At 64.5% G+C, this 56402-nt stretch carries 54 protein-coding genes and 1 pseudogene (1 of these 55 running past the window's edge); 16 read left to right on the forward strand and 39 right to left on the reverse strand.

The genetic code is table 11. From position 1 onward, the window contains the following. From B5F74_RS10085 to B5F74_RS10140, 14 genes are all read right to left on the reverse strand, one after another. Window positions 1–993 (reverse strand): polysaccharide pyruvyl transferase family protein (locus B5F74_RS10085; protein ID WP_143753853.1); only part of this gene is annotated, 993 nt, incomplete at its 3' end. Beyond that, complete coding sequence (locus B5F74_RS10090) at window positions 990–2456, reverse strand: lipopolysaccharide biosynthesis protein (RefSeq protein WP_087202143.1); 1467 nt, start codon at window positions 2454–2456, stop codon at window positions 990–992. The genes B5F74_RS10090 and B5F74_RS10085, both read right to left, overlap by 4 nt. Continuing rightward, complete coding sequence (locus B5F74_RS12255; RefSeq protein WP_143753854.1) at window positions 2446–3585, reverse strand: hypothetical protein; 1140 nt, start codon at window positions 3583–3585, stop codon at window positions 2446–2448. Before B5F74_RS12255 ends, B5F74_RS10090 begins: the two co-directional genes overlap by 11 nt. A gap of 4 nt (window positions 3586–3589) precedes the next feature. Beyond that, window positions 3590–4996, reverse strand: coding sequence for an O-antigen ligase family protein (locus B5F74_RS10095; RefSeq protein WP_087202145.1), 1407 nt, complete (start codon window positions 4994–4996; stop codon window positions 3590–3592). Continuing rightward, on the reverse strand, window positions 4921–6153 hold the full coding sequence (locus tag B5F74_RS10100; protein ID WP_087202148.1) for a Coenzyme F420 hydrogenase/dehydrogenase, beta subunit C-terminal domain: 1233 nt from the start codon (window positions 6151–6153) through the stop codon (window positions 4921–4923). Before B5F74_RS10100 ends, B5F74_RS10095 begins: the two co-directional genes overlap by 76 nt. Beyond that, entirely contained in the window at window positions 6150–7286 is a 1137-nt protein-coding gene (locus B5F74_RS10105) for a polysaccharide pyruvyl transferase family protein (RefSeq protein WP_087202150.1), read from the reverse strand. Before B5F74_RS10105 ends, B5F74_RS10100 begins: the two co-directional genes overlap by 4 nt. Before the next feature lie 4 nt (window positions 7287–7290). Next, window positions 7291–7779, reverse strand: coding sequence for a glycosyltransferase (locus tag B5F74_RS10110; protein ID WP_087202152.1), 489 nt, complete (start codon window positions 7777–7779; stop codon window positions 7291–7293). Between the two features lie 13 nt (window positions 7780–7792). After that, window positions 7793–8260: a PssD/Cps14F family polysaccharide biosynthesis glycosyltransferase gene (gene pssD / locus B5F74_RS10115; protein ID WP_087202154.1), complete on the reverse strand. Its 468-nt coding sequence runs from the start codon at window positions 8258–8260 to the stop codon at window positions 7793–7795. Beyond that, entirely contained in the window at window positions 8261–9028 is a 768-nt protein-coding gene (locus tag B5F74_RS10120) for a sugar transferase (protein WP_087202156.1), read from the reverse strand. A 42-nt stretch (window positions 9029–9070) separates the two neighbouring features. Then, the gene (gene loaP, locus B5F74_RS12435) at window positions 9071–9610 is read right to left on the reverse strand and encodes an antiterminator LoaP (protein WP_158095754.1); all 540 of its coding nucleotides are present in this window, start codon (window positions 9608–9610) and stop codon (window positions 9071–9073) included. Between the two features lie 185 nt (window positions 9611–9795). Continuing rightward, window positions 9796–10401, reverse strand: coding sequence for a hypothetical protein (locus B5F74_RS12440; protein ID WP_158095755.1), 606 nt, complete (start codon window positions 10399–10401; stop codon window positions 9796–9798). 436 nt (window positions 10402–10837) lie between these two features. Next, window positions 10838–12865 (reverse strand): fructose-specific PTS transporter subunit EIIC, encoded by a 2028-nt coding sequence (locus B5F74_RS10130; RefSeq protein ID WP_087202160.1) that lies wholly within the window; start codon window positions 12863–12865, stop codon window positions 10838–10840. 105 nt (window positions 12866–12970) lie between these two features. Next, window positions 12971–13882 carry a 1-phosphofructokinase gene (gene pfkB / locus B5F74_RS10135; protein ID WP_087202162.1) on the reverse strand — a complete coding sequence of 304 codons (912 nt, stop codon included), beginning with the start codon at window positions 13880–13882 and terminating at the stop codon, window positions 12971–12973. A 43-nt stretch (window positions 13883–13925) separates the two neighbouring features. Then, complete coding sequence (locus B5F74_RS10140; protein ID WP_087202164.1) at window positions 13926–14687, reverse strand: DeoR/GlpR family DNA-binding transcription regulator; 762 nt, start codon at window positions 14685–14687, stop codon at window positions 13926–13928. Between the two features lie 387 nt (window positions 14688–15074). On the opposite strand from B5F74_RS10140, the gene B5F74_RS10145 reads away from it, so the two are divergent. Genes B5F74_RS10145 through B5F74_RS10155 form a run of 3 tightly spaced genes read left to right on the forward strand, consistent with a single transcriptional unit; the run spans window position 15075 to window position 16980 of the window. Next, complete coding sequence (locus B5F74_RS10145) at window positions 15075–15815, forward strand: AzlC family ABC transporter permease (RefSeq protein WP_239283460.1); 741 nt, start codon at window positions 15075–15077, stop codon at window positions 15813–15815. Beyond that, entirely contained in the window at window positions 15812–16135 is a 324-nt protein-coding gene (locus B5F74_RS10150; protein WP_087202168.1) for an AzlD domain-containing protein, read from the forward strand. The genes B5F74_RS10145 and B5F74_RS10150 overlap by 4 nt, the downstream gene beginning before the upstream one ends. Before the next feature lie 32 nt (window positions 16136–16167). Then, entirely contained in the window at window positions 16168–16980 is an 813-nt protein-coding gene (locus tag B5F74_RS10155; protein WP_087202170.1) for an HD domain-containing protein, read from the forward strand. Window positions 16981–17190: 210 nt separating this feature from the next. On the opposite strand, the gene B5F74_RS10160 is transcribed toward B5F74_RS10155, so the two are convergent. The 3 genes from B5F74_RS10160 to B5F74_RS10170 are packed head-to-tail and all read right to left on the reverse strand — an operon-like array spanning window position 17191 to window position 20781. Next, complete coding sequence (locus B5F74_RS10160) at window positions 17191–18390, reverse strand: electron transfer flavoprotein subunit alpha (protein WP_087202173.1); 1200 nt, start codon at window positions 18388–18390, stop codon at window positions 17191–17193. Then, a complete protein-coding gene (locus B5F74_RS10165; RefSeq protein ID WP_087202175.1) occupies window positions 18387–19187 on the reverse strand; it encodes an electron transfer flavoprotein subunit beta/FixA family protein in 801 nt (266 codons plus the stop codon). Before B5F74_RS10165 ends, B5F74_RS10160 begins: the two co-directional genes overlap by 4 nt. 4 nt (window positions 19188–19191) lie before the next feature. Beyond that, window positions 19192–20781, reverse strand: a complete 1590-nt coding sequence (locus B5F74_RS10170) for an FAD-binding oxidoreductase (protein WP_204212552.1) — start codon at window positions 20779–20781, stop codon at window positions 19192–19194. Window positions 20782–21046: 265 nt separating this feature from the next. On the opposite strand from B5F74_RS10170, the gene B5F74_RS10175 reads away from it, so the two are divergent. Next, entirely contained in the window at window positions 21047–21244 is a 198-nt protein-coding gene (locus B5F74_RS10175) for a hypothetical protein (protein ID WP_087202177.1), read from the forward strand. 213 nt (window positions 21245–21457) lie between these two features. Continuing rightward, the gene (locus B5F74_RS10180) at window positions 21458–22177 is read left to right on the forward strand and encodes a DUF554 domain-containing protein (RefSeq protein ID WP_204212554.1); all 720 of its coding nucleotides are present in this window, start codon (window positions 21458–21460) and stop codon (window positions 22175–22177) included. A gap of 95 nt (window positions 22178–22272) precedes the next feature. Here B5F74_RS10180 and B5F74_RS10185 read toward each other — a convergent pair whose 3' ends face one another. Then, a complete protein-coding gene (locus B5F74_RS10185) occupies window positions 22273–22692 on the reverse strand; it encodes a peptide deformylase (RefSeq protein ID WP_066833301.1) in 420 nt (139 codons plus the stop codon). 156 nt (window positions 22693–22848) lie between these two features. Between B5F74_RS10185 and B5F74_RS10190 the strand changes: the two genes are divergently transcribed. Then, window positions 22849–23463, forward strand: coding sequence for a tRNA (cytidine(34)-2'-O)-methyltransferase (locus B5F74_RS10190; protein WP_087202251.1), 615 nt, complete (start codon window positions 22849–22851; stop codon window positions 23461–23463). A gap of 333 nt (window positions 23464–23796) precedes the next feature. On the opposite strand, the gene B5F74_RS10195 is transcribed toward B5F74_RS10190, so the two are convergent. The 4 genes from B5F74_RS10195 to B5F74_RS10210 all read right to left on the reverse strand — a co-directional run bounded on the left by B5F74_RS10195 (window position 23797) and on the right by B5F74_RS10210 (window position 28571). Further along, complete coding sequence (locus B5F74_RS10195; protein ID WP_087202179.1) at window positions 23797–25227, reverse strand: amidophosphoribosyltransferase; 1431 nt, start codon at window positions 25225–25227, stop codon at window positions 23797–23799. A 186-nt stretch (window positions 25228–25413) separates the two neighbouring features. Next, window positions 25414–26289 carry a DNA/RNA non-specific endonuclease gene (locus B5F74_RS10200; RefSeq protein ID WP_204212556.1) on the reverse strand — a complete coding sequence of 292 codons (876 nt, stop codon included), beginning with the start codon at window positions 26287–26289 and terminating at the stop codon, window positions 25414–25416. A gap of 205 nt (window positions 26290–26494) precedes the next feature. Continuing rightward, window positions 26495–27274 carry a tyrosine-protein phosphatase gene (locus tag B5F74_RS10205; RefSeq protein ID WP_158095756.1) on the reverse strand — a complete coding sequence of 260 codons (780 nt, stop codon included), beginning with the start codon at window positions 27272–27274 and terminating at the stop codon, window positions 26495–26497. A 193-nt stretch (window positions 27275–27467) separates the two neighbouring features. Then, window positions 27468–28571, reverse strand: a complete 1104-nt coding sequence (locus tag B5F74_RS10210) for a CAP domain-containing protein (RefSeq protein WP_143753855.1) — start codon at window positions 28569–28571, stop codon at window positions 27468–27470. Between the two features lie 173 nt (window positions 28572–28744). Between B5F74_RS10210 and B5F74_RS10215 the strand changes: the two genes are divergently transcribed. Then, window positions 28745–30658 (forward strand): glycoside hydrolase family 2 TIM barrel-domain containing protein, encoded by a 1914-nt coding sequence (locus tag B5F74_RS10215; RefSeq protein WP_087202184.1) that lies wholly within the window; start codon window positions 28745–28747, stop codon window positions 30656–30658. Between the two features lie 421 nt (window positions 30659–31079). Here the strand turns inward: B5F74_RS10215 and B5F74_RS10220 are convergent, their stop codons facing one another. The 5 genes from B5F74_RS10220 to B5F74_RS10240 form a co-directional block, all read right to left on the reverse strand. After that, a complete protein-coding gene (locus tag B5F74_RS10220) occupies window positions 31080–32708 on the reverse strand; it encodes an MFS transporter (RefSeq protein ID WP_087202186.1) in 1629 nt (542 codons plus the stop codon). Between the two features lie 81 nt (window positions 32709–32789). After that, the gene (gene bsh / locus B5F74_RS10225; RefSeq protein WP_087202188.1) at window positions 32790–33755 is read right to left on the reverse strand and encodes a choloylglycine hydrolase; all 966 of its coding nucleotides are present in this window, start codon (window positions 33753–33755) and stop codon (window positions 32790–32792) included. A 179-nt stretch (window positions 33756–33934) separates the two neighbouring features. Further along, window positions 33935–34993, reverse strand: a complete 1059-nt coding sequence (locus B5F74_RS10230) for a DNA/RNA non-specific endonuclease (RefSeq protein WP_087202190.1) — start codon at window positions 34991–34993, stop codon at window positions 33935–33937. Between the two features lie 496 nt (window positions 34994–35489). Then, window positions 35490–36626 (reverse strand): IS110 family transposase, encoded by a 1137-nt coding sequence (locus B5F74_RS10235; protein ID WP_087202192.1) that lies wholly within the window; start codon window positions 36624–36626, stop codon window positions 35490–35492. 162 nt (window positions 36627–36788) lie between these two features. Beyond that, on the reverse strand, window positions 36789–38936 hold the full coding sequence (locus B5F74_RS10240) for a Tex family protein (protein WP_087202194.1): 2148 nt from the start codon (window positions 38934–38936) through the stop codon (window positions 36789–36791). A 236-nt stretch (window positions 38937–39172) separates the two neighbouring features. Here B5F74_RS10240 and B5F74_RS10245 point away from each other — a divergent pair, with 236 nt between their 5' ends. The 6 genes from B5F74_RS10245 (at window position 39173) to B5F74_RS10270 (ending at window position 44629) form a co-directional block, all read left to right on the forward strand. Further along, entirely contained in the window at window positions 39173–39904 is a 732-nt protein-coding gene (locus B5F74_RS10245; RefSeq protein ID WP_066833324.1) for a lantibiotic protection ABC transporter ATP-binding protein, read from the forward strand. After that, window positions 39901–40662, forward strand: a complete 762-nt coding sequence (locus B5F74_RS10250) for a hypothetical protein (RefSeq protein WP_087202196.1) — start codon at window positions 39901–39903, stop codon at window positions 40660–40662. The genes B5F74_RS10245 and B5F74_RS10250 overlap by 4 nt, the downstream gene beginning before the upstream one ends. A gap of 5 nt (window positions 40663–40667) precedes the next feature. Further along, window positions 40668–41492 (forward strand): ABC transporter permease, encoded by an 825-nt coding sequence (locus tag B5F74_RS10255; protein WP_143753856.1) that lies wholly within the window; start codon window positions 40668–40670, stop codon window positions 41490–41492. After that, window positions 41485–41898 (forward strand): hypothetical protein, encoded by a 414-nt coding sequence (locus B5F74_RS10260; protein WP_143753857.1) that lies wholly within the window; start codon window positions 41485–41487, stop codon window positions 41896–41898. The genes B5F74_RS10255 and B5F74_RS10260 overlap by 8 nt, the downstream gene beginning before the upstream one ends. Before the next feature lie 608 nt (window positions 41899–42506). Continuing rightward, a complete protein-coding gene (locus tag B5F74_RS10265) occupies window positions 42507–43169 on the forward strand; it encodes a response regulator transcription factor (protein ID WP_087202202.1) in 663 nt (220 codons plus the stop codon). Further along, window positions 43157–44629: a HAMP domain-containing sensor histidine kinase gene (locus B5F74_RS10270; protein WP_158095757.1), complete on the forward strand. Its 1473-nt coding sequence runs from the start codon at window positions 43157–43159 to the stop codon at window positions 44627–44629. The genes B5F74_RS10265 and B5F74_RS10270 overlap by 13 nt, the downstream gene beginning before the upstream one ends. 25 nt (window positions 44630–44654) lie before the next feature. On the opposite strand, the gene B5F74_RS10275 is transcribed toward B5F74_RS10270, so the two are convergent. The 3 genes from B5F74_RS10275 to B5F74_RS10285 form a co-directional block, all read right to left on the reverse strand. Continuing rightward, a complete protein-coding gene (locus B5F74_RS10275) occupies window positions 44655–45143 on the reverse strand; it encodes a GyrI-like domain-containing protein (protein ID WP_087202206.1) in 489 nt (162 codons plus the stop codon). Between the two features lie 116 nt (window positions 45144–45259). Continuing rightward, complete coding sequence (locus tag B5F74_RS10280) at window positions 45260–47017, reverse strand: PH domain-containing protein (RefSeq protein WP_087202208.1); 1758 nt, start codon at window positions 47015–47017, stop codon at window positions 45260–45262. 2 nt (window positions 47018–47019) lie between these two features. After that, window positions 47020–47496, reverse strand: a complete 477-nt coding sequence (locus B5F74_RS10285) for a PH domain-containing protein (RefSeq protein ID WP_158095758.1) — start codon at window positions 47494–47496, stop codon at window positions 47020–47022. A 215-nt stretch (window positions 47497–47711) separates the two neighbouring features. Between B5F74_RS10285 and B5F74_RS10290 the strand changes: the two genes are divergently transcribed. Then, complete coding sequence (locus tag B5F74_RS10290; RefSeq protein ID WP_087202213.1) at window positions 47712–48461, forward strand: helix-turn-helix transcriptional regulator; 750 nt, start codon at window positions 47712–47714, stop codon at window positions 48459–48461. 233 nt (window positions 48462–48694) lie between these two features. On the opposite strand, the gene B5F74_RS10295 is transcribed toward B5F74_RS10290, so the two are convergent. The 9 genes and pseudogenes from B5F74_RS10295 to B5F74_RS10335 all read right to left on the reverse strand — a co-directional run bounded on the left by B5F74_RS10295 (window position 48695) and on the right by B5F74_RS10335 (window position 55194). After that, on the reverse strand, window positions 48695–48916 hold the full coding sequence (locus B5F74_RS10295) for a DUF6440 family protein (RefSeq protein ID WP_087202215.1): 222 nt from the start codon (window positions 48914–48916) through the stop codon (window positions 48695–48697). A 90-nt stretch (window positions 48917–49006) separates the two neighbouring features. Further along, complete coding sequence (locus B5F74_RS10300) at window positions 49007–49606, reverse strand: helix-turn-helix transcriptional regulator (RefSeq protein WP_087202217.1); 600 nt, start codon at window positions 49604–49606, stop codon at window positions 49007–49009. 239 nt (window positions 49607–49845) lie between these two features. Further along, window positions 49846–50244 carry a DUF3788 domain-containing protein gene (locus B5F74_RS10305; protein WP_255375120.1) on the reverse strand — a complete coding sequence of 133 codons (399 nt, stop codon included), beginning with the start codon at window positions 50242–50244 and terminating at the stop codon, window positions 49846–49848. Between the two features lie 8 nt (window positions 50245–50252). Next, a pseudogene (locus tag B5F74_RS12720) lies at window positions 50253–50348 on the reverse strand (helix-turn-helix domain-containing protein); the annotation flags it as partial. A gap of 114 nt (window positions 50349–50462) precedes the next feature. Continuing rightward, entirely contained in the window at window positions 50463–51452 is a 990-nt protein-coding gene (gene hemH / locus B5F74_RS10315; protein WP_158095759.1) for a ferrochelatase, read from the reverse strand. Between the two features lie 234 nt (window positions 51453–51686). Then, complete coding sequence (locus B5F74_RS10320; protein WP_087202224.1) at window positions 51687–52988, reverse strand: AAA family ATPase; 1302 nt, start codon at window positions 52986–52988, stop codon at window positions 51687–51689. Between the two features lie 413 nt (window positions 52989–53401). Continuing rightward, window positions 53402–53914 (reverse strand): molecular chaperone Tir, encoded by a 513-nt coding sequence (locus B5F74_RS10325; protein WP_087202226.1) that lies wholly within the window; start codon window positions 53912–53914, stop codon window positions 53402–53404. Then, window positions 53904–54746, reverse strand: coding sequence for a macro domain-containing protein (locus tag B5F74_RS10330; protein ID WP_143753858.1), 843 nt, complete (start codon window positions 54744–54746; stop codon window positions 53904–53906). The genes B5F74_RS10325 and B5F74_RS10330 overlap by 11 nt, the downstream gene beginning before the upstream one ends. A 13-nt stretch (window positions 54747–54759) precedes the next feature. Then, window positions 54760–55194: a helix-turn-helix transcriptional regulator gene (locus B5F74_RS10335; RefSeq protein ID WP_087202230.1), complete on the reverse strand. Its 435-nt coding sequence runs from the start codon at window positions 55192–55194 to the stop codon at window positions 54760–54762. A 152-nt stretch (window positions 55195–55346) separates the two neighbouring features. Between B5F74_RS10335 and B5F74_RS10340 the strand changes: the two genes are divergently transcribed. Continuing rightward, entirely contained in the window at window positions 55347–55550 is a 204-nt protein-coding gene (locus tag B5F74_RS10340) for a hypothetical protein (protein ID WP_006720085.1), read from the forward strand. Further along, window positions 55531–56402, forward strand: the 5' portion of a protein-coding gene (locus B5F74_RS10345) for a site-specific integrase (RefSeq protein ID WP_087202233.1). 202 nt of this gene lie beyond the right edge of the window; only the first 872 of its 1074 coding nucleotides appear in the window; its start codon is at window positions 55531–55533; its stop codon lies off the right edge, out of view. The genes B5F74_RS10340 and B5F74_RS10345 overlap by 20 nt, the downstream gene beginning before the upstream one ends.

Raw genomic sequence — 56402 nt, forward strand, 5'->3', positions numbered from 1 at the left:
TCGGCGCTGGGGTACCTCAGCCCCGAGGAGTTCGAGCGGGCCAACTGGCCCGAGGAGGACCGCCACCCGATGGCGGCGTAAGGGTGTAAACGGAATCGGGGTAGATTCATCGGCCCCGCGGGCGTCCTCCTCGATGAGGATCGACGGGATGCCCCTGCTGACGCAGTAGAGGTGGGTGTGCAGCCTGTAGCCGACGTGCATTTCGCAGCCCTCGTACAGGGCGAAGCCGCCCGCGTCGCCGGAGATGTCCCTGTACTCGACCCCGTGGTCATCGAGCCACCGGGCGATCTCGCGGTTGCAGGGGCCCGAGTACCTGGTGTCGATGCCGCCGTTGAAGGTGAACAGCAGCTCGGACCTCGGGAACCGGCTCCCCAGGAGCTCGAGAAGGGCGATGGTCTGCTCCGCGACGGGCCCATGGAGCTCCGGGTCCTTGGTGATGCCCGCGTTCGAGACCGCTATGCGGCGCGGCCCGCCAGGGCCCGGCCTCCTCAGGCGCACCGGCTCGAAGCCGTCCGCGTACCACACGGGGCAGCCGGTCATGGCCGAGGCGACGCCGTTGCGCCTCATGACCGCCTGCGTGACGCACCCCCTGCTGGCGATCACCCCCCCCCCGCGCGCGATTTGCGACAGCTTCGAGCGGACCTGCTCGGAGAAAAGTGGGGCTCCGTAGACGTCGGCGGCCTTGGGCGTCCTCCCGTACCAGCCGATCCCGATGAGGCTCACCGGGACCTCAACGTCCTCCAGCACCGACATGAGGTGGAAGGCGGAGGGGCTCAGCAGCCGGTCGTCGGCGATGGGCCCGCCGCCCGCGACGACGGCGTCGAACGAGTTGTAGAACCCGACCGGCATCTCCCGCGTAGCAGGGCAGAACTCGACGTCAGCCTTCCCGAACGCCCCTTCCGCAACCTGGCGCGTGAGCTCGACCAGTTTTTCCGTAATAAGCCAGTCCCCCGCGTTGTCCACGGGCCGCGTGACCACGAGTATCTTTCTCATCTTTTATCTTCCTTTCGTTCTGTACTTCTGCGAAGTCCATCGATCCTCCCCAGCAGCTCAAAATAAGCTGGGAACCTGAACGCGCGTGCGCCGACGATGTAAACCGCCGCGTAGACGGCAAGCTCAACCAGGAGCTTGGGAAGGTATCCGAGGCTTGTCAGATGCACTGCCGCCGCCGAGAGAGCTGCCGCCGTGCCCAGGACGTACGTGGGGGCGAGGTCCTTCAGCTGGTGAGCGCACGGATACCCGAAGACGCGGGCTGCCGGGCGCATGTCGACCCCGATCACGCTGATGATCCAAGAGAGGAATACGGCCCAGGCGGTTGCATAGATATCTCCCGTAGCGACGGCAGTTCCGCCTACGCATAGGAAGCCGATGACCGTCTTTTCAATCTGCAGCCGCATGTAGAGCCCAGAGTTCCCCTTGGCCATGTAGACGCGCAGGTTCACAAGATGAAACGCTGCGACCGCGTTTGCAGCGCATGTCAGCGAGAAGATAGGGGCGCACGGCAGCCATGTATCTCCCAGCAGCAGGCCGACTATCGGCTCAGCAGCAACCGCCGCGAACATGGAGACGGGAACCAAGGCGAACGAGCCGAACCGGAGGGCTTTACTTACTTTGTCCCTAAAAAGACCCTCATCGGATTTCGCCTCCGAGAAGACGGGGAACAGCACGTTTCCGATAGCGTTGGTCATCACATTGATGGCAGCGCCAGGGTATTTCCTCCCCTGGCTGTACAGGCCCAGCTCGCTTGCGGAGCACGTCCTGCCTATGATGAGCTCGGATATGCCCGAGTACAGGGTGCTCACGATGCTCGCCAAGCTGATTTTCCAGCCGAAACGGAACAGTGAGACCGCGTCCTTCCTGTTGAAGCGCGGCTTGGGCATCCAAGGGACGACGAGCCTCATGCAGATGCACGTGAACACGCTCTGGGATAGCGTCTGGACCACAAGGGCCCAGACGCCAAACCCGGCGAGCGCCGTAGCGATTCCCGCTACTCCCGAGGCGACGATGGCGAAAAGGCTCACGCGGAACATGCCTTGGAAATTCATGTTTCTCTGGAGGTAAGAGCGCTGGATCGAATTGAAGGAGTTGAAGAGGATGACCACAGAAAGCACACGCAGATATCGATCCAGCCCTTCCATGTTGTAAAACGAAGCGAACAAGGGGGCCAGCACGAAAAGAGCAAGATACATCACAACGGAGATCGCCGCACTCATCCAGAACGCGGTGTCATATGAGCGCTCGTCCGCATCCATTTTCTGAATAAGCCCTGACCCGAACCCGCTCTGGGCGATGGCATCGGCGACATTGGTCACAACCAACATGATTGACAGGACGCCGAAGGCCTCTGGGGACAATAGGCGTGCAAGCACAATCTGGATTATTAGCGCAGCTGCTTTCGAACCTCCCTGCTCAAGGAAAGACCAGATGAACGCTTTTGTAGTTCTACTAGCGCTCATTGGTACCACTCTCTTTCTCAATAAGGTGGCGTATTGCCATACAAGCCTCACGGAGCTCTTCTGGTGAACGGGGTGTCATTATTCGTTGGTGATGGTCATAACTTCGAAGAAACCGTTCAAAGAACTCACTTAACTTTGGAGACAGCGCTGATTCATCGTCCGTCTTGTAGTCGAAAAGAAACAGAAGCCAGGGCTCTTTATCGCCAAGCAATTTGGGCACTGTTGCAGCGGTCGAAAAGTCCGAAATGAGCACTGTTGAGTTGGCATCAATATTGGCGCAGAAACTTTCCCAGTCGAGCGCTTCATCTAGTTTCCGGTCGGAATAAAAACGTTTATCCCGTGGATGCTTCCGATAGATAACCTGCGGGAAATAACATGAGACCTCTGCAAAGAGACTATCATCGCGCTTGACATGATTACATAATCCGCCCTTTACCGCTTGTCCAAGGAAAATGATCTGCCAATTGTGTCCTGCGGGGCTATCTACTTCTCTCTTGTCCGTTTGTCGTTCACTTTTCGCATTTCGACCAATTTTGATTATGGGGAATGGATAATTCGCCGTAACCAAGGTCGGTTGATGCATGAATATACCCCGTGGATTTAAAAGAAGGTTTCCTTGGAAACACACGCCGTTAACGAAGCTCAATATTCGTGACAAAGCAGTGGAACTATCGCCCTTGTTATCGAGGTAGAATATTCGGCGCAGTATTGAGCCGTCGTATGATCCGAGCCCTTCTTCGCAAAGATAGACTTCTGCTTGAGGATAGAGAGCACGAACCATCAACGATACGGCGTTTGGAGAAAAGACGATAATCCTAGAAGGGTTGATTCCTGCCATCGACCGCACTCGTCCACTCGGAAAACACTTGATTTTCGCGAGCAAGAGAGAAATTAAAAGTAGCGCCAGGGACTGTTTGGGGAATGTTCCTTGGCTGGAGAACTCCACATGTATAACCCGAAAGCTTTCAAATCGCGAGTCAGTTTCTTCTTTACCCCGAAGCGCACGTGAAGAAATAGAGGAGCTGCTCAAAATGACATTCTGGTCATCGGAGAAATACTCATCAATAAGCTGGCTCGCCACATGTGCGTGAAATGTTGTTGACACTAATATGAGGTTAGTTTGAGACATATCTTCATGCACCAGCCAAACTACTGTCGATGCGATTTCTTTTCGAACTAAATGCAAGAAATCTAGGATTGGACATAATGCCCCAGGTTGAAAACGCGAGACATATCTGAATATTTGACGCATCAAGATCGGCGAATACGAGAAAAATCATATATAACATCGCCACAACGACAGGACATGTCGTTCGGCCAGCTTTGCGAAAGGCTTTACGGCATCCTTCGAAGATGCTAAAGAGGCCCACTAGAAAGAAAAAAGCTCCTATAATCCCCGTCTTGTACAGGAATCCGATGTATGTACAGTGAGATCCAAGCGGTGCCGGGTTACCCACGACAGTGTATTTGATTCCAAGACCCATCAGTGGCGATTCGTTCATCACCATCCTCAAACTCTGCTCATAGATTTGGAATCTGGCACGGTTACTTCCCGCTCTGCTATTGAATAGATCGATGACGTATTCCGTAATCGAGCTCAAATTCAGAGCTGCTACTACAAGAAGAACCAGAAGTAGAACAATGGCGATACAAAAGAATATCTCCTTGTATTCATTGCTTGTACACATGATATATGACACAGCAACAACGCAAATAACGCCACACACAACAATCCCGATACGAGAATTGGTCTGCAATACAAAGAAATATCCGGCAAAAAGAGTAATTACCGATAATAAGGCCGAGTGTCTTTCATTTTCGCTTGCGTAAAGCACGAGCAACGGTGCAGAAATGCAGTAAAAATGGCCAATTCCTAAAGCGGTATCAAACAGGCCCACGAAACGAGCGGACACTCCAGACTCCAAGTAGTCAGCCATACTAAGAGAAAGCTCCAAGGGCCCCAACGAAATGGTATTCTTTGGTAGAATTAGATAAACTATATATATTATTCCAAGAATAATATAATTCATAAATGTATATCGATATATCAGTCTTCTGTCATTAAACTTGAACTGGGCATTAATGCATGCTCCGTATAGAGTAAGCGCAACCAGCCAAATTGACATTGTATTAATAGCGGCCAGCAGCCGCTTCACATCAATTACGCCTTGGACGCATTGAAACAAGATGCTGAAACAGTGGACGGCAGAGCCCAGCATGATAAAAATGATCCCTAGCCCAAGCCGCTGACGGACAATGGTTTTCCTATTCGAGATAATGAGCATGGCGGCAAATAGAAATAGAACCACAAACTGGAGAGTTTTGGGAAGTATGACGATTAGCCAGAAATACTTCAGCGCATACAGCTCGACATGACGAATTCCCGTAGGGTCTACCTTGCTCTGCTTGACAACTATTCTGGCATCTTCGTTAATTTTTGCGATTGTGGGGAATCGGTACACCGCTATCTGCCTCCCGATTGTTTTTTCAGCAGGCGCTTTGTTTGCTTTGCGATAACTCGAATCGAGTGCGGCATGCATGCAACAATAGATTCCCAAATGCGTTGCTCAAGTCCAAAGTTGCGCTTGTATGAGACAGCAAGGCCAGCACCGTGTTTTTCTGCGTATTCCCCGATAATTTCGGCGCGCTTTTTTTGATCGCATCTACTGGGTCGATTAACGCAAGTATTGCCTGCGGCGATGCTGCTAAAAGAACTTTCGCACATCTTGAGCGATTCGCCCAATCTCTCAAGAACAGACTGTCCTCGGCTCGTGCAAACAAGAACGCATGAGATGCCGTTATGCAGCTCTTCGAGCTTATAGCCGAGGCCCATGCTCTCTACGCCCCAGTAATCACCTACGGTAACGTCGCCGACGCGCTCTCGACAGGCGTATGGGCATGCGTAGCAGCTGTCGCGTAATATTAATCCCTTTTGAAATAGCCAGTAATACGGGTAGTCGAAAGAATAGCGCTGCCTTTTAGCCGAAACACCACCCTGCACTACAACCGTCGGGTTCTTGGTCCCCCATCCTTTTCGTTTGTCGCGGAAGCGGAAGTCGTTCACGCGCTCACCGCACTCACGCTCCAGGTCGTTCAAGAAGTCGGCGTACATGCGGCGCGAGGGCACACCTTCGCAGATAAGATCAACGAGCAGAAGGTTTTCTCTTTTGCCGAAGAGGCGACGCAGCGCTGCGCATTGGCAAGGGGTGCCTACGAAGGCCACATGGGCACCGGACTCGAGATCGGTAGTAATCTGGGAAATCGCTCGGGATATGTCGCTCTGGACGTACTTCGACCCCCGAGAGCTATCAACGTCCTCGGGGGAAACCAGTCTCTCGTGGCGCACATCCTCACGATGGGCGACGCAGCCGTACGCGACGCCACCATTTGCAACGACATGTAGCGCAATCGCGGTCGCGACACCACCAGACGCGCTCCTCATGAGCTGATCCTTATTGGTGGCGTAGGCGCCGTAGGCTTTCGGTTCCCCATTGTGCTTTAGGTCGTTCGGTTCAGCCATGTGGCAGGCCTGATAGCACTTGCCGCAGCCTATACACTTCTTCTCGTCAACCATTGGATACGTGAATCCGCAGGCGTCTTCTCCCATGGCGATTGCGCCCGTCGGGCACGCGTAGGCACAGGCGGAGCAGCCGGTACAGAGCTTTGCATCCTTGTTATCGATGTAAGGGGCCCTCATCTCTCATCGCCCTCTCTGCATGAAGCAATCTGCTCTGCGAGGTACGCGCGTGCCGCGCTCCTGCCCTCGGCGACCCGGGTGCGCGCGGGATTCCAGTCTGGGGCGGAGTCGAGCAGGCGGGGAAAGTCGGCGGGTGCGGACGCCGTGCGGGACTCCAACCCCAGGCGCGAGAGCAGATCGGTCAGCTTCTCGGCGTTGCCATACCCGACGGTGCGCACGACAGTCGCAAATGGGCGCTCGGCAATCACGGACAAGATGGTGCCGTGGAAGGTGTCGGTGAGCACGCACTCGGCGCCCCGGAAGGCGGCCAGCACCTCGAGGGGGCCGAGGTCGAGGAACCCGTCGCAGCAGCCCTGTACGCCGCCGACGTTGACGACCCTGAGGCCCCGCTCGTCGGCGTAGGTGCGCAGCGCGGCGCACTCCTCGCGCGTAAGCCTGCCCGAGTAGGCGTAGGCAATCATGTAGCGACCCTCGACGGGACTCTCGGGGACGTCCTCCTCGCCGAAGAAGTCCCAGGCGAGCACGGGGTCGAGGTTGCGGACCGGGTCCGCCCCGGCGAGCTCCCGCACCACAGAGGCGGTGTTCTCGTCGCGCACCGAAACGGCGTCGAGGCTCCGGAGCCAGCCGGCCACCTCGCCGGCAACGCCGTGCTCGCACAGCTTCGCGACGGTCGTGTTCCCGCAGGAGGCGGCGTAGGTGATGGTGCGCCCAGCTTCCGAGCCCACCCCGAACAGGTCTGGGCTGAAGCCGACGTTGGGGTTGGGCTGCACGCAGTTGAAGACCTCGTCCGACCCGATGACGAGCATGTCCAGGCCCCCTGTGCGGTAATCCGGCTCGACGGGCAGCCCCAGCAGCGGCCAGGTGCGCGCATCGAAATGTCGCTTGTAGTTGGCGTAGGCGAGCTTGGCCGCAAGCGGCCCCGGCCCCTCCAGGACCTCGGCGAGCTTGGCCGCCGGACGCGGCAGGCGGCTCGAGCGCTCTGGCTCGACCAGGCACCTGCCCGGCCGGTAGTCGACGAAGCGAACCTCGCAGCCCAGCGACTCCAGCAGCCTCCTCAGCCCGTAGGCCTGCAGGAACGACCCGTAGTTGCGTATCCTCTGCATCGACATGATGCCGACGCGCGGCTTATCCATAAAGCTACAGCCCCTCTATCCGCTCGCGAAGCTCACGGCAGAACTCCGCGTTGTGGCTCCTGAAACCAGCACCCGACCTTGACAGCCGGCGCGCCCCCTCGATGGCGGCGGCCATGTCGGCGACGTCGTAGACCGGCACGATACCGCCCTTGCGCTCCGCTACCAGGCGCACGAAGGCCACCTGGTGGTCGTTCACGTGCTCGCCGAACCGCTCGTAGCGGGGCACGACGACGGGCGCCTTGCCCGCCGCCAACGCCTCGATGAAGGAGGACGGCCCGCCGTGGGTGACCACGACGTCGGCCTCCTCCATGCGCGAGCGCATCTCGGGTGCGGGCACGAACCTCGCCCATCCGCAGTGCTCGGGCTCGTACGTGCAGTAGCCCGTCTGGACGAAGACCTCCTCATCGAGCGTCCCGTCCGCGACGAGCCCGTCTATCGCCTTGACCAGCCTGTCGAAGGGCTGCTCGTGAGTCCCCACCGTCACGAAGACCATCCGCGCCGCCCCCCTAGAAGACCGGCCCGAGGTTCACGGAGCCGGGGTAGACCGCCTCCATCTCGGGCCACTGGACGACGAACAGGTCGGTCATGCGTCGCACGAGCCTGCCGGTGAGCGTGGGCGCGTCGACGCGGTCGAAAACCTCGATGTAGATGGTCTTTGCTCCGAGGAGCTTGCCTATGGCGAAGAACGGCACCGCCACCGCAGCGCCAGACGACACGATGAGGTCGGGCCTCTCCTTCCGGAGCACCCTGATCGCGAGCAGCGTGTTCCTCACGGTGTTCCTGAGGTTGCGGTTCGTAGGGAAGAAGCAGTGGTAGACCCTCTCGTCGGCGAGCGCGCTGTTAGCGTCCTCCTTGTCGAAGGTCACCCAGAAGCGGTCGGCCGCCTGCTCGATCACCGGCATGAGCATGCGCATGTGCGTGAGGTGCCCGCCCGAGGAGGTGGGGATGCATACCTTTGCTTTCGAAAGGTCCATCTACCTCGCCCCCTTCCCGGTGAAGAGCACCGCCACCGTCTGGGCGATGAGCACGAGGTCCGTCCTCACTCCCCGCCTCGCGATGTATCCAAGATCCAGCCTCACCATGTCATCGAAGTCCACGTCGGACCTCCCTCCCACCTGCCAGGGGCCGGTGAGCCCCGGCTTCACGGCGAGCCGCTGCATGGCCCAGGCGTCGTACTGCTCCACCTCGCGGGGAAGCGGAGGCCTGGGGCCCACCACGGACATCTGGCCCAGAAGCACGTTCACGAACTGGGGGAACTCGTCTATGGAGTGCCTCCTTATGAACCGGCCGATCCTCGTGACCCTCGGGTCGTCGGCCATCTTGAACATCGGGCCCTCGACCTCGTTTTTCTCGAGCAGCTGGTCGAGCATCCCGTCGGCGTCCTTCACCATGCTCCGGAACTTCCACATGGTGAACTCGCGTGGCCTCCCGTCAGGTCCGATCCTGCCCACGCGCTTCTGCCCGTAGATGGGGCAGCCCGGGGTCTCCAGCCGTATCGCCAGGCACAGCAGCGCCGAGGGCACGAGCGCCACCGCGATCACGCACGCGCTGAACGCGATGTCGAACGCCCGCTTAACGAGCCGATAGCCCAAGCGCGACCTATCCCAGTCGCGAGCCTTGCGCAATAGCGCCAGACGACCGTCCTTCCGACGGTCCCTCTCGGCATGCTCGCGCGTTCCCGACACGGGGACGTGGACATCGGCCGCGACCGCGCCCGAGATCTCCTCATGCTCGATTGTCATCGCCGAATTCCGACCCCAACCCAGGCCCCACCGTCGCCAGCGCTACCGCTTCGCGACGATCTCCAGCCCGACCCTGATTCTCTTCACTCGACCCAACATGGGAACTTCCAGCTCGGCTTCGCGCTTGTGGCGGTCGATCCGCCTGATCTCGAACTCGCGGCCCTTGAGCGGCCCGCGCATCACCATGACGCGGTCGCCCTCGATGACGCCCTCGCTCATCTCCACCACATGGGTGTCGATGTCGGTGTAGGCGTTCAGCCACGCCTCCTCGTCCGCGGAAAGCGGCATGAAGTACTCCCCGTTGCCCCCCAGAAGCCTGGTGAACGCCGGCACCTCGGCGAGCCTCGCCGCCACCGCGCCGGGGTCTCGCGTCTGGATGAACACGTAGCCCGGCAGCAGCTGCATGCGCACCGTGCGCCATTGCCCCTTCGCCGCGCGCTTGGTCTCGTACGACGGCGTGAAGCAGTCGTCAACGAGATCCTCCAGCGCTCGGACGAGCAGCCTGCGCGTGCGCTCCTCGGCCCCGCTTCGGACCTGGACCGCGTAGAGCTTCGCCACGGACACATCGATCACCCCGACCATATCGCACGGCTTCGCCGACACGACTCCGCGCGGACAACAGGAAGTATTCATGCCTTCGCGGGCGCGGCAACGCGATACTCGACGATTGCCGAACCGGAAGGATTGTGTGCAGGGCAGTTCCCTGCGCCAGACCCGCGCGGACGCGCTCCCCGTGGGCCCGGCGCAACGCACTGCGCCGCGAGCCTCTAGCTCTTGTGTGGGACGTCGATGGGCATCGACTCCGTGAAGCCGCCGTCCGCGTCGCCCACGCTCACCAGGCAGCGCCTGCGGTGGCGGTCGATGCGGGAGATGCGCGCCTCCTGCCCCGCGAGCGGACCCTCCAGCACGCGCAAGACCCCGTCGCGGATCTCCGCCGTGGAGCTGCGAATCACGTGCCGCGCGTCCATGGACTGCGCGAACCATGCAGCCGCCTCATCCGCCAAGGGCAGCCAGGCGCGCTGCTCGGTGCCCGCAAGCTTCGCCGGCACCGACAGGCCCGCGAGCGCCTTGGCGAGCCCCGCCGCGTCGCGGGAAAGCGCGAACGCGTAACCGCGATACATCGGCGCGGCGCTCAGGGACCACGTGCCGTCGCGCTTGATCCAGCGCTCCTTCTGCGGCGCGAAGGCGTCATCGAGGATGTTTTTGGGGACGAGCCGGAGCAGCCGGTCGCAGGAGTCCTGCTCGTGCCCCTCGGGAACGCGCAGCAGGTACCAGCGGACACGGCCCGCAGGGGTGCGCCTTCCGCAGGGAAGGCCCATGGCCATGCGGGCGCCGCGGCGCGTGCGCTCTGCAGCCGCCGAGGCAACAGCCATATGCCCTCCCCCTTCCAGGACCCGAAGGCGCCCGGCAAGCGGGCGACACCAGGGACCGTTCATCACAGGTGCGCGAAAAGGTACACCTTTTTAGGTTCATATCACGGACCCCATTATACACACGGACGCGTCGCGGCGTGTAAAGAAACCGCAGCTCTTCACGCGTGGCCCACTCTTGCCTTTTGTTAAACGGACGCCCCTTCAAAACGTGTACTTTTTGATCTCTTCGCCAGGCTTTCTACCTGCAAGAACATCTCATCCCACACGCCCGCGACCCAAAACAAGCGACCGCGCGTCCACCGGCGCGCCACAAACTCCCACACATACCGACACACAAAAAAGACCCGATCCGGCACATGACCGAATCGGGTCTTCCCCAACATATATCTAACGTGAGCCGAACTATGCGGCCCCGTTCGCGAAGGGCCAGCCAGTGCTACCGCTCCAAACCGGACACCTCTGCAGGCAGGGGCTTCTTCAGGAAGGACAGGATCAGGCAGGCGACCACCGCGCCGACAACGAGCGCGAGAAGGTACATGACCGGGTTGCCGATGACCGCGATCACCCAGGCGCCGCCATGGGGTGCAGGGCTCGTGCAGCCGAAGCCCGCGGACATCGCGCCGGCGATCGCAGCGCCGACGATGCAGGAGGGCAGCACGCGCCCGGGATCGGCCGCGGCGTACGGAATCGCGCCTTCGGTGATGAACGACAGCCCCATGATGTAGTTCACGATGCCCGCCTTGCGGTTCTCGGGCGTCCAGCGGTTCTTGAAGATCGTCGTGGACAGGGCGATCGCCAGCGGCGGGACCATGCCGCCGATCATGACGGAGGCCATGATAATCTGACCGGTCGTGGTGCCGTCGGCGAGCATGGCGGTGCCGAACACGTACGCGGCCTTGTTGAACGGGCCGCCCATGTCGACCGACATCATGCCGGCGACCACGGCACCCAGAAGCACGAGGTTGGTCGTGCCCATGCCGTTCAGGGCAGAGGTGAGCCACGAGTTGATGGCCGCAAAGATCGGGTTGAGGGTAAGCATCACGAGCCCGATCAGGAAGATCGCGATCAGCGGATACAGCAGCACCGGCTTGATACCCTCGAGCGAGTCGGGCAGCTTGTCGCACAGCTTCTCGAGGCCATACGTCAGGTAGCCGGCGGCGAAACCCGCGAACAGCGCCGCGATGAAGCCGCCCGAGATCAGCGCAGCCTGCGCGTCGGCGTCCATGGCGCTGGAGAGGTAGCCGAGCGTGAAGCCCTGCTTGGCAATCCAGCCGCCCACAAAACCAGGTGCCAGGCCGGGGCGGTCGGCGATGGACATGGAGATGAAGCCCGCGAGGATCGGCAGCATGAAGTTGAACGCCTGGTTGCCGACGAGGTTGAAGAACGCGGCGAGCGGGGTGCTGGAGCCATAGGAGCTCGAGCCCATGCCGGCCTGGTCGAGCAAGAAGGAGATGGCCATGAGAATGCCGCCGCCCACGACGAACGGCAGCATGTGGGACACGCCGTTCATCAGGTGCTTGTAGACGGTGGAGCCGATGCCCTCGGTCGAGGCGGACGCCGCCGGCGCGGACGAGCCGCCCTCGGCGTGGCAGATGGGCGCCTCCCCGTTCATGATAATGTTGATGAGGCGCTCAGCGTCGTTGATGCCGGCCGAGACATTGGTGGAGTACAGCGGCTTGCCGTTGAAGCGGGAGAGCTCGATGCCCTTGTCGGCGGCGATGATGATGCCGCGGCACGCGGCGATCTCCTCGGGTGTCAACGCGTTCTTGGTACCGACCGAGCCCTGGGTCTCGACTTTGATGGTGACACCCATCTGCTCGGCGACCTTCTCGAGGTTCTCGGCGGCCATGTAGGTGTGCGCGATGCCCGTGGGGCACGCGGTGATGGCGAGCACCTGCGGAAGGCCCGTATCGACCGCGGCGTGCGCCTCGGCGGCAGCGGCAGCCGCCTCGCGGGCAGCCTTGGCCTCGGCGGCCTTTTTCTCCTTCTCCGCCTGCTCGGCATCGTGGGCGGCCTCGGCCGTATCGATCACCGACAAAAACTCGTCGACCGTCTTGGCGGCGCGCAGGGCATCGGCGAAGTCCTCGTGCATGAGCAGCATCGAGAGCTTGGCGAGCACCTCGAGGTGCACGTTGGCCTGGCCCTCGGGGGCCGCGATCATGAAGATGAGGTCGGAGGGCTTGCCGTCCGGTGCGTTCCAGTCGACGCCCGCGGGAACCGTGATGGCGGCGAGACCGGGGCGTACGACGGCATCGGTCTTGGCGTGCGGGATGGCGACACCCTCGCCTACCGCGGTGCTGAACTGCGATTCGCGCTCGAGCACCGCCGCGCGGTACTTCTCGCGATCGTTGATGGTGCCGCTCGCATCGTGCAGGTCGACCAGCACGTCGATGGCATCCGCCTGCGTGGCGGCCGCGACTCCCAGCTTCACCCCATTCTTGCTGAACAACTCGGTTATTTTCATAGCGAACCCCTTTCCCCGGCATAAGCCAGCCCAGCCGCCAATACCTGACGGGCTATGTAGAAACAGATTTGATATGGGCGACGCGCGAACTATGTGCGCGAGCCGTTAACGATTGAAGGCGGCGAGCAGCGCCTCGACCTGGTCTCGCTCGGCGAGGCCCAGCGAGAACGCGCTCGCGGACCCCGTGCAGACACCCATGGTAAACGCCCGCTCGACATCGCCTGCGCTCTCCAGCCAACCGGCGATGAAGCCCGCGACCATCGAGTCGCCCGCGCCCACCGAATTCACCACGGCGCCTGCAGGCGAGGGCCCTTCGACCACCTGGCCGTCCTCGGCGACAAGAACCGCGCCCTCACCCGCCATCGAGACGAGCACGTTGCGCGCGCCGCGCTCCTGGAGCTTCTTCGCGTACGGAACCACCTCGTCACGTCGCTTGAGCTCGACGCCGAAGATCTCGCCCAGCTCGTGGTTGTTCGGCTTGATGAGGAAGGGCTTGAACGGAAGGACGTTGACGAGCAGGTCGCGCGTGGCGTCGACCACGATGCGGATGCCCCGGCCCTCCAGGCGCTTCATGATGCGCTCGTAGATGTCGCCGGGAAGCGCCGCGGGCACGCTGCCGGAGATGACCAGGATATCGTCGGTAGCGAGCGCATCGAGCTTGGCGTACAGCTCATCGATGTCGCGCTCGTCGATATCGGGGCCGATGCCGTTGATCTCGGTCTCCTCGTTCGACTTGACCTTGACGTTGATGCGGCTCATGCCGTGGCTGACCTCGATGAAGTCGGTGTCGATGCCCTGCAGCTGAAGGCGGCGCGCGATCTCGTCGCCGGTGAACCCGGCAAGAAAGCCGAGCGCGCAGCTCGGGTGGCCGAGGTTCTTGAGCACGATGGACACGTTGATGCCCTTGCCGCCCGCCATGACGGTCTCGCGCGTCACGCGGTTGACCTCGCCGAGCGCAAGGTCGTCGACTGCCACGACGTAATCGAGGCACGGGTTGAAGGTGACGGTGTAGATCATGGAAGGGCTCTCTTTCTTGGTCGACGTGTCTGGTTTCTAGCGCCTAGCGCCCGTCCTGCCCGTTTCCGGCGCAGATGATGTTCGCTGCGTCCGCGAGCTCGGGCGGGATGGACTCGGTGATGACGGTCGCATCGTCGAAGTCGGCGAAGGCGACCGGGGAGACGACGGAGAACTTGCTGGAATCGCAGAGCACGAAGGGACGCAGGGTGCGCGAGAGCGCGATGCCCTTCACGACCGCCTCGCCGGTTTCGGGCGTGGTGAAGCCTTCGTCCGGCGTGGCGCCGTTCGTGCCGAAAAAGCCGATGGTGAAGCGGTAGTGGCGCAGCGCCTCGACCGTCTGCTCGCCCACAAGCGCCTCGGTGACCTGCTTGAGCTCCCCTGCCGGCACGAGCACGCGGCAGCCTTTGACGAGCAGCGCATGGGCGTTGGCGATGGAGTTGGTGAGGTAGGTGGCGTGCGTCTCCGTGATGAAGTCGACGAGGCGCTCGGTCGTGGAGCCGGAGTCGATGTAGACGAAATCGTCGGGACCGATCAACGAGGCGGCGCGGCGCGCGATCGCCGTCTTGGCCTCGGTGTTGACGCCATGTCGCTCGTTGACGGATTGATCGGACGCGACAACGGTGCGCGCGACGGCGGTGGCGCCACCGTGCACCTTCACGATACGGCCCATCTGGGCAAGACGCGTCAGATCGCGGCGCACCGTGGATTCAGAGGCGTCCAGACGCTCCATCAGCTCGTTTGCCGTCATGGATCCATGCTCGTTGACCAGGTTGACGATGGTTTGAAGACGATCTTCCGCAAGCATCTGCGCTCCTCTCTTTCGTGTCCGGCGAATGGCATCAAAACCATTCAAAAACATTCTAATTCGTTCACAACAAGAGCTTAGCACCAGAATCGTTCACTATCAGCCAAAACCGTTCATCGCACGTGAACGGTCGATTTCTCCAGGTGAACGGTTTTGAACGTCTCTGACCGTTTTTGGTGCAAATTGGGGACGTACCTTGCGCGTGCATGTATGCACGCGCAAGGTACGTCCCCAATTTGCACGTGGGTGGAGGCGGTCCGCTTTGCGCCATCGGCCCCAGCGGTGCCCGCGCCCACCGCGGCAGCACCCGGCCCCAACGGCGGGGCCGCTTGCGCTATCCTTGTTCTTCGTATGCAACACAACCGTATGAAAGGCAGGCGAATCCCCGTGACGAGACCCGGCACCAAAACCGCTGCGTTCAAGCAAGCCCTGCCGCTTTGCGTCCCCATCATGGCGGGCTTCGTCTTCCTCGGCATCACCTGCGGCGTGTACTCGAGCTCGCTCGGGCTGCCCTGGTGGATGCCGACGCTCATGTCCATCGCCATCTTCGGCGGCTCGGCGGAGTTCGTCGTCGCGTCCATGCTGCCGGGCGCGTTCGACCCGCTCACCGCCTTCCTCGTCGTCCTCGTGGTGCAGGCGCGCCACCTGTTCTACGGCTTGTCCATGCTCGAGCCGTTTCGCGGCATGGGCAAGAAGAAGCCCTACCTGATCTACGCCATGTGCGACGAATCGTTCTCCATCAACTATTCGGCCCACGTGCCCGCCTCGATCGATCGCGGCTGGTTCATGACGTTCGTGAGCCTGCTCAACCAGGGCTCCTGGGTCGTCGGGTGCACGCTCGGCGGCGTCTTCGGCAGCATGATCCCCTTGCATGTCCAGGGCATCTCGTTCGCCATGACGGCCCTGTTCGTCGTCATCTTCATGGACCAGTGGCTCTCCGAGCCGAGCCACGCGAGCTCGCTGACCGGCCTTGCCGCCACGGCGCTCGCCCTCGTGGTCTTCGGACCCGACAGCTTCTTGATCCCCGCCATGGTCCTCATCCTGGTCGTGGTCACCGCGGCGCGCGCCAAGCTGGAACCCGTATATGGCGATGCGGGCGAAAAGAAGGAGGAGGGTGAGCGCGCATGACGGTCATCCAGCAGATCATCACCGTGCTCATCGCCGGCGCCGCGACCGTCCTCACCCGCTTTCTGCCGTTCGCCGCGTTTAGGCACGGCGCCCCGCGCTACATCCGCTATCTCGGCGACGTGCTGCCCGGCGCGGTCTTCGGCCTGCTCGTGGTCTACTGCGTGAAAGACGTCGACGTCATGGGAGGCTATCACGGCGCGCCCGAGGCCATCGGCGTCCTCATCACCGCGCTTTCCTACCTGTGGCGCCGCGACATGCTGACGTCCATCCTCGCGGGCACCCTGTCCTATATGGTCCTCGTCAATCTCGTATTCGTCTGATGCGGGCGGCACGCGCAGCCCGCCTTGAGGAGATGACCGTCTTGCACATCGATCGCACGCGCGCCCTCGAGGCGTTCAACGGCTACGTCGCGCCCTACGACGCGGACAATCCCCGCATCGCGCTCAAGGTGGCGCACACCCTGCGCGTGGCGGACGTGTGCGACGCCATCGCACGCGACGAGGGCTTGGGCGACGAGGACCGCGACCTCGCGTGGCTGTGCGGCCTGCTGCACGACCTCGGCCGTTTTGAGCAGCTTCGCCGATGGGACACCTTCGACGACTCCTGCAGCGCCAGCCATGCCGCGCTCGGCGTGCGCGAGCTGTTCGAGAGCGGCCCCGAGGCCGCGGGCAGCATCCGGCGCTTTAGCCCCTCGTCCGAGGAGGACGGGCTCATTCGCGAGGCCGTCGGACAGCACAGCGCGCTGCGCGTGGACGATCGCCTCGATGCGCGCACGCGGCTGTTCTGCGACCTTGTGCGCGATGCCGACAAGATCGACATCCTGCGCGTGGCGAGCGAGAGCAGCGTGCAAACGATTCTGGGCATCGACGAGCACACGTTTTTGGACAGCGGCATCTCGGACGGCGCGCGGCGCGCCTTTGCCGAGCGCCGCTGCGTGGCGCGCTCCGAGCGCACCGAGCCGGCCGACTTCCTCGTCGGGCTCATGGGGTTCATCTTCGAGCTCAGGTTTGCCGCGAGCCTCCGCCTCGTGCGCGAGCAGGGCTACCTGTACCGCATCCTCGACGACCCCTTCGGGCTCGGGCGCCCCTTCGCCGACCCCGCGACGCAGAAGACGTGGGGGCGCATGTGCGCCGAGATGCGGGAGCTGGTCGAGAAGGACGCCTGACATTCCTGGCGGGACGGGTTGAAACGAACCCGTCCCCAAACAACCCATGGGTTGAAACGAACCCGTCCCCAACCAACCCCTAAATACCCGCTCAGTGTACCCGGCAAGTGTACCCAGAAGTAGCAGTGAGGGCCATCTGAGAACGATCTCACTCGCACTTCTGGGTACAGTTAGCGGGTATTACGCCCCATGTGTACCGTGAACAGCCCGTCAGGCAAGCGCGTCGATCAGGGCCTCGGCCACCTGGATGCAGTCGCCGACCACCTTGTAGTGCGCCGCGCCGAATATGGGGGCCTCGGCGTCCTCGTTGACGGCGATGACGGTCTGCGCCCCTCCGATACCGGCCAGATGCTGGATGGCACCGGACACCCCGAGGCTCACCAGCAGCTTCGGCGCCACCGAGACGCCCGTCTGCCCCACCTGATGCGGATACTCCAGCCAGCCCGCCTCCACGAGCGGGCGCGTGCAGCCGAGCTCCGCCCCGAGCGCGTCGGCGAGCCTGCGGGCGACCGCGAGGTTCTTCTTGGACCCGATGCCCCGGCCCACGACCACCAGGCGCTCCGCATCGGCGATCGAGCGGCCGGTGCCCACCGGCTCCGAGTCAAGAACGCGCACGCGCGGCGCCACGGACGCATCGAGCGTCACATACCTGATCTCGCCCGTGCGGGTCCCATCAGCTGCGGGCGCGGCGAAGATACCGGGCCTCACCGTCGCCATCTGAGGCCGGTGCGCCGGACACACGATCGTGGCCATGAGGTTTCCGCCGAACGCGGGCCTCGTCTGCTGCAGCAGGCCGGTTTCCGGATTCATCGCGAGCACCGTGCAGTCGGCCGTGAGCCCGGTCTTGAGGCGTACCGCCACGCCGGGCGCCAGCTCGCGCCCGAATGCCGTGGCGCCGTACAGGATGACCTCCGGCCTAAAGGCGCGCGCCATCTCGCAGATCCAGTGCGCGAACACCTCGGCGTCCGGGCGGGCCAGGCGCGCATCGCGGCAGACGAGCACCTCGTCGGCACCGGCGGCGACGAGCCGCCGCGCGTTCTCGTCAGATCCGTCCGCGCCCTCGCCGATCAGCGCTGTCAGCGTGCAGCCGCGCTCGTCGGCCAGCTGACGCGCGCGCCCGAGCAGCTCGAAGGCGACATCCATGACATGGCCGGCGGCATCCACCTGCGCGAACACCCAGATGCCCCGATAGCTCGCCAGCTCCTGCGCATCCGCGGCGCCATCCTTGGCGATCGAGATGGCGTCGACCGGGCACGCGTCGACGCACGACCCGCAGAACACGCAGGCGTCACCCACCTGCGCGAACTTACGCGGGCCCTCCCATACCAGCTTGAGCGCGGGCGGCGCGCACGCCTTCACGCAGCGGCCGCATCCGATGCACCGCTCGCGATCGATCGTAAGCCCGCTCATCGACATCCCTCCTCGATCAACGCCGCGAGAGCCGCCGCCTGCTCGGCGGGAGAGCCCTCGATGGCGACCGCCTCCTGCGAGCGCTCGGGAACAAACGACCGCACGACCTGGGTGGGCGAGCCCGCAAGCCCCGTCCGCGCCGTGTCGGCGCCGACGTCGGCGGCCGTCTTGACCGCGACGGGCGCCATTTCCGCCGCCAGCACGCCCGGGATGCTCGGCATCCTCAGCTGCGCCGCGTCCTTGGCGACCGTGATGACCGCGGGGAAATCGACTTCGACGATCTCGCGACCTCCGTCGCACGCGCGCCTCGCCCGCAGGGTGCGCCCACAGACCACCGGCTGCTCCTGCACATCGGTGATGCAGGGCATCTCGAATGCGCCGGCGAGCTCCGGGCCGATCTGCGCCGTGTCGCCGTCGACGGCCATCTTGCCGCACACGATCAGGTCGACCGCCTCATCGAGCCGGGAGATTCCGCAGCTCAGGGCATAGGTCGTCGCCAGCGTGTCCGCGCCCGCGAACGCGCGGTCGGAAAGCAGCAGGGCATCGTCGGCGCCGCGCGCGATGCAGTCGCGCAGAAGCCGCTCGGTATCGGGGATTCCCATGGACATGACGCTCACCCGAGTGCGCTCGCCCGCAGCGGAGCGCGCGTCCTTGATCGCCAGCGCGACCTCGAGCGCCGTGGCGTCGAACGGGTTGATGACCGATGCGCGGCCGTCGCGCACGATCGTATGGGTTTCCGGGTCCATCTTGACCTCCGTGGTCGAGGGGACCGCCTTGACGCACACCACGATATGCATGGCCTCACGCACCTCCTTCGCATAGATGCGGATCGAACAGGTTGCCGCGCCCCAGCTGGCAGAAGGGATCGAGCGCGAGCTTCACGCGCGCCATCTCGCGCACGTGGTCCTCGCCGTACATGGCGACAAGGAAGTCGCGCTTGAGCTTGCCGACGCCGTGCTCCGCCGAGACGGCGCCGCCCATGGCGCTGACCTGCGCCGCCCACGCGCCGAAGAGCTCCTTGCCCACCTCGTAGTCGGCCATGGAACGCGGCAGCACGTTGACGTGCAAGTGGTTGTTGCCGATATGGCCCCATGCCGCCGACTCGAGGCCCGCCTCGGCAAGGCCGGTCCGGTAGAGCTCGATGACGTCGCGCAGCCGGTCGTCGGGCACCGACATGTCGCTGCCGAGCTTGGTGATGCGCGCGTCGGTGCGCCGGCGCTCGTCGATGAGCATGTTGACGCTCTCGGGGACCGCATGCCTGAAGAAGCGCTGCGTCTCACGGTCGGTGTCGGTGCGCGCGACCCAGGTGCGCTCCGCGCTGCCGCCATGCTCGTCCAGCACGTCGCGCAGACGGGCCAGGTCGGCCAGCGCTTGAGCCTCGCCATCGCAGGCGAGCTCGACGTACACGCAGCAGCCCCACGCGTCGTCGAGGGCAGGAAGCGACGAGAACGCGGTGCTCGCCGTGCGCTGGCGACGCAGGATGTTCAGCGCCTGCGCGTCGAAGTACTCGAACGCCGCGGCGTCGCTGAGTGCGGGGCGCGCCGCGACCGTGAAGTCGACCGCCTGCGCCTCGTCGGCAAAAAAGCAGCTCACACCCCACGTGACGGCCGGCACCGGCATGAGCGCCACCTCGAGCTCGCTGATGATGCCGAGCGAGCCGTCCGACCCGATGAACAGGTCGACGGCGTCCATGTCGTCCTCGATGAAATAGCCCGAGGCGTTTTTGGTGCTTGGCATGGTATAGGTGGGCAGGTCGAGCTCGATGGCGCGCCCGTCCTCGGTCGTCAGCACGAGGTGCCGGCCGGCCGCGCGCACCGCCCCGCGTGGCAGGTCGAGCACGTCGCCGTTCGCGAGCACCACGCGCAGTGCGCTTATGTGCGGGCGCATCGGGCCGTAGCGGTAGCTGCGCGCGCCGGAGGCGTTGCAGGCGGCCATGCCGCCCATGCAGGCCGAGATCTCGGTGGGATCGGTGGCGAAGAACTGCTCGGGCCCGTCGTACATGCGTTTGAGGACGGCGAGGCTCTCGCGGTCCCACCCGTCGGTGGGCAGCGTCTTGTTCGCCAGATGGCGGCGAAGCTCGGACAGGATTACGCCCGGCTGCATGCGCAGGTAGTAGGTCCCCGCGCCGTCTCGACGAAGACCCAGGTATCTATTTTCCCGCGAGAGGTTCATGATGTGGCCGCCCGCGGGAACGGCACCCGCCGCGAGACCGGTGCGCGCGCCCTGCACCGTCACCGGGACGCGCTCGGACGCGGCCGCGAGGGTCATCAGCACCTCGCGGATCTCCTGCTCATTGCGCGGAAACGAGATCGATTGCGCGTCGCCCGTGCTGCGCGACTCGTCGCGCAGATACGCCTCGTATTCGGCCGTCATCGGTTTTATGTCCACCATGGGCGCACCTTTCTTTACTGAGGTAAAGTGGCAGTGCCCTCGATTATATGAAACGCCGAGGTGGGTTCTGTTGTGGAACGCAATTATGACAAGTGCGTGAACAGCGCATTTTCTATGCAAAACAGAATCTTTTACTAATAGTCACGCCGTCTACCAGCGCGTTTGGGCAATCTGTCGAATGCGCGTCGGAAGCGGGGCAAGAAGCGGCTGCTAGGCTGGGCGCGCTGCTTGCTGCGCGACCGCGCGCCCACGTGAAGGAGGCCCCATGGCTCTGTATCTGCCGAAACAGCACATCGTGATCGACGTCGTGGACGACCCGTGCTCCTCTCCGGTCGATCCGGATGCGTTTCCCGGTCTGACGGTCGTGCCGGTCACCTGCGACGAACTCGCACATCCCGAGCTCATATCGGAGATCTGCGGCCTGCCGTTTCCGCACGTGGCCGCGCCCGCGCAGCAAGCCTGATGGGTTGGCTGGGGACGGGTTCGTTTCAACCCATCGATCGTCGCCGCCCCTCGTCATTTGCTACTATTCCATAGTCGTGAAGATCCCGCCTCCGGCACGATCGGGGGCGTTTTTTCTGGAAACTGCCGATCGACGCCTTCCGAGCCCGCCGCGAGAGACCGGGCTCGAACAAGGACCGACCGGCATCCCCCACAACTGCAGGAGGTCGTCGGCGTGATCGGACTGGGAACGCTCATTAACGTAGCATGCATCCTCGCAGGCGGCGTCGCGGGCCTTCTCGGCAGACGCCTTCTCGTCCCCCGCGTGCAGGAGACCCTCATGAAGGCGACGAGGCTATGCGTCATCTTCGTCGGTCTCGCCGGCACGCTCGAGGAAATGCTCCCCGTGAAAGACGGCGCCCTTACCAGCGGGGGAACCGCCATGATGATCGTCTCGTTCGCCGTCGGCTCTGCCATCGGCGAGCTCATCGACCTCGACAGCCGCTTTGTTCGACTCGGCAAATGGCTCAAGGAAAAGACCGGGAGCGAAGGCGACGCGGGATTCGTCAACGGGTTCGTGAACGCATCGCTAACGGTCAGCATCGGGGCCATGGCGATCGTCGGCGCCATTCAAGACGGCATCGCGGGCGACTGGAGCACGCTTGCCTTGAAGGGCGCGCTCGATGCCGTCATCGTCTCCGTGATGAGTGCCTCATTTGGGCGGGGCTGCCTGTTCTCGGCGCTGCCCGTGGCGGTCATCCAGGGTTCTATCACCCTGCTTGCCCAGCCCATCCGCCCCATCATGACCGAGGCAGCGCTTTCCAACCTCTCGCTCGTAGGGTCCATGCTCATCTTCTGCGTGGGCGTGAACCTCATCTGGAAGGGCACGTTCAAGCCGGCGAACATGCTGCCCGCCGTGGTGATCGCCGTCATCTGGACGCTCGTGGTGCCCTAGGGAAGCACGGATGGGGACCGCCGATAATCGATTGATTTCGCGCCGGGTTCCCCTGTGGTGGACGCCCGGCGCGAAATGAACTGGCCGGCGGTTTCCTAAACCAGCTTGCCGTTGCAGTGGTCGATCATGTGCTGGATCATCTGGGCTTCCCAATCCGTGAAGTCGCGACGACGGTTCTTGAGGGCGCCGTCGACCAGCTCGTCGTAGCTGACCTTGATCTTGATGAAGCGGGTGACCTTGTGGGCGTCCTCGTGCGACAGGCAGCGCTCCTCGCACTTGAACGCGCCGAGGCCCAGCATCATCTTGGGGTTGTACATCACGTGAACCTGGTCGTTGTCGTCCTTGTAGACGGCGACGGCCTTGGTCACGCCGATCTGGTTGGCGGCCAGGCACACGGCGTCGTCGATGGACTCCATGGTATCGATCAGGTCCTGGGCGATGGCGGCGTCTTCGGCCGTCGCGGGCTCGCAGGGCTGAGAGAGGATGGCGTCGTCGTGCACGAGCTCTTTGATCATGAACTGTCCCTTCAAAACGTGCAGGTTGGGTGCGGGCGCATTGCGCGCCCCAAGATAGTAGCGCAAAACGCACGGTAAGGCGGCGCGCCCACGTAAAGAGCAGCAGCGTGCTACCTTAAGGGAGCCGCATCAGACACCGACCTCATGGAGGGGCGCATGCTCAACATCGTGCTTTTCGAACCCGAGATTCCCGCCAACACCGGCAATATCGGCCGGACCTGCGTGGTGACCGGTGCGCACCTGCATCTGATCGAGCCGCTCGGGTTCTCGCTCGATAGCAAGATGCTGCACCGCGCGGGCCTCGGCTATTGGGACAACCTCAACGTGACGGTGTATGCGAGCTGGCAGGATTTCCTCGATCGCTGCGGGCTCGCCGACGACGCGGGGCTCAAGCGCCTGCACCTGCTCACCAAGAAGGCGCAGCGCACCTACGTGCAGGCGACCTATCGCGACGGGGACTACCTCGTCTTCGGAAAGGAGAGCTCGGGGATTCCCGAGGAGCTGCTCGCCCGCTACCCGCAGCGCTGCGAGCGGATACCCATGCTGCCCGACGAGACGGCGCTCGCCAACCGCGAAAGCTGGCAAGCGCACGAACAGGCCTTGCACCCCGATGCCGAGCGCGAAGACTCTCCCCTGCTCAGGCAGGATATCTGCGGAAACTTCATCGACACGAGCGACTATCGCATCAGCGCCCTCAACCTCTCGAACGCCGCCGCCGTCGTCTTGTTCGAGGCGCTGCGGCAAACGGGCTTCCCCGGAATGGACGCCTAGAAAAAGGGAACGGCGGGAGGCCGGTGACACAAAATGGGCAGTTTGGCACGCTAAAGGGGGCCTGCAAGCACTCTTAGCGTGCCAAACTGCCCATTTTATGTCATTGACCCCCCCCCCTCTCTGGATCTCTGGGGAAGGCGGGAGATACCCCGTTTGCATCATCGGCCAATACCCAGACGACACTCGAAGAAAGTCCTGGCGTCTTTCGCCATAAAAACCGTCGCCGGCGCCAAGAGGTCGAAAACTCGCGACCTCCCAACGCCGGCGACGGATGCTCGCTTGCCTGCGGGGAACGATGGGTTGGAACGAACCCGCCCCCGATCAACTCATCGGTTACTCTTTGCCGTCCCAGCAGTAGGTGCACACCTTCGACGGATCGATGCCGATCGCCTCGAGCATGCCGGACAGGCTCTGGTAGCCCAAGCTGTCGAAGCCGAGCTGCTCGCAGATGCGGCGCAGCAGGCAACCTCCGCGCTCGGTGGAGCTGTCGGCGTACTCGTCGAGGTGCTTGTCGCCCTCGGGGCCCTCGAGCTCGCGCACGACGCGGCGGGCGATGAGGTCCATGTCCGACTTGCCGCGCGAGAACGACAGGTACTTGCAGCTGAACATGATCGGCGGGCACGCGGAGCGCATGTGCACCTCTTTGGCGCCGGCCTCGTACAGGAAGTCGACCGTCTTGCCGAGCTGCGTTCCGCGCACGATGGAGTCGTCGACGAACAGCAGCTTCTTGTCGCGGATGAGCTCGGGCACCGGAATCTGCTTCATCTCGGCGATACGGTCGCGCACGCTCTGGTTGGTCGGCATGAAGGAGCGCGACCAGGTGGGCGTGTACTTGATGAACGGGCGGGCGAACGTGGCCCCGCACTCGTTGGCGTAGCCGATGGCGTGCGGCAGGCCGGAGTCGGGCACGCCGGCCACGTAGTCGACCTCGGGCAGCGTGCCGGCCGCGGCCTCGTCGCGCGCCATGATGTGCCCGTTGCGGTAGCGCATGACCTCGACGTTCACGCCCTCGTAGTTGGAGTTGGGATAGCCGTAGTACACCCAGAGGAACGCGCAGATCTTCATCTGGTCACCGGCGGGAGCCACCGTCTCGTAGCCGTCGGCCGTGATGCGCACGATCTCGCCCGACCCGAGCTCATATTCGTCCTCGTAGCCGAGCTTGTGGTAGACGAACGACTCGAACGAGATGCAGTAGCCTTCGCCGTTCGCGTCGCGGCCGATGAGCACCGGCAGGCGCCCCATGCGGTCGCGCGCGGCGAAAATCGTCCCGTCCTCAGTCATGACGAGCAGCGTCAGCGAGCCCTTGACGGCCTTCTGGGCGAACATGATGCCCTCGACCAGGTCTTCCTTTTGATTGATGAGCGCCGCAACGAGCTCGGTGTTGTTCACCGCACCCGAGCTCATGGCCATGAACTGGGAGCCACCGCGCTCGAAGTAGTCCTCGATGAGCTCGTTGGCGTTGTTGATGATGCCGACCGTCGTGATGGCGAACGTGCCGAGATGGGAGCGGACCAGCAGCGGCTGCGGGTCGGTATCACTGATGCAGCCGATACCGCTCGTACCGTGGAAATGCTCCAGGTCCCCATCGAAACGAGAACGGAACGGCGTGTTCTCGATGGAATGGATCTCCTTTTGGAAACCGCCCGTACCCTCGCAGAACACCATGCCTGCGCGCCTTGTGCCCAAATGGGAATGGTAGTCCACGCCGAAGAATACGTCGAGCACCACGTCGCGCTTGGATGCCGCACCAAAGAAACCGCCCATGAAACCCCTCCCGTACGGTTTTTTGTGAACGCACCAAGTATAGAGGGTATGACCGGCGCTCATTTGGGAACGGTCATATTTTTGTCAGAACGCCGTAAATCGAGCTGGTCGGCGAGCGGCTCGCGCTTTCGGCGCCGGCGCCATGGCGGCGCACGCAGCGGAACGGTCCGGCGCACGTGCCTTGCCTTACGCGGCGAGGCACTGGCCGCAGGGCTCGTACCCGAGGTGCTCGGCCTCGTCGAGCGTGCCCTCGAACTCCTTGCGGTTCGCGGGGGCGATGTCGTCGACACCGGGGCAGGCGGGATCGTGCACCTTGCGGGAGTTGGTGTTGAGCACATAGTCGCCCTCGACCTCTGGCTCGGTATCCGCATCGCTCGCGCTCGGCTCCTGCGCCAGCCACGCATCGCCGGTCCGGTAGTCAATCTCCACGCCCGGCTGCACGTTGGGACACCAGATGGAGAAATCGATGCCGCGGCCGTCGTCCTCAAGGGAGTACGCCTCGACGCGCACGCCCCGGCACAGCAGCTCGTCGCCCTCGAACACGGGGGCGGACCGGTAGAGCACATGGTTGTCCGTGTCGTAGATGTAGTCGGCGACCTGCTCCTCGTAAGGCCGCATGGCGTCGGCGTTCATCCAGCGCGTGCCGGTCACCAGGTTGCGCTCGTTCGCGTTTTCCGCCGAGAGCGCCCATCCTATGAGATGGCTTCGGTTGTACAGCGACTCCCCCTCGATGAAGTCGTAGCGGATGGAATGCCAGCCGGTCGGATGGATCTCGCTGATGCTCTCGCGCTCCTCTCCGTACGCAGGGATCGTCTCGGGGCCCAGGCAGGCCATGGCGGCGCCGCACCTGCCGAGGTCGTCCAGCTCGCTGTACGACTCATATCCGAGGTGCGCGAGGGCGTAATCGATCTCCTCCTGGGAAAACGACGCGCGCTCCACGGTGACTTCCGCCGCCACGGAACTGCCCGCCGTCGCCACCCGGTCGTCGGCGGTGCAGCCGCCGAGCGCCATCGCGCACGCGAGGAGCAGGGCCAAGACCAGCGATGGGATCCGTTTGGACACGAAAGCCTCCTTGTTGCGGAACATGAGGGTTGCGTCCATCATCCTAGCGCACGCCGGGGCGGCACGGGGCCCGCCTCAACGAGCCGTTCGGGCGCGCCGACGGACCCCCTGCAAATCGGGGACGTACCTTCTGCGTGCATTTTTGCACGCAGAAGGTACGTCCCCGATTTGCATGCACGCAACAGGTACGTCCCCGATTTGCAATCTAGACGAGGTAGCGGGCCCTCAATTCGTCGCGCGCCGCACGGTCGACGTCGAGCGCGTGGGAGAGGTACTCCTCGACCGAGCCGTATGCGCCCTCGATCGCATCGACCGCGGCGGCAAGATAGCGCGGGTCGACACCGTTCAGGTAGTCCATGGGGTCGCAGGTCGCAAGGTCGATGCCGTAGAACCGGTTCGTGGCCATGTAGTCCGCCTTGACGACCTCCCACGGCACGCCAAGGGCCACCTCCATGAGCACGCTCGCCATGCCGCACCGGTCCTTGCCCGCGGTGCAGTGCCACAGCACCGCGCCCTCCTCGAGCTTAAGGATCTCCTGGAAAAACGAACGGTAGGCGGCAACGCCCAGGTCATCGATCACGAGATAGGGGTACAGCGTGATCATGAGCTGCGCTGGCTCGACCTCGCCGCGGCGCATCTGGGCCCGCACGCGGTCCATGTCCTCGTCGCTGCGCGAGACGCCCGATCCGTACTCTTGGAACACGGGAAGGTGCACGAACCGCACGCCGGGCAGCTCATCGATCGGGTCGGGGCGCTCGGAGCATTCGACATCGGTGCGCAGGTCGATATCGAGCCCGAGCCGGTACTCGTCGCGCAGCCGGGCGAGGTCTGCAGCCGTCGCAGGAGCCAGCAGCCCGGAGCGCAGAAGACAGCGCGGCTTGATTCGCCTGTCGTCCGCGGCGGGCATGCCGCCCAAGTCGCGGGTGTTGGGAAGCCCCTCGAAATCGATGATGCCGTGATCGGGGTGCGCGGCGCTCGGCTCCATGTTCCATCCTCCCGGTGACCTCGTGGAATCGTCCACATCAGAGAAAGCGCCAACCGGCCGCATTCCGCGCCCTGCGCGAAATGAGTCGATCAGCGGTTCCCAAGATACCAGAGGATGCACCGATCCGTGTCTTGCGCGCGTAAAGACGGGGCCGCGCCGACGCACGGCCCCGCCCATACGCCCCCGCGATCGATCAGTAGGCCGCGAACAGCTCGACCCAGTGCTTGGTGCCCGAGCCGTCGATAAAGCATGCGGCGCCGAAGACCGTGGACTCCGGATTGACCATGTTGTAGTGGTGGCCCATCGACGAGGTCCAGGCGGCGTTGACCGCCTCCGCGCTCCGCTGCCTCATCGCGATGTTCTCGGCGCAGGTGTAGGGCCTCCCCAGCTCGAGCCTGAAGGGCATCACCTCCTGGAACCCGCTGCCGTCGGGGCGGTAGTGCGAGAAGGTGATCGACAGTTCGCTTGCCCGCAGCCGAGCGGCTTCCGCGACCTCGTCGTCCCAGGCAAGCGGCGCCACCCCGGAGCGGGCGCGCTCGGCGTTCACCATGGCGAGCAGGTCATAGGCCTCACCCTCGCTCTGCGCGCCCCCGAACACGTACGCGCCGGTCGTCTCGTCGAAGTACCGCGCGACGCCGTCGATGGTGTGCCAGCCCTTGACCATGCGGCCGGTCGAGGCGTGGTAGTACACCCATCTCGTGGCGGCAAGCCCGCCGTCGGGGTCCGTGGTCATGAACTGCCAGCCGTAGAGCACGGCACCCGTTACGTCATCGAAGTACATCCAGCCGGGCTCGTCGCCGTGCGATCCGTCGATGTAGCGCTCGCCGTGCGCCATCTGGCCGGTCGTGTAGTCGTAGAAGACCCACTTGCCGCCGTTGGAGGGCACGTAGGTGAAGCCCTTGAGCATCTCGCCGGTCACGGGGTCGAAGTAGTACCAGCCGCCGTAGCGGAAGTCCTCGCCCTTGACCATGTGGCCGTCCGCGTCGTAGCGCACCCACTTGCCGCGGGAGCGGTCCTCGTTGGACACCGGGATGTAGACGTCCTTGTCGCGGGCCATCGTGCCGTCGGCGTCGAACCAGTACCAGGCGTCCGTCCCGGGGTCGTAGACCTGCTTGTCGCGGGCCATGACGCCGTCGTCGTACCAGTAGCGCTCGCCGTCCACCTCGTCCCAGCCGTTCTGGGGCGCGGCCGCGGCGGGAAGCGCCGTCGCCACCATGAGCAGCACGGCCCACACCATGGAAGCGATGCCGAACGCGCGCATCCGCGCAGGCCGCCTTTCCCTTATTGTCTTCCTCATCGCAACCCCCTTATGGTCCGCGCGCCCGAAGGGCGCAGCAACAACCGGTCCCCTCCATTGTTATTGACCGACACCCCATCCCCGACCCGCGACTCGCCCAACGGTTTCGACCGTTCGCCCAGCGCGACGTGAGAAAATGGAGGCTACCCGCCGATGCCGTGGAGGATGATCGCATGCTCGATATCAAACGTGTTCTCATGAGCGCCAAGAGCCACAAGCGCGGCGACGTCTGTCCGCTTGAGACGCCGTGGGGCGCCACACTCGATCCCGACCGGGTGCTTCCGGAATATCCGCGCCCGATCATGGTTCGGCCTGCATATACCATGCTCAACGGGTATTGGGAGTTCGCCATCCGACCGATTCCGGAGGAATACCGCCATGCGCAGGCGCTCTCGACCGGACGGGTCCTCAACATGCTGGCGGCAGCCCCCGAACCCGAGCGCTACGATGGACGCATCCTGGTCCCCTTCTCGCCCGAAGCGCCCGCCTCGGGCGTCGGCCGCGTGCTGCAGCCCGACGAGCTGCTGTGGTATACGAGGACCGTCGATATTCCGGACCTCGACGAGCTCGAGCGGCTGATCGTGCACCTCGGGGCGGTCGACTGGGCGTGCTCCCTCATGGTCGACGGCAAACCGGCGGCGACTCACGTAGGCGGCTACCTGCCCTTCGATGCGGACATCACCGACTTCGCGCGCGGGCGCCGCTCGCTTCGGCTGGCGCTGTGCATCTACGACCCGAGCGACGCCGGCGTCCAGCCGCGCGGCAAGCAGCGCCTCGACGCCGGCGGCATCTGGTACACCCCGCAAAGCGGCATATGGCAAAGCGCTTGGTACGAGGTGGTGCCCGCGGTTCACGTCGAATCCCTTGCGCTCAACGGCGCCGCCGACGGCACGCTGCGCATCGAAGGCGCGCTCGCCGATCCGCACGGGCTGCTGCGCGAGGACGACTCGATCGATGTCGTCGTGCGCGACCATGAGGGGCGGGACGTCGCCACGGCACGCCTGCCGATAGCTGGGCGTCGGGTGCACGGCGCGATCGACGTCGCGCACCCGCACCTCTGGTCTCCCGACGACCCCTATCTCTACGATGTCGACGTCGCCGTGTGCGCCCGGGGGCTTTTGGGCAGGCAGGACGCCCTCTCCAGCTACTGCGCCTTTCGGACCGCCGAGGTCAAGCGCGACGAGTCCGGCGTGGCGCGCTTCTTCCTCAACGGCTCCCCCGTGTTCATCAAGGGCGTGCTCGACCAAGGCTACTGGCCCGAGGGCCTCATGACCGCGCCGTCCGATGAGGCGCTGGCCCACGACATCCTCGCCATGAAGCAGGCGGGGTTCAACATGCTGCGCAAGCACATCAAGATCGAGTGCGCACGCTGGTACTACCACTGCGACCGGCTCGGCATGCTCGTGTGGCAAGACGCCGTGTCCGGCGGCGGCGCCTACAGCCCCTGGCACACCAGCCGAAAGCCGACCCTGGTCAAGGCGTCATGGGACCGGTTCCGCGACGACACCCCGCGCCACCGGGCCGCCCTGTCGTCAGGCAGCGCGGACTACCGGCGCGAATGGTTCGAGACCGCCCGCGATATGGTCCTGCAGCTCGCCGGGCACCCCTCGATCGTGACCTGGGTGCTGTTCAACGAGGGCTGGGGGCAGTTCGACGCGCGCGAGATGAGCGAGCGGATCCACGAGCTCGATCCGACGCGCCCGATCGACGCCACGAGCGGGTGGTACGACCAGCGATGCGGCGACTACCTCTCGCAGCACAATTACTTCCGGACGCTGACCGTCGATTGCGACCGCCGCGTCCCGGTCGGCTATGCGCGGGAGCGCGGCAACCGCGCGTTCGTGATCTCGGAGTTCGGCGGCTGGACGCAGGCGATCCCCGGACATACCGTGTCCCCCTACTCATATGGCTACGGCAACTTTCCGACGCTGGACGCCTGGCGCGACGCGGTGCGGCGCACGCTCGACGAGGCGGCGTCGCTCGAGGCGCTCGGCCTCGCGGGCTACGTCTACACGCAGCTGTCCGACGTGGAGGAGGAGCTGAACGGGCTGCTCACCTATGACCGCCGCGTCAACAAGCTCGACTAGGGAGGCGCCGGAGGGCCCCAGATACCGCGTTCCTGTGCGAAAGTGGCTAGAAATTTCTGTTTTGCTGTAAGCCGGCTCGAATGGAGGCGACCGATTTGACCAAAATGCCCGCATCGGCTGCTTACGATGCATGCGTCGTGGCCCCAAATGCCTCGGATGCGGCCTCAGCAGGGGAAGAAGCGGCACCGATGACGAGTTCCAGGCCCGATCGCGCGGCGCCGCAACAGCAAAACAGAAATTTCTAGCCACTTTCGCCGGAAGAGGGTGCAGCCGGGGCGACGCGGGCCGTGTTCTTTTACCGGACAGAAGATCCGGGGCCTCCCCCGGGCGGATCTGCGAGCTGTCGCATCAAGGCTCATATGGTTGCAGATCCGCCCGGGGAATGCCCCAGAACTCGTAAGGAGGACAAGCGACCTGACCGCTAACGGCCCTGCAGGGACTCCTGCTTGGACGTGATCTTGATCGCCGGGGTCGTCGCCAAGCCGAGCAGCACGATGACCGCGCCCACGGCGTAGGCGATGCGCGTCGATTCGAACCGTGCCTGCGCCTGGATATCCACGAGGGCGCGGCGCTCGGCGTCAGTCATGTCGATGCCCGCGATCTGCTGCTCGAACTCGCGGTCGCTGCCGAGGTTGAGCGTCATGCCCTCGAGCTGGCGATCGACGTCGCCCGAGATCGCAGCATCCTCGCCGGCCCTCACGCGCACGGTGCTCGTGATGCCGAACAGCAGCACGGCGCCGAGCAGCGCCACGCCGATGGCCTGGCCCACGTTGCGCATGGTGCTCTGGATGCCACCGGACTGGGAGGCGTCGCGCTCGGGCAGCGCGAGCGCCACGATGTTGCTCGCGTGGGACGACACCGTTCCCGCGCCCACGCCTGCGACGAAGGCGCCCAGGTACACGCCGACGGTGCTCGCGCCGTCGATGGTGACGGACGAGCCCATGATGCCGAGCGCGACTGCCATCGCCGCGTACCCGATCTGGATGACGTGGCGCGGATTCGCCCGCGGCGCGAGCTTGGGGATGCCGAGCGCCAGCGCGAACGTCGGCACGCCGGTCACGATGGAGATCAGGCCCACGTCGACCGGGGTCCAGCCGGCGACGAGCTGCAGGTACGGCGACATCAGGATGGACTGCGCGCCCATGAAGAAAAACGTCAGCGCGTTGGCGGCGAGGCCGGCAAGCACCTGCGGCGTGCTCAAAAACGAGCTGGGCAGCAGCGCGATGCCGTTGGCGCGCTCCACCCGCGGCTCGACCAGGACCAGCGCGGCGAGCACCACAAGACCGAGCGCGACGAGTGGCAGCGCGGGAGAGATGCCGAACACGGTGAAGGGGCATCCCTCGAACGGCGTGATCAGGCCCCACGAGGAGATGCCCGACAGACCGATGAGGAACAAGAACAGGCCCGTGGCGGCGAGTGCCACGCCCACGACGTCGAATTTGAGCCTCTCGTCCTTTTGATCGATGGCCGGCAAGCGGAACGAGACGAGAAAGACCATGAGGAAATAGGCGCTGAGCACGAGGAACGTGACGCGCATGCCCGAGACCTCCATCACCACGCCGAGCATGAGCGGCAGCACGGCCGACAGCCCGGAGGCGGCGCCGATGCAGCCGAACGCGACCGCCCGGTTGCCCCCGCGGTACAGCAGCGGGATGAGGCCCAGCACCGAGGGGATCATGAAGCTCGCGCCGAAGCCGACGAGCACGCGCCCCACCCAGATGAAGACCGCCATGTTGGGAGCCGCCGCCAGCGCCGCCTCGCCCACCGCGCACAGCACGGTCCCGATGCGGAAGGTCTTCTTCCAGCCGACGATCGTGCCCGCCAGGCCTCCCGCGATCATGAAGGCGCCGCCGACGAGCGGGTAGATCATGTTGGCGAGCTGGATTTCAGACGTGGTGGCGCCGAGGTCGCCGGTAAGCGCCGAGGTGGCGAGCGACAGGGCGCCGTTGTCGCCGGTCGCCCCCATCTGGGCCAAGATCAAGATGACGATCGGCAGGACGGCGAAGCGCTCCTTGCCCGCCGAGGCCGTCCGTATGGTTGCTGCGTTCATGTCGATTCCTTTTCATTCGAACGCGTATATATGTCCACACCCGGCGCGGATCGCCCGGCGCGAAACGATGGCAGGGCGCCCCTATGCCGCGCCGGGCATGACGAAGGGATGCACGCCCGACAGATCGCAGGAGGACAGCGGATAGGCCCTGATCTGCGGATCGTCGTAGGAGGCGTGGTAGTACGTGCACTGCGCCGAGGAGAACCCGCTCGTGTAGAGCGTCTTCTCATACGAACCGTCGGCCATGCGGGCGCAGCCGTCGGGCACGGCGACCGAGCCGAGCGTGCGGAACAGGCGCGTGACGTTATCGGCCTCGGACGCCTGCTCGGGGTAGTGGCCGTTGACGAAAGCCGCCTTCACGAATCGAGCCGGGCCGCTGTAGTCGCCCGGGATACCCTGCATGCCGGGGCCGGAGCCGAACGGGACGAGCTCGGCTTTGCCCCACGTGACGCGCGCGGGCTCGTCCTCGGTGAGCGAGATGTAGTTGCGCAGGTTTTGACGGTGCCAGCAAAACGTCGGCTCGTTGGTGAGCACGTCGACGTCGTCCTCCCAGACGCGCATGCCGTCCTCCAGGCACTCGACCGCGATGCTGCCCGTCTCATCGCCGATGATCCAGTGGAGGTTCGCCACCGGCAGCTCGTCGTTGACGGCCCGAGCGACGACGGTCACGTTCTCGAGCGCGGCGCGCACCTCGTCCAGGGTGGCGAAATTGCGCGCGACCCAGAACGGGAACTCATACGCGGCGACGTTCACGCCGGCCGGCGCCGGCTCCGTCGCATAGTGCGCGCTCTGCGGGAAGTTGAGGCCCGCCACCGCCAGGCCCGCGTCGTTGCCGCAGTCGAAGTACAGGGGGATGCCCTCGACGATGATGCCCATGCCGATGACCGCATGCCCGCGCTCGGGGTCTCCTGCGCGCTCGAAGGCGGCGGGTACCTTGGCGGCAGGCGGCGTCACCACCACACGCTCGCCGTAGCTGGTCGTCCAGTCGAGGTTTCGACCGAAATACATGGTTCCCGCTGGATCGGCAAATCGGATGCCCGTGCACATAGGGCCACCCCTTTCCTGTTTGGGCAGCCTAGCGCCATCCAAACACATGGATTGTAGATAGTGATTTATTACCCATGAGTTATATGGGAAATTATGAAGCGCGGCTTAGGAAAAGGTTGCGAATTACGGAAGGGAGGGTCCGCCTGACAAGGCGGGCTTTTCGCCCCCTATGGCAGATGCTATGGGTTGCAGTTGCCGCAGGGCTCGTATCCCTGCGCGATGAGGTTGTCGCGGGTGTCGGTGACCTCGCGCTTGTTGTGCTCGGCCATCTGGTCGACCGAATGGCAGTCCGGATAGTGGAACTTGCGGGAGTTCGTGTTGAGGATATAGGTCACCTGCGGCGCCGGAGCCTCGGGCGATGCGGGCTGCGCCTGCTGCAGCGCGCGGCTGTCGCCCGTGGCGTAGTCGATCTCGATACCCGGCTGCACGTTGTAGCAGAACACGTTGAACGAGACGCCCGCGCCCCCGTCGTCGATGGACAGGGCCTCCAGGTGCACGCCGCGCGCGACCAGCTCGTCTCCCACGAACACCGGCGTGGAGCGCATGAGCACGCGGTTGCCGGTGCGCTCCACATAGGAGGCGACCTGGTTCTCGAACGGGAGCATGCCCTCGACGTTCATGTAGCGCGTGCCGGTGATGAGGTTGCGCTCGTTGGCGTTTTCCGCCGTCAGTTGGAATCCGAGCAGATGGCAACGGTTATAGAGGTAGCGGCCATCGACCAGGTCGTCGTAGCGCACCGTATGCCAGCCGGAGGGACGGATCATACCGATGCTTCCGCGCTTCTCGGTGGGCATGGTGTCCAGGCTCACGATGGCGAACGCGGCACCGCAGCGGCCGAGCGCGTCGAGCGGGGCATAGGACTCCGTCGGCGCGCCGACGGCATCTTCGGCCGAAAGGGCCGGCACGTTGCCGTCGATCTCCGCATAGGGATCTCCCGCATAGGGCGGTACCTGCGCATAGTCGAATGCCTGAGCCTGCTGCGCCGGCGTATCCGGGGTACCCGGGGACGCCGGCGTCTCGGACGCCGCTGGGGCCTCCGACGGCGTCGATGCGGCAGGAGTCTGCGGATCGGGGCTCTCGGGCGAAGCGGGGGCGGCCTGCACCTGCTCGGTTGCCGGCGCGGCCGCTTGATCGCGGGCGGAGCTCGCGCTCGGTTCACCGGAGAACGCGCCGATCACCAGCAGGAGCGCGACGACGATGACGGGGACGGACAGCCCGCTGCGTTTCCTTGCCACCATATACCTCCTGCTTGAACCGATGGTTCAATGGTAGCATCCCGCAGGACGGGTTGGTTGGGGACGGGTTCGTTTCAACCCATGGCAGCGCGCCGCGCCATGATGGGTTGGAACGAACCCGTCCCCACATATGTTCATCGGACTGTCAATAGGCAATATTCCGCCGGCCCCCGGGTAGCTGGCCCGGGGGCCGACTTCCCCCACCCCCGCCGGCGGGCCGCGGGCGTGTCCTCGAACCGGGGCCCGGCGGCCCCGGGGAACCTCGGACGCCCAACGCGTTCCACTCACAGAATCGCGGATGCCGGGGAGGGCCCCGGCCCGCAGTACGGCTCTCTTCGGTGCGGGCAGTGTCGCAGCCCCCGCCTCGCGGCGGGGAGTCAACGGACGCGCATGGCCCGGCGGCGGGCTGCCGCGGGGCCGCGCATGGGGACGGACGCGAGTTGCCCCGCGCGCCGCGGGCCCGGCCGGCGGAGGGGACGGCCCTGTCTCGCGCCGCGCGCTAGGCGGCGGCGAGCTCGCGCTGCACCTGCAGGCCTATCGCCCAGATCCAGCGCGCCATCTCGCTCACGACCGCCACCCTGGCGACGTTGGCGTGCTTGCCGGCGCCCCTGAGGCGCTCGTAGCGCCGCCGGAGCCGCTCGTTGGCGGCGGCGGCCATCTCCTCGACCGCGGGGGACACCTCGTGGCCCGGGCGCACGCGCTTCGGGCGCCCGTTCCGGCGCGGCATCGAGGCCGCGCCCTCGACGAGCGCGCGGCGCAGGCGCGAGCTGCCCTCCTTGGTGATCGGGCCCCGGCGGTCGGCCTCGCCGCTGGAGCTCTCCGAGGCGGTGCACCCGATCCAGCGGGAGACGGCCCTGCCGCTGCGGAACCGCGAGAAGTCCCCGAACTCGGCGCACGCGAGGAAGGCGGTCTGCACGTCGACGCCCTTGAGGCGGACGAGCGCGTCCACGTAGGGCCTCCACCTGGGGCGCCCGGCCTCCTCGGCCACCGCCGCCGCGAGCCCGGCGGCCTCGCGCTCGAGGCGCTCGACCGCGCCGAACTCCATCTCGAGCGCCCTGTTCGACAGGGCGTCGCCCAGGTCGCGCGACAGCGCCCACCTGCGCCACTCCCGCGTCCACGTCTTCCTCAGGTTGCCGGAGGGCGTCCTCTCGCACCAGGCGAACCCGTGCTTGAGCAGCAGCATGCTCACGCGCTGCCTGGCGGAGCGGACGTCCCGGGCGGCCGCGTCGGCGGCCCGGGCGAGGTCGCGGGCGCCCTCGGTCTGCGGGTCGGGGACCCACACGTAGGAGACGTCGCTGGCGGGGTTGCACATCTCGCGCAGCACGACGGCGGCGTCGCGCCTGTCGTTCTTGTGGCGCCTGTCCCTCGGGGACCGCGGCATAGTGGAGACGGCGACCACGCCGCAGGCGACGCCGGCCCCCTCCAGGAACCGGCTCAGCCAGAAGCCCGTGCAGCCGGACTCGTACGCGCACCTCACCGGCTGGGGGAGCCCCCTCAGCCACTCGAGCAGGGCGCGCTCGAAGCCCTCCCCGCGGAACGTGCCCGACCAGCACTCGCCGGTGTCGGGCCTCAGCGCCCTGCAGGACACGCTGCGCGCGTGCACGTCCATGCCGACCTGGGTGGTATACTCGCTCATCGGGAAGCCCCCTTCTCTCTGTGGCCCTGGCGGCCGCCTTGCCGACACGAGACGATGCTAACCCACGCTCCGAGCGACGGGGCTTCCCCCTCGGCCAGGGGCGGCTGCGACCTGGTCACCCGATGAACATATCGTCAACCAACCCGTCCCAACAAGTGCCGGCTATTTGCCGGGAACCATGGTCAGCGAGATCTTCCCGCGCTCGCGGTCGATGCGCTCGACCCAGACCTTGACGGTGTCGCCCACCGCGACCACATCGCTCGGGTGCTTCACGAACGAACGCGACAGCTTAGAGATGTGGACCAGGCCGTCCTGGTGGACCCCCACGTCGACGAAGGCGCCGAAGTCGACGACGTTGCGCACGGTTCCGGTGAGCTCCATGCCGACCTCGAGGTCGTCCAGCGTGCGCGCCGCCTTGCTGAACACGACCTCGGGCGCGTTGTCGCGCGGGTCGCGGCCGGGTTTCTCCAGCTCGGAGATGATGTCGAGCAGCGTCAGCACGCCGCAGCCCACCTCGCCGGCCAGCGCCGACACGCTTCCCACGCGCTTCTCGATATCGGGAATGCCGCCGTGCGCCAGGTCGGCTGCGGTCACGCCCGCGCGCTTGAGCACCTCGCGCGCCACCGCATAGCTCTCCGGATGCACGCTCGTGGCATCGAGCGGGTTGTCGCCGCCCGCGATGCGCATGAAGCCCGCGCAGTTGAGGAATGCCTTCGGCCCGAGCTTGGGCACGTCTTTCAGCTGCCTGCGGTCGGTGAAGGCGCCGTGCTCCTCGCGGTAGGCGACGATGTTTTTGGCGACCGTCGGCGTGATGCCCGACACGTAACCGAGCAGGCTCGCGCTGGCCGTGTTCACATCGACGCCCACGCGGTTCACGACGTCCTCGACCACGTTGCCGAGCGTGCGCGCCAGCTCCACCTGGTCAAGGTCGTGCTGGTACTGGCCTACGCCGATGGACTGCGGCGGGATCTTCACGAGCTCGGCGAGCGGGTCTTGCAGACGGCGGCCCAGGCTCATGGCGCCGCGCGTCGTCACGTCGAGATCGGGATACTCCTCACTTGCCAGCGCGCTCGCGGAGTACACCGACGCGCCCGCCTCGTTCACGATGGTGTAGCGCAGCGCGAGATCAGACTCGGAGATGAACTCGGAGACGACCTCCTCGGTCTCGCGGCTCGCCGTTCCGTTTCCGATCACGATGGTGTTGATGGCGTACTTCTTGGCGAGGCGCGCGAGCTCGCGCTTGGTGCCCGCGACGTCGCGACGGGGCGGGGTCGGGTACACGACGCCGTGGTCGAGAAGCTTGCCCGTCTCGTCGAGCACCGCCACCTTGCAGCCGGTGCGGTACCCGGGATCGAGCGAGATGATGCGCGCACCGCGCACCGGGCGCGCGGACAGCAGGCTCTCGAGGTTCTTGCCGAACACCTTGATGGCGTCCATCTGGGCGCGCACCGTGAGCTTGGCGCGGACCTCGCGCTCGAGGGCGGGCGCCATCAGGCGCTTGTAGCCGTCGGCGACGGCGGCGTCCAGCACCGGCGCGAACACGCCGGAGCGGCGCGGCCAGCGGCTCCCCAGGCGCGCGATGGCGGCGTCGACATCGACCCGCACGCGGACGCGGAGCTTGTCCTCGCGCTCGCCGCGGTCGATGGCGAGGATGCGGTGGTTGGGGATCTTGCGCACCGGCTCGGCGAAATCGTAATAGGGCTCGTACGGCGTCTTCTCGTCCGCATCGACTGCCAAAGAGACGATCTCGCCCGTCCCCTCCGTGAAGGAGCGCAGGTCGGCGACGTTCTCCGCATCCTCCGCGACCACCTCGGCCACGATGTCCGAGGCGCCCGCCAGCGCGCGCTCGGGCGTATCGAATCCCGCCTCCTCGTTCACGTACTCCGCAGCCGCCTCGAGCGCCGTGCCCTTGGTCGCCGCCTGCATGATGATCATGTTCGCAAGCGGCTCGAGGCCCGCCTCGCGCGCCTTCGACGCGCGCGTCATGCGCTTCTTGCGGTACGGCTTGTAGAGATCCTCCACGCGCTGCAGCTGCTCGGCGGCGCGGATCTCGGCCTCGAGCTCCGGCGTGAGCTTTCCCGCCGCGGAGATGAGCGCGATGACGTCCTCTTTTCGCTGCTCGAGGTTGCGCAGGTACGCGAGGCGGTCCTCGAGCGCGCGCAGCGCCACGTCGTCCATGCCCCCCGTCGCCTCTTTGCGGTAGCGCGCGATGAAGGGAATCGTGTTGCCCTCGTCGATCAGGTCGACGGCCGCCTGGACCGCCATCTTCTTGAGGCCGAGCTCCTCGGCCAGAGTCGCGATGATATCCACGGGATGCCTCTCCGGTGTCGGGTGTAGAGCTGAATTAGGATACCCGCGCGCGCAGACAGCCGCAATGCTTCCTTTGGGGCCTGCTGCTTTTGGGGACAGTCCCTTTTGGACCGCGATGGCGCATGTGCGCCATCGCGGTCCAAAAGGGACTGTCCCCAAAAGCAGCAGAGCCGTTATGGCTTCGTTAGAATCGGCTTCCACCATGGGAGATGAACCGAAGGAGAAAGGAGACTCCCATGGGCTTTATGCTCGAGACACGCGGGCTGACCAAGCGCTTCGGACGGAACGCCGACGCGCAGGCAGCCGTGACCGACGTGAACCTGCACATTCGCGAGGGCGAGGTGTACGGCCTGCTCGGACCCAACGGCGCGGGCAAATCGACCACGCTCAAGATGATCTGCGGCATGCTCCGCCCGACCGAAGGGGAGATCATCGTCGACGGGCACCCGTGGTGCCGCGACGACCTGTACGCGATCGGCTCCCTCATCGAGGAGGCGCCGCTCTACCCCAACCTCTCCGCGCGCGAGAACCTGCGCGTGCGCACGACCATGCTCGGCCTGCCCGCATCGCGCATCGACGAGGTGCTCGGGCTCGTGGACCTTGCCGATACCGGGAACAAGCGCGCGGGCCGGTTCTCGATGGGCATGAAGCAGCGGCTGGGGCTCGCGCTCGCGCTGCTCTCCCGCCCGCGCCTTCTCGTGCTCGACGAGCCCACCAACGGGCTCGACCCCATCGGCATCGAGGAGCTGCGCGACCAGATCCGGGGCTTCGCGGCAGCGGGCACGACCGTGCTCGTCTCGAGCCACATCCTCTCCGAAGTGCAGCAGATGGCGGACTCGGTCGGCATCATCTACCGCGGGCGCCTCGCCTACGAGGACCGGCTCCGAGCGGACCAGGACCTCGAGCAGCTCTTCATGAGCGTCTGCCGGGCGGGCCGCGCCGCCGGATCGGGGGTGCATGCCGCATGAGCGTCACGTTCGCATCGACCTTACGCGCCGAGGCGCTGAAGTTCCGTCACGCCGCGCCCGCGCGCATAGCCGTCCTCATGGCGCTGCCCATGCCGCTTCTGGGCGCGATGCCCGTCCACGGCTACCAGTCCTTCAGCGCATGGAACTACTGGTACACGCTGTTTTTGCCCATCGCCCTCTCGCTTCTGGTCGCCTGCGTCGCCCAAGCCGACGCGCGCATGCGCATGAGGGGTGCCTTCGGCCTCGGCGTGCCGCTCGGGCGCGCGTGGTGGGCGAAAGCAGTCTGGTGCCTGGCGCTGCTCGCGCTCTCGAACCTCGTCGTCTTCGCCCTGTACCTTGCCTGCTCGGCCTTCTCGGCGCAGGGCGTCACCGCTGCGGGAACCGCCACGATGCTCTGCTGCGCGGGCGTCAACACGCTCACCGCAGCGTGGATGATTCCCGCCGGGCTCTTCTTCACGGTGCGCGCGGGCATGCTCGCGGGCGTGTTCATACCGCTTTCCGTGCAGCTCGTCGGCGCATTCGCATGGTCCGTCATCCCGCTGCCGCAGCTCTTCCCGCCATCGGCATCGACGGTCATCCCGACGAGCTTCATTCCCGTGCTGCCAAGCGGCGAGCCGCTCTCCGCGGACATGGCGCTCGGCGGGGCGCTGGCCGCCGACAGCATGCTCACGGTTGCGGGCCTCGCCGTGTGCGCGATCGCGTTCGCGGCGCTCACGGCGGCGACGGCAACCTGGTTCGCGCACTCGGAAGAGAGGTGATGGACATGGCGAACGACGCGATCCCGCGCATGTCGCTTGCGCGCTCCCTGCGCTCCGAGCTTCTGCGCCTCTCTCGATCCCCGCTCATCTGGCTGCACCTGCTATGCGGGCTTGCGGGCGGCCTGGCCTGCGGTGAGTACTTCTCCGTCGCCGCATGGGACGCCTCCATGGGAGCCGACGCGTACGCGCAGTTCCTCGGAGCGCTCATGCCGCTCATGACGTCGATCGTCTGCGGTCTGGCCGTTGACGAGGAACGCTCGGCCGGCAAGCTCGCCAACCTGACGGCGATCCCCTCGCGCGGCAGGGCCGTGCTCGCCGCATGGGCGGCGCTTTCCCTCTTGGGCGCCTGCGCGCTCGCCACGGCGTTCGGGACGTTCGGCATCGTGCTGGCCGCCGCGCATCGGCTGACGCTCGGCGCCCACGTGCTCGCAACGGCCTGGGCGGGCTGCGTCCTGGGGAGCCTTCCCCTCTACGCGCTCGAGCTCGCCTGCGCGTTTCGCTTCGGCAGGAACGCGACCATCGGCGTCGGCGCCGCGGGCACGCTCCTCGCGTTCTTCTCCATCGGCGGCCTCGCCCACGGCCTCATGACCGGAGAGCTCACCGGGGCGTTTCCGAGCATCTTGGGCTGGATCCCCTTCTCGTGGTCCGCGCGCCTGGGCTCGCTCGGCATCGAGTCGGCCATCGCCGCCAGGCGGGACGCCGTGCAGGCGGCGGCCGTGAGCACGGCGGCAATCGAGACCGCCGTGGCCTGCGCGGCGCTCCTGGCAGTGGTCATCCCCCTGTTCACCTGGTGGTTCCGCCGTTTCGAGGATCGGGGGCTCCATGTGTAAGGGCAGAATGCTCCGTCTGCTGGCGATCGCGCTGCTCGTGGCCGGCGCGATCGCGGGAGGAAACGCGCTGGCCAGCACCGGGTGGGCTCCGGCGCTTCGGTCCGTGGCCGACCGCATCCTCCCCTATCCCGAGGTGACCATGTGGGCACCCGCCCCTGAACCGGGAAGCCACGTGAGCACGTATGCCGACGCGACGGGAGCCGGCTCGAACTACGTCTACGACGTGCAGGCTGCTGACGCGAACGGAGACACCCGCGAGCTCCAGCTCATCTTTTTCGGCTCCGAGTCGAGCGGAAGCGGCTGGCTCGAGATCGAGGCGCGGGGAGGGTCGGGCGTGCACTACCGGGCATGCGAGGAGATGGCCGTGCCCGACGACGCCGTCGCAGCACTCGGCGGACGCCGATAATCCGGGGGACATTGTTTGATTGCGTTCAAATCCGCTGAAGTAGGTGCAGAATGTATATTCTCATCACGAAACTGCATAAAAATCCGTTTCGGGCAAAACCCACAGGGAGAGTAGGCTGAGTTTGGTGCGATTTTTGAGGCCCATTTCCCCACCAGCGCTACACCCCTCAGCATTTCCGCAGGAAACAACTGGGCAAATGCCGAGGGGTGCGGCGCATGTGGGCGAAGGGCACCGAAAAATCGCACCAAACTCGATATACATGTTTTTTGACACATTTCGAGACGGGGCAAACGGCCGTCCCGGCCGGCTCCGCCGGCGACTCACCCCATGCGGGCCGGTCCAATCGAAATCCGGACGAGGTCGGCCGGGGCGGAGGGTCGGCTAAAGCTGCAATCGGGCCGTTTTGTTCACCGGCGGCGTCATCCGCAAGGCGACAGGACGGCATGGGCCCAGCCCCATCGCTTGGCCCTATCAGGGCCAAGCGTTCGAACGATGGCGGTAAGGACGAGGCGCGGCCGATCGCGGCATCGGCGGGCGGCACCCCGATTGCTTGCCCTCCGCACCCCGTCCGCACGTATAATCTCGACAGGAATTCAGGGAGGTTGCGCATGGCGCGCATATTGGCGATAGACGACGAACGCGCGATTCTCGACGTCCTTGCACGGATACTCGGCAAGGACGGCCACGAGATCGTCAAGGAAAGCGATCCCGTGCAGGTCCTGGACATGAACCTCGCCCGCTTCGACCTCATCCTGTGCGACGTCATGATGCCGAACCTCAACGGCTTCGAGCTCGTGCGGCGCATCCGGCCGCTTTTCGACGGCCCCATCCTCTTCCTCACCGCCAAGGTCGCCGAAGAGGACGCCGTCAGCGGCTACGGCCTGGGCGCAGACGACTACGTCCGCAAGCCCTTCGGCGCGTCCGAGCTGCGCGCCAAGGTCGCCGCGCACCTGCGTCGGGAGCACCGCCCCCATGCGCACGCCCTCTCGTTCGGCGACGTGCGCCTCGATCTGGAAGCCCGCGACCTGGCCGTCGGCGGGACGACCGTGCCGCTCACGCCCACCGAGTACGCCATCTGCGAGCACCTGGCGCGCCATCCCGGTCAGGTCATGAGCCGCGCGCAGATTCGCGAAGCCGTGCTCGGATGGAGCAGCGACGCCGACGACGCGGCGATATCCATGCAGGTCAGCCGCTTGCGCAAGAAGCTCGCCGCCGTCGGTGCAGACCCGATCGCGACGGTATGGGGAATGGGGTACAAATGGCAGCTCTGACATCTGCGCAAGCTGCCGGCAAACGCCGGGGCATGCCGCTCGCATTCGTCATTGCCCGGTACTTCGTCTACTCGTTTGTCGCCGTGGGCATCACATGGGTCGCCGCGTTCATGCTGCTCTCCTCCGCCATCAATACGGGCTATGTGGTCGAAGCGAGCTGGGGACCCGCCAACGCGCGCGCCGTCGCAACGGAGCTTATGGACGCGGATTCCCTGGAGCCTGTGGACATTCCGACCTCCTACCGCTACCTGATCGTGGACGCCTCCGGGAGGACGGTGGCGACCGACCTTGAGGGGGCGCAGCTCGGCCATGCTGCGGAGGCGGCCGACGCGGCCCTTGGGGCCCAGTCCGAAGACATCGCGATCGAGGGCGGAGGCGGCGGGCTCACGTTCGCCTCGTTTTCCGTCACCCGCGGCGGGGCCTGCGTCCTCGTATCGGAATACCTGCCGCAATGGGCGTCGCGCGATCTTGCCGAAACCCTCCCCAACCCGCAGAACATCATGTTCGTCATCGGAATCGCGGGCAGCGCCCTCGCCCTTGCGCTCGTGGCGCACCGGGCGAGCCGCGTGATCTCGCGCAAGATGCGGCCGCTCGCCGACGCCGCCGTGCGCATCGGGCAGGAGGAGCTCGACTTTCCCGTCGGGCGGACCAACGTGCGCGAGGTGAACGACATCCTCGCCGCCATGGACGCCATGCGCTCGTCGCTCGCCGAATCGCTCGACGCCCGCTGGCAGGCTGAGCGGGCGCAACGCGAGCAGATGGCGTCGCTCGCCCACGACCTCAAGACGCCGCTGACGGTCCTGCGGGCCAACGCAGACTTCGTGGCAGAGGAGCTCGAGTGCGACGAGGCGCCGTGCGAAGGCGATCGCGGCGATATCGCTGCCGCCGCCCGCGATATCGCGGTGAGCGCCGAGCGCCTCGACGGCTATGTGCGGCTGCTCATCGAGGCGTCACACGGGGCGGGCAGCGCGGCGAAGGCCCCCGTCTCGCCTGCCGAGCTCTGCCGCCATGTTGTCCTGGAGGCCGAGCCCGTCGCCCGCGCGCGGGGAATCGAGCTCACATCGAGCATCCAGCCCGACGTCGCAGGGGCTCCCGACGCCCTGCTCGACCGCACCATGCTCGCACGCGCCGTCTCGAACCTCGTCTCCAACGCCGTCGAGCATGCGCGCTCCCGTGTAGAGATCTCCTGCATGCTCGACGACGGCTCTCTCGTCATCGAGGTCGGCGACGACGGCGCGGGCTTCTCGCCCGCCGCCCTCGAGCACGGCTGCGAGCGGCTCTTCACCGACGACTCCTCTCGCAGCACGACCGGCGGCGAGCGGCACTACGGTCTCGGGCTCTTCGGCGCGGCCGAGGCCGCCCGCGCCCACGGAGGCTCGATCACGCTCGCGAATCGCATCGACGCTCACGGAGCGGTCCTCGGCGCCACGGCGACGATGCGCCTTCCCCTCTCTGCATGAAAAGGGCCCGTCCCAACAAGCGCCGTCACTTCCGGCGCACGGGCATCCAGATCTCGCTGTAGGCCGTGTTGTCCTCGCGCACGTCGCTGAACGAGAACATGCGGAAGCCGTCGAGCTCGTAGGGCGCCTCCGCGAGCCACTCACCGTAAACGCGCGCCGTCGTCTGCTGCATATCCTGGGGATAGGGGCCGTCGCTGGAAAAGACCGCCCAGGTGAGCGCAGGAACCTCAACGAGGTCGAGCCCTTCCGCCGCCTCGGTCGACGTCGTCGCCACGCCGATCAGATGCGTGAGCTCCCCCGATTCTTCTTGGAAGTCTGCGTCGGAGTTCCACGACGCATTGATCACACGGCGCGGCTCCATATCCATCAAGCGATGCATCTCCGCCCGTTGCCCGGGCGTGATGCTGCGAGCAAGCTCGGCGATGGCCGCGTTCTCCCCCTCGAACTGCATGGGCACGCGCGCGACCACCCCCGCCAGACGAAAGGCCGGCATATCGACGATGCGGTAATCCATATGAACTCCTCGGTACCTCGAAGGTTGACGCTTTTGGGGACAGTCCCTTCTGGACCACGATGGCACAAATGTGCCATCGTGGTCCAGAAGGGACTGTCCCCAAAAGCGTCAACCCGTCACGAATGCGGCCGGACCCAGGCGAGAAGCGACTCGACGTCCGCCGCGGTGAAATCGCGCAGGGCCACATCGCCTGCCGCAGCGGTCTTCGTGGTGAACGTCCCAAGCTGCAGGCGGCGCTGGAAAGGGGACGTCGAGGCGGTCGCGTGCTGGAGCCGGGATCGCGGCACCACCTGGGTTCGGCGTTTGATGCCGCCCACGATGGCGACAAGCCGCGTCCGGTCATGCCCGACACGGCTGTCCCGGTAGCGCAGCACGGCTCCGACCGCCATCCTCACGACGGCCACGGCGCCGACGGCGCAGAGCAGCACGCGAAGCACCGTGCCGAGCACATCCCACGCCCCTCCGGCGGGCAGCATTCGCTCCGCGCAGCACAGCGCGCCGGCAATCACGGCCGCAAGCAGCAGCGCCCTCACGACCGTGCGAAACGCCAGCCTCCGCGCAGCCGCGGGCGGAAGGCGCACCATATGCGATGCGGAAAGCGCCCCGGCGCATTCGGGGGCGATGGCCTCGAGAAACGCGTCGACATCGGAGATGCGGATGAACGGGTGCAGCACCACCCCGTCGGAAGACGACGTCTCGTCCGCCGACCCGATGCTCCCCACCACGGAGGCGCAGACCTCCGCGTACCCCATGAGCTGGCGTATCAGCCCCTGATTGATGCTGATGGACTGGATGCGCTCGAGCGCCACCATATGCGACGTGCGGTTGAGCAGCCCGCGCTCAACCGAGATGCGTCCGCCCGTGCGCTCCGCGCGGTATCCGGCAAAGCCGATCAGGCTGAAGACGAACGAGACCGCAAAGCCGACCACAATCGAAAGCACCAGCAAGAGCACCGCGCTGCCCACAAGCACGCCCACGGGGAGCGCCGCGACGCTTCCCGCCGCCTCCGAAAGGTTGACGAGCCGGCTTTCCTGCAAGAAGTTGATCCCCTGCACGATGAGGATGAGAAACGCCACGGCCTGCGCGACGATGCGCGTCTCCGTGAGCGCCGCGACCACCAGCTGCCCCCGCGTGAGCGTAAAGCATGCGTCCGGGACGCTGTCGGAGGCAGCAGGCGCGAAAGCGTCCCCGGCGGCCTCCCCCGTCGCCCCCGGGGCGCCTGCTTCGGAATCGCCCGCGGGCCTTTCGGAAAGCACCACGGCCTTGCGCCGGAACAGCTCGTCTCGCAGCGCCTGGGCAAGGCCTGCCTGCAGGCCCGTGATGCGCGTCGCCTCGCCCTCGCTATCCGCGGCGCCCGTGTCCAAATCGAGCGTCATGAGGCCGAACAGGCGCTCCATCAGGCTCGACGACATGTTCACCGTGTGGATATGCTCGTAGGGGACCTGCAGCTGCTTGGCGGTGACGAGCCCGTGGCGCAGCATGATGCCCGCGTCGGTCAGCTCCCAGGTGCGCGTGCGCCAGGAAACGACCGACCCCACCACGCTTCCCGCGATGAGGAGCGCGGCGATGGCAAAGATCCCGGGCAGGTTTTCAGGCGTCGAGCCGCCGAGAACCTGGACGATTGCGATGAGGGAGACGCCCAGGGCGGCACCGATGCCGCTCACCGCACCCGACACGAGCGAGAGCGCGCTTCCACGGTGCACGCCGGCCAGCTGGGGGTCTGCGCCCTCGAACAGGGAGCGCTCGGGGTTTGCCAGCTGCTCGATCTCCTGCTCGAAGCCCGCGTCGGCGTCGCTGTCCGCAGACGGTGCCTTGGGAGCAGGCGGCGCCGGCGCCCCTTCGGCCCGACGGGGCGCCCTGTCCTTTTCGCCCATGGCTACACATCCTCCTTGGCGAGACGGGCGAGCTCGGCAACGCGATCGCGCAGCATGTTGGCGTCGTCTTCGGCAAGGCCGGGAATCTCGAAGCTCTCGCCCGCCGTGGAGATGCGCACGGCGGCCAGGCCGCTCGCCTTGAGAAACGGTCCCTGCTTGGTCTCGACGTGCTGCACGCGCACGAGCGGGACGATGGCGCGCTTCTTGACGAACACGCCGTGGTAGAGGTCGACTTCGGTGGGAGTAACCTCGTAGCGCCAGGTCGCGTACTCAACGCGCGGGCTGATCGCCATGTCGCACAGCCCGATGACCAATAGAGCGGCGGCGATGGCGACCGGGATGAGGACGGGCCCGCCGAGCCGCTGGACGATCAGCGTGGCGACAGCCCCCACCACGACGGTCCCGGCGATGAGCGCGAGCGAACTGGCATACCAAACCCGCAGCATGCGCGGATCGAGGCGATGAGAGGGAAGCCCCATGGAAAACTCCTCCTGACATGCGGTCGACATGTTGATCAGCATGATAGCACCCCCCCCCGAACGCATTTCAATCGGAAGACGGGTACGTCGACTGGAGCCGCACTCGACAAGAGTCGGCGCAAACTGGAGCGACAATCGCTACCCCGCGTCCGCGGCGCATCCGATAATGATTTCGAGCTCAAACGTGCGCGCACCGTCCACAGAAGGAGAAAGCCATGTTGAACATAGCAAAGACCATTCGAGAAAAACGACGGGCGCGCGGCTACACCCAAGAGCGCCTCGCCCAAGCGCTGGGGCTCACCCCGGCGGCGGTCTCCAAATGGGAGACCGGCCAGACGCTTCCGGACGTAACGATGCTCGGTCCCCTTGCGGCGATGCTCGGCATCACGACGGACGAGCTGCTGGGATTCGATCCCGATGTGAGCGAGGAGCACGCCGAGGAGCTGGTCGAATCCGCCCGGGACGCGCTGGCCCGACGCGACATCTCTGGGGCCATCGAGCGGTGCGAGCGCGCACTGCGGCTCCACCCCGCAAGCATCACGCTCGCCTTCGCCGTGGCGTCCGCACTCATGGAGATCGCACAGGGAGCCTGCGCCGCGAACGACCCTGCACGGTCCCCGGCGCAGGAAGGCGCCGCGAAGACCGCGCTCGCGCGCAGCATCGAGCTGTTTGAACGCTGCCGGCAAGAGGGCTCCCTCGAGCAACGCGAAGCCGCCGCCTTCGTTCTTGCAGGACAGTACGTTCTGGTCGGCAGGCACGACGAGGCGCTCGAGGCGGCCCGCTCCATCCGGGCACCCCAAGCCGACCCGCGCATCATGGAGGCAACGGCGCTCGCGGCATCCGGCGAGCTCGAACGGGCGGAAGAGCTCGTGCAACGCACGCTTGAGGAGAAGGAGGCCGACGCCTCGGCCCTGAGGGATGTCCTCTGCGGCATCCGCCGTGCGACGGCCGCGACGCCGGGATAATGTGTAGAACACCCTCCAACGGTACCCAGAACTGGCAGTGAGGGCGCATTTTGAGGCCCTCACTGCCAGTTCTGGGTACCGTTAGCGGGTACTGTTAGCGGGTAAGGCCTCGAGACCCGATCGAAGAGGGCGAAACCGCACCCCGTCCGCATCGGCAAAGCCCGGACTCCGCGATGCCGGCGAGATGTTTTCCCTCGCCGGCATCGCGGGCTCCTGAAGCACCTGGAGGGCCGCTACTCCCGATTGAGCAGCTGGCCCATCGCGACGGGATCGCTCCCGTCCAGCGGCGTGACCAACGGCTTACCGTCGGCGTCGACCAGCACGGTGATGCCGCTGCCTCCTGTCATATTGGATGACATCAGCAGGTAGTTCACCCCTGTCTGCGTATCGACGATGATCTTGCGGACGTTGGTCACTCCCTGGGAGTAGACCTCGACAAAGCGGTCGTGTGCCATAGCCGTTCCTTTCTGAGTGATCGGTTGCTTGCTATCGTTCAAACATGTTTGATTGATACCGGTGTTGGTCGGCGGCGAGATCGAGCGGGGCTAGCCCTCCACCAGCCTCAAGATGATGCCGGCGGCTCCCCATCCGCAGCAAAGGCCGACGATGACGGCAAGGACGGTCTGCACGACTCGTCGCGCGACCCAATGCCTGCCGGCGCGCTGGTTATAGCGGCAGCCCACCTCGGGATCCTCGCCCGCCAGGTACGCCTCGACCGACTGGTAGGCGTACAGCTGGTTGTCGTGCCGCATCTTGTCGATGAAAAACGCCGCGATCATCGCGGGGATGAAGAGCGCTGCCGCAGGCACCGCGATGGCCGCGATGTCCAGGTCCAGGACGATGCCCACGATGACCCACGCCAAGCAGGCAAGACCGCATGCCGTCGCGACGGCGCCGAGACGCCTCATCTTCTTTGCCCCCGTTGCCAGCGCATCGCGTATCTCACGCGAGTCCTCCTTGACGAGGGCGTCGATGCTGACGCCGAACAGGCCGCCCAGGATGATCAGGCTCTGCACATCGGGATAGGTGCGGTCGGTCTCCCAGTTGGATATGGTCTGACGCGACACGAACACCTTCTTGGCGAGCTCGCTCTGGGACATCCCGAGCCGCTCGCGGTGTTCTTTGATGCGCCTTGCGAGCTCCACGCGTCCTCCCTTTGGCCCACGGTCTATCAGGTCGCGAACAAGGTACCATCGAAACGCTTTTACAGCGACGGTTTTGGACGAATTCAGCTTGCAAAAAGTTTTTGTCAGGTGCTTTGAGCTGGGGATTTGTTCATGGGCGCAGAGGCCGCTATTCGGCTTGGCGACATCTCAAGCAGGGGCTGGTTACCAGTTGATGCGATGGTTCGCGCAGACGAGAAGGATGCTTTCGAGACGGAGGACTATCGGGACTTTCTGTTCAGACGGCGCTTGATGGCGAGCAGACGCATGAAGTCGTCAAAGAGGGACTCGTCGGTTGGCTCGAACATAATCCACTTGCCGTCATGGTAGGTCCGGGCAGCATCATAGACAGCCCAGATCTGTGGAGAGAAACCACCGCGGAGAGCTTCGAATTTCTCACGCTCGGCTTTGCCCAGAATGACCATGAAGCCGATACTGTCCTCTTTCGCGTAGAGAGCGCACAAGGTCTTTCCGCCCCTGCGCCATTTGAGCTCATAGCTCCACCCCTTGCCGCCGGAATCCCAGATGCGGTCCATGTCGTACAGGGCGTCGATACGCTCGGCGAGCATGTTCCACAAGCCGTACAGGCGTTCTCCGAATAGGTGCGGTCGGTCCCCCACTTGCTCACGGCCTGACGGGTGATGTAGAGCCGACGCGCCAGCTCCTCCTGGGTGAGGCCACGCTCGCGGCGCAGGCGTGACAGGGCATCTTTCAGCATGATCATCGAGGACTCCTCTCGGTCGGGTCTACCACCTTTGTCACCGGCGGTGCCCGGCACGTCGAGCAACAACCTGTTGCATGGCCCGCGCCTGCCGCGCCGCGCCAGCCAACTCCCTGGCTACCGCAGCGCCCGCTTGATCTCGTCGAGCAGCAGGTCGATATGGTCATCCCGGTGATTGAGCGCCGGGATGTAGGTAACGTCAGGATTCCCGCCGCGCGCACGGCAGCGCTGCTCAAAGCGCCCCTTGGCAACAGACGCGATGTCGTACAGCGATTCGAGGCAGTCGGACGCGAAACCCGGCGTCACGAGGGCGATTCGGTCCACGCCCTCGTCTGCCCAGGTATCCAGAATCGTGTTGGGATGCGGCGTCGCCCACGAGCGCGAATCCTCGAAGCGCGAGTGGTACGCGACGGCCCAGTCGTCGGCGGAAAGCCCCAGGAGATTGGCTACCTGACCCATCGAATCCCGAACCTCATCGAGGTAGGTATCGCCCGCCTCGACGTCGTTCAGGGGCACCGAGTGAAACGAGAACAGGACCTTGCTTCCCGGGCGCCATTCCCACCGCTCCGCAATCGACCGGGCGAGCGCGCCCCAATAGAGCGGGTTGTCCGCATAGCCCTCGACGACCCCCACCGCCTCGGAGGGGGCGACAACGCTCAGAAACCGCTCCTTGCAGGTGCCCACCGTGCAGGTTGCCGTCTGCGGAAAGAGCGGGAACCCGAGAAGCCGCGTGCACCCCTGGCGCCTCAACGAAGCTGCGGCATCTTCGATGGAAGGCGATCCGTAGCGCATGCCGACCTCGGAAACAAAGGGCAGCCCCTCCCGAGACATGCGTTCGTTGAGCTCGTCGCGCTGCTTGAGCGACTCGACAAGCAGGGGTGCGCCCTCAGGCGTCCACACCTGCCGATACCGAGGGGCGGTTTTCTTCGGACGGTTGCGCGCCACGATTCCATGGAGGATGGGGAGCCATATCGCATGGGGAACGCGGACGATATTCCTATCGGAGAGAAACTCGATGAGGTAGGAACGGATGTCCTCGGGATCCGGCGATGCGGGAGATCCCGTGTTGATCAGGATGACCCCGGTTTTTTCATGCAAGCAGTCCATGGAGCCGACTATAGCAAAACGTCTTCCGATTGTGAGCCGCAAGGAGCGTGCAGTTTGGCGCGAAGACACCCTTGCCCATCCTTCACGATGAGACCTGTCAGCAGAAAAATATGGCCCCTTCCCCGAATTCTTCTTTCTGTTTGCGCCCCCTGTTTTCCCACACACCATGCTTGAAATATGAAGACACCGTCTATCGTCCTCACTCTTCACCAGTTCGCTCGCTTGACCCCGCGCCTATCCCCACAGCCCCGCATTCGACATCGCGTACAGCGGGACGTTTCTCATCCAGTCCTGTTCGCGGTAGCCGGAAAGGCTGAAACGCACGGACCTTATCTCCGGATGCGCCCCCTTGAACGCCCGGAGACTCTTTGCCCGCAGGTTCTCCTCCGCCTTCACCTCGATTGCATAGACGCTGTTCGACCTCTGCACCAAGAAGTCGACCTCTCCCGAGGAATTCTCGGCAGACCAGTAATATGGAACGAGCCCGCAGTCGGAGACGAGCTGCTGACAGACGTACTGCTCGGTAAGGGAGCCCTTGAACTCCTCGAAGATCTCGCTGCCCCCGACGACCGTCTCCTTGTCGAGCCCCGCCATCGCCCCCAGCAGACCAACGTCGACTAGGAAGAGCTTGAACGCCGTGTCGTCGGCGTAGGGACACAGTGGAATTCCAGGCTTCGATATCCTACGAACGAGGGTCGTAATCCCCGCCTGGGTGAGCCACGTAATGCCCGCCTGGTAGTTCCTCGCCCGTGCACCCGAAGCGATGTGGCTGAACACGAACTTCTTGTTCTCTCTCCCAAGGTGGGACGGAATCGACCTCCACGCGGCGAGTGCATACTCACTCTCGGTCCTACTCAGGTGCTTCGAGATGTCCCGCTCATAGCCTTGGAGTATCTCGAGCTGCACCTCGCGCGCGTCCTTCAAAAGACCTCGGTCGAGAAAGGCGCTCACCGCCTCAGGCATGCCCCCGACGTAATAGTACTGGCGAAGAAAGGGGATGAGCTTACTGGAGAAGGAATTAATCAGGTCAACGTTTCCAGAGTCGATCAGATCACAAAGGTTTTGATTGCCCGTAGCTACGAGATATTCTCGGAAATGGAGAGGGTGGAGGTCTAGCGTGTTGACTTTGCCAACAGGATACCCGCTGCCCTCATGAACCGTGATGCCCAGAAGCGATCCCGCTGCGGCGACCGCGTACCCGGAGGCATTCTCGCAGAAGTACTTGAGGGAAGTAAGCGCCTTCGGGCACGCCTGAATCTCGTCCAGGATGATGAGGGTGCCGCCCTCGGACACAGCCTGCCCGGTATCGAACTGGATAGCGGAGATGATGCGGGGGACGTCGTAGCCGAGTTCGAACTGTTCGCGCATGCTAGGGTTGTCGTCCAGGTTCACGTATGCGACGTTGTCAAAGTGCCTTTTTCCAAACTCTTTGAGCAGCCACGTTTTGCCGACCTGGCGCGCGCCGTTGAGGATAAGCGGCTTTCGGCGGGGCCTGTTTTTCCAGGCGATGAGCTCATTCATGAGGAACCGGTCCATGCTTTCCTCCTCACAAACAGGTTACGGCCTTATTTTCGCATTAGTTGGCGAAAATAAGGCCGTAAAAAAGCCAAGCTTGGAGAAAATCAGGCGGAACCTGCTACTCCCACTCAGTAATCAAAATGTGTCCTTTCATCACCGTTCGTCTACGTGGTGTACCGTCGTCTCCCCATTAACCGAAATCAGCCGCATTTCACGTCCCCGAGTTGAACTCAAAATGAACTCAACACCGGTTTTTCGGTCGGCGGCTTCCGGGACGAAAGGGCCACGCGCTGTGCACACGACGAGAGTCCAGGAGGCTATCGCATACACGCGAAGACGGGTACTTCAAAACCCGCACAGCCAAACCCGACTACAAGTTCACTCGATAGCCCACTGTCAAACTGTCCTTAAGATAACAGCACAATCTTGCTTCAGCTCAGAGCTTCCTTTACGGCCTGATAATCCCAATAATACTTTCCGTTTTTGCAATATTGCATTGCCACGTGCTTCCCAGACCATTTGATACAATCCGGGCACCTATTCCTATCAACGTGCGTCGAGTTGTAAAGGACAACAATAGCCAACTCGCCACTTTTCGCCTTCTCGCACTCGTACTCAACATAGCTGCGATAATCGACATGGTAGTCACGAGCGCAAGCCCCGGTCCAGCTGTTATAGCTCGAGCACAGTTGACAGCCGCCACTCCTGAGATCCTTAGTTTTCTCTCCCACAACGAGCACAAAACGTTTCGAGACATTAAGTCGCTGGCTAAGTGACTTTTTGATACTGCAATTCAAACTCGTGTCCCGAGCCTGATGAAGATCGTGAGCATCGATGAAGTCAAGCGAAAGATACTTGCTCTCCTTCCATTTGTACAGCTGGTCAATTGCGTCTTTGTCCCCGTCCCAATCCCCAGCGATATACGTCTTCGTCCTATAGGCCATACCGTGAAACCCCCTTCATCTCATAAAGATCAACTTTGCTCATTGCTTCACTGGTGAGAACGATGCTGATAGGCTGCGAGAAATAACAGCCAGTCGATCTCAAAGTGCACAGCATACACTTCAACAGTTCGCTCTCGCTCTTTTGCCGAACATCATCGAATCGAGTAATTCCCGACCCCAAGAGCGGAAGCGAAATTGGCCGTCCCGCATACGTCCTACAAAGCTCTTGCCACATGTTCATGAGACATCTCTCGTATTCAGCCATCGTCAGACGAGCTTGGTTTTGCCCATCGAAATGCGAAAATGCGAGTAAGAGATAATCCTCCCCAAACCGTTTGATTGTCCCAAGGTCATATTGACGGCGACCTTCGCAATCACGTACAGGAAGGGGCGAACTCCTTTCGCTTTCAACTCCCCTTCTCAATTCAGCCAAATCATCAACATAGTGATCGATGAACTTACCGTTCAGCGAGGAATGAGAGATAACGATGTCGTCGACATCGGAATCGAAGTACTCATTGAACGGAATAACCTTTTTCCCATCTTGGGCAAAAAGGTCTCCTTCAACGATCTCAATTCGATTGCCATTTATTTCTAGTTCGATATGCTCTCTGTAGAGACAGGCCAGAATAAAGCGGATAGATGCTACGAGCGCCGCGAACACGGCAAGCACAATGAGCAGGTAGACCCACCATGCTTGACCGGGAATCATGTCATGAAGTGAAATACCAGAAACCGCAAGCGCTGTCTCCACCGCGGCTACAATTCCGGCAGCGACGGAAATCGCATCCTTCTTCAGAATGGATAATTTGGCACCCTGAGGCAGCCCCATGCCCCCTCCGATCTCAACCAACTCTCTTACCGAACCCGCGCTTCCAGTCGAGGTACTCCTCCTCGGAGATCTCCCCGGAGTCCCGCTTCGCGCGCATCGTGGCCCACGCCCTGACCGCCGCGTCGAGCTTCTGGGCGCCGGGCGCCGCAGGGTCCACGACGACCCGAGCGCCACCCGCGTCGACCTCCGGCCTCGCGCCGAATCCCTCCTCGAGGCGAAACAGAACCTCGAGCGCGTCGCGGGCCGTCTCGAGCCCGTAGTCGACGAGCGCGGCCGGATCCACCCCGAGCGCCCTCGCGAGGGCCTCCAGGTGCTGCGGCCGGGGCGTCCTGAGCCCGAGCTCGTAGTTGCGCACCGCGGACTCGGTCACGCCCGCCATCTCGGCGAGCTCGCGCTGCAGGAGGCCGCGCCTCGTCCGGAGCTCGCGTATCCTGCTGCCGTCCGCCATGTCTCCCCTGTCTCTCTCGTATATCTGGTGTACCTGCTTATCTCAGGATAACGCATCAGGATATGAAGGATTGTCATGTTGACCGTTCGATTTCGTGCTGCTAGTATCCGAACTGACAGCACGTTTTCGTGCTGTCGCGAGATTGGAGAGAGATGGAGAGCAGAACCATCGGCGCGGACGAGGTCGCCGAGGCCCTCGGCATGTCGCGCGCCTACGCCTACAAGCTCATCCGCCGGCTCAACAAGGAGATGGAGGAGCGGGGGTGCATCACCGTGCCCGGGCGGGTCAGCCGCGCGTACTTCGAAAAGCGCCTGTTCGAGGGCGAGGGGGATTCCGATGTCGGTGACAAGGGATAAGCGGAACGGCACCTGGTACGTCCAGGCCTGGTACAAGACCTACGACGGCAAGCGCGCCCACAAGGTGAAGCGGGGCTTCAAGACCAAGCCCGAGGCGCTCGCGTGGGAGCGCGACTTCTACGCCGTGCAGGCGGGCGACATGGACATGAAGCTCGTCGACTTCCTCGAGCTCTACAAGAAGGACATGGGGCCGCGCCTGCGCCTGAACACCTGGAAGACCAAGGAGTCCATCATCACGAAGCGCATCCTCCCCTACCTGGGCGAGAAGCGCATGAACCAGATCGCCCCGGTCGACATCGTGAGGTGGCAGAACGAGCTGATGGCCCTCGAGAAGCCGAGCGGGGGCGGGTTCTCCGCGACCTACCTCAAGACCGTCAACAACCAGCTCTGCGCGCTCTTCAACCACGCCGTGCGATTCTACGGCCTCTCGTCGAACCCGTGCCGCAGGGCCGAGTCCATGGGGTCGAAGTCCGCCGGCGAGATGAGGTTCTGGACCAAGGACCAGTACCTCAGGTTCTCGGACGAGATCATGGACAAGCCGCTCTCCTTCCACGCCTTCGAGACGCTCTACTGGTGCGGCGTGCGCGAGGGGGAGCTGCTCGCCCTGAAGCCGCGGAGGTTCGACTTCGAGCGGGGGACCCTCACCGTCGCGGAGTCCTACCAGCGCATCGACGGACAGGACGTCCTCACCGACCCGAAGACCCCGAAGTCGAAGCGCGTCATCGCCATGCCGCGCTTCTACGCGGAGGAGATGGAGGCGTTCCTCTCCGCGCTCGACCTCGACCCCGACGAGCGGATCTTCCCCGTGACCAAGTACTTCCTCAGCCACGAGATGGCGCGCGGCAGCAAGGC

Origin of the sequence: Collinsella sp. An271 (assembly GCF_002159695.1) — a bacterium.
GTDB classification, from domain to species: Bacteria; Actinomycetota; Coriobacteriia; order Coriobacteriales; family Coriobacteriaceae; genus Collinsella; species Collinsella ihumii.

Bases quoted from the DNA above. Each gene is read 5' to 3' on its own strand.
- B5F74_RS10090 (WP_087202143.1), bottom strand. From the start codon at position 2,456: ATGAGCGCTAGTAGAACTACAAAAGCGTTCATCTGGTCTTTCCTTGAG.
- B5F74_RS12255 (WP_143753854.1), bottom strand. From the start codon at position 3,585: ATGTCTCAAACTAACCTCATATTAGTGTCAACAACATTTCACGCACAT.
- B5F74_RS10095 (WP_087202145.1), bottom strand. From the start codon at position 4,996: ATGCATGCCGCACTCGATTCGAGTTATCGCAAAGCAAACAAAGCGCCT.
- B5F74_RS10100 (WP_087202148.1), bottom strand. From the start codon at position 6,153: ATGAGGGCCCCTTACATCGATAACAAGGATGCAAAGCTCTGTACCGGC.
- B5F74_RS10105 (WP_087202150.1), bottom strand. From the start codon at position 7,286: ATGGATAAGCCGCGCGTCGGCATCATGTCGATGCAGAGGATACGCAAC.
- B5F74_RS10110 (WP_087202152.1), bottom strand. From the start codon at position 7,779: ATGGTCTTCGTGACGGTGGGGACTCACGAGCAGCCCTTCGACAGGCTG.
- pssD (WP_087202154.1), bottom strand. From the start codon at position 8,260: ATGGACCTTTCGAAAGCAAAGGTATGCATCCCCACCTCCTCGGGCGGG.
- B5F74_RS10120 (WP_087202156.1), bottom strand. From the start codon at position 9,028: ATGACAATCGAGCATGAGGAGATCTCGGGCGCGGTCGCGGCCGATGTC.
- loaP (WP_158095754.1), bottom strand. From the start codon at position 9,610: ATGGTCGGGGTGATCGATGTGTCCGTGGCGAAGCTCTACGCGGTCCAG.
- B5F74_RS12440 (WP_158095755.1), bottom strand. From the start codon at position 10,401: ATGGCTGTTGCCTCGGCGGCTGCAGAGCGCACGCGCCGCGGCGCCCGC.
- B5F74_RS10130 (WP_087202160.1), bottom strand. From the start codon at position 12,865: ATGAAAATAACCGAGTTGTTCAGCAAGAATGGGGTGAAGCTGGGAGTC.
- pfkB (WP_087202162.1), bottom strand. From the start codon at position 13,882: ATGATCTACACCGTCACCTTCAACCCGTGCCTCGATTACGTCGTGGCA.
- B5F74_RS10140 (WP_087202164.1), bottom strand. From the start codon at position 14,687: ATGCTTGCGGAAGATCGTCTTCAAACCATCGTCAACCTGGTCAACGAG.
- B5F74_RS10150 (WP_087202168.1), top strand. From the start codon at position 15,812: ATGACGGTCATCCAGCAGATCATCACCGTGCTCATCGCCGGCGCCGCG.
- B5F74_RS10155 (WP_087202170.1), top strand. From the start codon at position 16,168: ATGACCGTCTTGCACATCGATCGCACGCGCGCCCTCGAGGCGTTCAAC.
- B5F74_RS10160 (WP_087202173.1), bottom strand. From the start codon at position 18,390: ATGAGCGGGCTTACGATCGATCGCGAGCGGTGCATCGGATGCGGCCGC.
- B5F74_RS10165 (WP_087202175.1), bottom strand. From the start codon at position 19,187: ATGCATATCGTGGTGTGCGTCAAGGCGGTCCCCTCGACCACGGAGGTC.
- B5F74_RS10170 (WP_204212552.1), bottom strand. From the start codon at position 20,781: ATGGTGGACATAAAACCGATGACGGCCGAATACGAGGCGTATCTGCGC.
- B5F74_RS10175 (WP_087202177.1), top strand. From the start codon at position 21,047: ATGGCTCTGTATCTGCCGAAACAGCACATCGTGATCGACGTCGTGGAC.
- B5F74_RS10185 (WP_066833301.1), bottom strand. From the start codon at position 22,692: ATGATCAAAGAGCTCGTGCACGACGACGCCATCCTCTCTCAGCCCTGC.
- B5F74_RS10190 (WP_087202251.1), top strand. From the start codon at position 22,849: ATGCTCAACATCGTGCTTTTCGAACCCGAGATTCCCGCCAACACCGGC.
- B5F74_RS10195 (WP_087202179.1), bottom strand. From the start codon at position 25,227: ATGGGCGGTTTCTTTGGTGCGGCATCCAAGCGCGACGTGGTGCTCGAC.
- B5F74_RS10205 (WP_158095756.1), bottom strand. From the start codon at position 27,274: ATGGAGCCGAGCGCCGCGCACCCCGATCACGGCATCATCGATTTCGAG.
- B5F74_RS10210 (WP_143753855.1), bottom strand. From the start codon at position 28,571: ATGAGGAAGACAATAAGGGAAAGGCGGCCTGCGCGGATGCGCGCGTTC.
- B5F74_RS10215 (WP_087202184.1), top strand. From the start codon at position 28,745: ATGCTCGATATCAAACGTGTTCTCATGAGCGCCAAGAGCCACAAGCGC.
- B5F74_RS10220 (WP_087202186.1), bottom strand. From the start codon at position 32,708: ATGAACGCAGCAACCATACGGACGGCCTCGGCGGGCAAGGAGCGCTTC.
- bsh (WP_087202188.1), bottom strand. From the start codon at position 33,755: ATGTGCACGGGCATCCGATTTGCCGATCCAGCGGGAACCATGTATTTC.
- B5F74_RS10230 (WP_087202190.1), bottom strand. From the start codon at position 34,993: ATGGTGGCAAGGAAACGCAGCGGGCTGTCCGTCCCCGTCATCGTCGTC.
- B5F74_RS10235 (WP_087202192.1), bottom strand. From the start codon at position 36,626: ATGAGCGAGTATACCACCCAGGTCGGCATGGACGTGCACGCGCGCAGC.
- B5F74_RS10245 (WP_066833324.1), top strand. From the start codon at position 39,173: ATGGGCTTTATGCTCGAGACACGCGGGCTGACCAAGCGCTTCGGACGG.
- B5F74_RS10250 (WP_087202196.1), top strand. From the start codon at position 39,901: ATGAGCGTCACGTTCGCATCGACCTTACGCGCCGAGGCGCTGAAGTTC.
- B5F74_RS10255 (WP_143753856.1), top strand. From the start codon at position 40,668: ATGGCGAACGACGCGATCCCGCGCATGTCGCTTGCGCGCTCCCTGCGC.
- B5F74_RS10260 (WP_143753857.1), top strand. From the start codon at position 41,485: ATGTGTAAGGGCAGAATGCTCCGTCTGCTGGCGATCGCGCTGCTCGTG.
- B5F74_RS10265 (WP_087202202.1), top strand. From the start codon at position 42,507: ATGGCGCGCATATTGGCGATAGACGACGAACGCGCGATTCTCGACGTC.
- B5F74_RS10270 (WP_158095757.1), top strand. From the start codon at position 43,157: ATGGCAGCTCTGACATCTGCGCAAGCTGCCGGCAAACGCCGGGGCATG.
- B5F74_RS10275 (WP_087202206.1), bottom strand. From the start codon at position 45,143: ATGGATTACCGCATCGTCGATATGCCGGCCTTTCGTCTGGCGGGGGTG.
- B5F74_RS10280 (WP_087202208.1), bottom strand. From the start codon at position 47,017: ATGGGCGAAAAGGACAGGGCGCCCCGTCGGGCCGAAGGGGCGCCGGCG.
- B5F74_RS10285 (WP_158095758.1), bottom strand. From the start codon at position 47,496: ATGGGGCTTCCCTCTCATCGCCTCGATCCGCGCATGCTGCGGGTTTGG.
- B5F74_RS10290 (WP_087202213.1), top strand. From the start codon at position 47,712: ATGTTGAACATAGCAAAGACCATTCGAGAAAAACGACGGGCGCGCGGC.
- B5F74_RS10295 (WP_087202215.1), bottom strand. From the start codon at position 48,916: ATGGCACACGACCGCTTTGTCGAGGTCTACTCCCAGGGAGTGACCAAC.
- hemH (WP_158095759.1), bottom strand. From the start codon at position 51,452: ATGGACTGCTTGCATGAAAAAACCGGGGTCATCCTGATCAACACGGGA.
- B5F74_RS10320 (WP_087202224.1), bottom strand. From the start codon at position 52,988: ATGGACCGGTTCCTCATGAATGAGCTCATCGCCTGGAAAAACAGGCCC.
- B5F74_RS10325 (WP_087202226.1), bottom strand. From the start codon at position 53,914: ATGGCCTATAGGACGAAGACGTATATCGCTGGGGATTGGGACGGGGAC.
- B5F74_RS10330 (WP_143753858.1), bottom strand. From the start codon at position 54,746: ATGGGGCTGCCTCAGGGTGCCAAATTATCCATTCTGAAGAAGGATGCG.
- B5F74_RS10335 (WP_087202230.1), bottom strand. From the start codon at position 55,194: ATGGCGGACGGCAGCAGGATACGCGAGCTCCGGACGAGGCGCGGCCTC.
- B5F74_RS10340 (WP_006720085.1), top strand. From the start codon at position 55,347: ATGGAGAGCAGAACCATCGGCGCGGACGAGGTCGCCGAGGCCCTCGGC.